Annotated in this window: 50 protein-coding genes, 3 tRNA genes and 1 other RNA gene (2 of these 54 running past the window's edge); 27 read left to right on the top strand and 27 right to left on the bottom strand. The window is 57.9% G+C overall.

The features are described from left to right. The 6 genes from cpaB to IT444_07450 all read left to right on the top strand — a co-directional run. Window positions 1-155, top strand: partial view of a Flp pilus assembly protein CpaB gene (gene cpaB, locus IT444_07475; protein MCC7192606.1) — the 3' portion only. It extends 661 nt beyond the left edge of the window; the window shows 155 of its 816 coding nt (coding positions 662-816); its start codon lies off the left edge, out of view; its stop codon occupies window positions 153-155. 296 nt (window positions 156-451) lie between these two features. Continuing rightward, window positions 452-1,312, top strand: a complete 861-nt coding sequence (locus IT444_07470) for a class I SAM-dependent methyltransferase (GenBank protein ID MCC7192605.1) — start codon at window positions 452-454, stop codon at window positions 1,310-1,312. A 245-nt stretch (window positions 1,313-1,557) separates the two neighbouring features. Next, window positions 1,558-3,423, top strand: a complete 1,866-nt coding sequence (tadA, locus tag IT444_07465) for a Flp pilus assembly complex ATPase component TadA (protein ID MCC7192604.1) — start codon at window positions 1,558-1,560, stop codon at window positions 3,421-3,423. A gap of 16 nt (window positions 3,424-3,439) precedes the next feature. Beyond that, window positions 3,440-4,291, top strand: a complete 852-nt coding sequence (locus tag IT444_07460; GenBank protein MCC7192603.1) for a type II secretion system F family protein — start codon at window positions 3,440-3,442, stop codon at window positions 4,289-4,291. Further along, window positions 4,291-5,205, top strand: coding sequence for a type II secretion system F family protein (locus tag IT444_07455; protein MCC7192602.1), 915 nt, complete (start codon window positions 4,291-4,293; stop codon window positions 5,203-5,205). The genes IT444_07460 and IT444_07455 overlap by 1 nt, the downstream gene beginning before the upstream one ends. Window positions 5,206-5,295: 90 nt before the next feature. Continuing rightward, window positions 5,296-6,195 carry an FHA domain-containing protein gene (locus IT444_07450; GenBank protein ID MCC7192601.1) on the top strand — a complete coding sequence of 300 codons (900 nt, stop codon included), beginning with the start codon at window positions 5,296-5,298 and terminating at the stop codon, window positions 6,193-6,195. 16 nt (window positions 6,196-6,211) lie between these two features. Here IT444_07450 and IT444_07445 read toward each other — a convergent pair whose 3' ends face one another. Further along, a complete protein-coding gene (locus tag IT444_07445) occupies window positions 6,212-6,970 on the bottom strand; it encodes a hypothetical protein (protein MCC7192600.1) in 759 nt (252 codons plus the stop codon). Window positions 6,971-7,293: 323 nt separating this feature from the next. On the opposite strand from IT444_07445, the gene trpB reads away from it, so the two are divergent. Beyond that, window positions 7,294-8,502 (top strand): tryptophan synthase subunit beta, encoded by a 1,209-nt coding sequence (trpB, locus tag IT444_07440; GenBank protein ID MCC7192599.1) that lies wholly within the window; start codon window positions 7,294-7,296, stop codon window positions 8,500-8,502. Window positions 8,503-8,537: 35 nt separating this feature from the next. Here trpB and IT444_07435 read toward each other — a convergent pair whose 3' ends face one another. From IT444_07435 to rpmE, 3 genes are all read right to left on the bottom strand, one after another. Further along, window positions 8,538-11,321 carry a hypothetical protein gene (locus IT444_07435; GenBank protein ID MCC7192598.1) on the bottom strand — a complete coding sequence of 928 codons (2,784 nt, stop codon included), beginning with the start codon at window positions 11,319-11,321 and terminating at the stop codon, window positions 8,538-8,540. Between the two features lie 91 nt (window positions 11,322-11,412). Continuing rightward, window positions 11,413-12,501 (bottom strand): peptide chain release factor 1, encoded by a 1,089-nt coding sequence (prfA, locus tag IT444_07430; protein MCC7192597.1) that lies wholly within the window; start codon window positions 12,499-12,501, stop codon window positions 11,413-11,415. 177 nt (window positions 12,502-12,678) lie between these two features. After that, complete coding sequence (rpmE, locus tag IT444_07425; protein MCC7192596.1) at window positions 12,679-12,936, bottom strand: 50S ribosomal protein L31; 258 nt, start codon at window positions 12,934-12,936, stop codon at window positions 12,679-12,681. A 217-nt stretch (window positions 12,937-13,153) separates the two neighbouring features. Between rpmE and IT444_07420 the strand changes: the two genes are divergently transcribed. Both IT444_07420 and crcB read left to right on the top strand, forming a co-directional pair. Further along, window positions 13,154-14,044, top strand: coding sequence for an aminotransferase class IV family protein (locus IT444_07420; protein ID MCC7192595.1), 891 nt, complete (start codon window positions 13,154-13,156; stop codon window positions 14,042-14,044). Between the two features lie 37 nt (window positions 14,045-14,081). Then, window positions 14,082-14,474 carry a fluoride efflux transporter CrcB gene (crcB, locus tag IT444_07415; protein ID MCC7192594.1) on the top strand — a complete coding sequence of 131 codons (393 nt, stop codon included), beginning with the start codon at window positions 14,082-14,084 and terminating at the stop codon, window positions 14,472-14,474. A gap of 152 nt (window positions 14,475-14,626) precedes the next feature. Here the strand turns inward: crcB and IT444_07410 are convergent, their stop codons facing one another. From IT444_07410 to IT444_07395, 4 genes are all read right to left on the bottom strand, one after another. Continuing rightward, window positions 14,627-15,004, bottom strand: a complete 378-nt coding sequence (locus tag IT444_07410) for an RNA-binding protein (protein ID MCC7192593.1) — start codon at window positions 15,002-15,004, stop codon at window positions 14,627-14,629. 318 nt (window positions 15,005-15,322) lie between these two features. Beyond that, window positions 15,323-16,150 carry a 2-C-methyl-D-erythritol 4-phosphate cytidylyltransferase gene (locus IT444_07405; protein MCC7192592.1) on the bottom strand — a complete coding sequence of 276 codons (828 nt, stop codon included), beginning with the start codon at window positions 16,148-16,150 and terminating at the stop codon, window positions 15,323-15,325. A 127-nt stretch (window positions 16,151-16,277) separates the two neighbouring features. Beyond that, on the bottom strand, window positions 16,278-18,134 hold the full coding sequence (gene sppA / locus IT444_07400) for a signal peptide peptidase SppA (GenBank protein MCC7192591.1): 1,857 nt from the start codon (window positions 18,132-18,134) through the stop codon (window positions 16,278-16,280). 258 nt (window positions 18,135-18,392) lie between these two features. After that, the gene (locus IT444_07395; protein MCC7192590.1) at window positions 18,393-19,295 is read right to left on the bottom strand and encodes an NAD(+)/NADH kinase; all 903 of its coding nucleotides are present in this window, start codon (window positions 19,293-19,295) and stop codon (window positions 18,393-18,395) included. Between the two features lie 146 nt (window positions 19,296-19,441). Here IT444_07395 and IT444_07390 point away from each other — a divergent pair, with 146 nt between their 5' ends. Further along, window positions 19,442-20,428, top strand: a complete 987-nt coding sequence (locus IT444_07390) for an alcohol dehydrogenase catalytic domain-containing protein (GenBank protein ID MCC7192589.1) — start codon at window positions 19,442-19,444, stop codon at window positions 20,426-20,428. Here the strand turns inward: IT444_07390 and IT444_07385 are convergent. Then, window positions 20,406-21,293 (bottom strand): undecaprenyl-diphosphate phosphatase, encoded by an 888-nt coding sequence (locus IT444_07385; protein ID MCC7192588.1) that lies wholly within the window; start codon window positions 21,291-21,293, stop codon window positions 20,406-20,408. The genes IT444_07390 and IT444_07385 overlap by 23 nt on opposite strands. 230 nt (window positions 21,294-21,523) lie before the next feature. Here IT444_07385 and metH point away from each other — a divergent pair, with 230 nt between their 5' ends. Then, window positions 21,524-25,090 carry a methionine synthase gene (gene metH / locus IT444_07380; GenBank protein ID MCC7192587.1) on the top strand — a complete coding sequence of 1,189 codons (3,567 nt, stop codon included), beginning with the start codon at window positions 21,524-21,526 and terminating at the stop codon, window positions 25,088-25,090. Between the two features lie 82 nt (window positions 25,091-25,172). On the opposite strand, the gene IT444_07375 is transcribed toward metH, so the two are convergent. The 3 genes from IT444_07375 to IT444_07365 form a co-directional block, all read right to left on the bottom strand. Continuing rightward, entirely contained in the window at window positions 25,173-26,135 is a 963-nt protein-coding gene (locus IT444_07375) for a hypothetical protein (GenBank protein MCC7192586.1), read from the bottom strand. An 85-nt stretch (window positions 26,136-26,220) separates the two neighbouring features. Continuing rightward, window positions 26,221-26,994, bottom strand: a complete 774-nt coding sequence (locus IT444_07370; GenBank protein MCC7192585.1) for a PIG-L family deacetylase — start codon at window positions 26,992-26,994, stop codon at window positions 26,221-26,223. A gap of 224 nt (window positions 26,995-27,218) precedes the next feature. Continuing rightward, window positions 27,219-27,875: a TraR/DksA family transcriptional regulator gene (locus tag IT444_07365; protein ID MCC7192584.1), complete on the bottom strand. Its 657-nt coding sequence runs from the start codon at window positions 27,873-27,875 to the stop codon at window positions 27,219-27,221. Between the two features lie 273 nt (window positions 27,876-28,148). Between IT444_07365 and IT444_07360 the strand changes: the two genes are divergently transcribed. Next, window positions 28,149-28,487, top strand: a complete 339-nt coding sequence (locus IT444_07360; GenBank protein MCC7192583.1) for a twin-arginine translocase TatA/TatE family subunit — start codon at window positions 28,149-28,151, stop codon at window positions 28,485-28,487. An 82-nt stretch (window positions 28,488-28,569) separates the two neighbouring features. Here the strand turns inward: IT444_07360 and IT444_07355 are convergent, their stop codons facing one another. Further along, window positions 28,570-29,685 (bottom strand): twin-arginine translocase subunit TatC, encoded by a 1,116-nt coding sequence (locus tag IT444_07355; protein ID MCC7192582.1) that lies wholly within the window; start codon window positions 29,683-29,685, stop codon window positions 28,570-28,572. Window positions 29,686-29,865: 180 nt separating this feature from the next. On the opposite strand from IT444_07355, the gene IT444_07350 reads away from it, so the two are divergent. Together IT444_07350 and IT444_07345 are read left to right on the top strand one after the other, a co-directional pair. Continuing rightward, window positions 29,866-30,069 carry a zinc ribbon domain-containing protein gene (locus IT444_07350; protein ID MCC7192581.1) on the top strand — a complete coding sequence of 68 codons (204 nt, stop codon included), beginning with the start codon at window positions 29,866-29,868 and terminating at the stop codon, window positions 30,067-30,069. Window positions 30,070-30,384: 315 nt separating this feature from the next. After that, window positions 30,385-30,458 (top strand) — tRNA-Val (locus IT444_07345). A 392-nt stretch (window positions 30,459-30,850) separates the two neighbouring features. On the opposite strand, the gene IT444_07340 is transcribed toward IT444_07345, so the two are convergent. Next, window positions 30,851-31,366, bottom strand: a complete 516-nt coding sequence (locus tag IT444_07340) for a DUF2726 domain-containing protein (GenBank protein MCC7192580.1) — start codon at window positions 31,364-31,366, stop codon at window positions 30,851-30,853. Between the two features lie 373 nt (window positions 31,367-31,739). On the opposite strand from IT444_07340, the gene IT444_07335 reads away from it, so the two are divergent. Beyond that, entirely contained in the window at window positions 31,740-32,012 is a 273-nt protein-coding gene (locus tag IT444_07335; GenBank protein ID MCC7192579.1) for a hypothetical protein, read from the top strand. A gap of 167 nt (window positions 32,013-32,179) precedes the next feature. Here the strand turns inward: IT444_07335 and IT444_07330 are convergent, their stop codons facing one another. Both IT444_07330 and IT444_07325 read right to left on the bottom strand, forming a co-directional pair. Further along, window positions 32,180-33,334 carry a hypothetical protein gene (locus tag IT444_07330; GenBank protein MCC7192578.1) on the bottom strand — a complete coding sequence of 385 codons (1,155 nt, stop codon included), beginning with the start codon at window positions 33,332-33,334 and terminating at the stop codon, window positions 32,180-32,182. A gap of 132 nt (window positions 33,335-33,466) precedes the next feature. After that, window positions 33,467-34,807, bottom strand: coding sequence for an HlyC/CorC family transporter (locus IT444_07325; GenBank protein MCC7192577.1), 1,341 nt, complete (start codon window positions 34,805-34,807; stop codon window positions 33,467-33,469). Window positions 34,808-35,083: 276 nt separating this feature from the next. Here IT444_07325 and IT444_07320 point away from each other — a divergent pair, with 276 nt between their 5' ends. Continuing rightward, complete coding sequence (locus IT444_07320; GenBank protein MCC7192576.1) at window positions 35,084-35,227, top strand: hypothetical protein; 144 nt, start codon at window positions 35,084-35,086, stop codon at window positions 35,225-35,227. Window positions 35,228-35,427: 200 nt separating this feature from the next. Then, window positions 35,428-36,273, top strand: a complete 846-nt coding sequence (locus tag IT444_07315; protein ID MCC7192575.1) for a hypothetical protein — start codon at window positions 35,428-35,430, stop codon at window positions 36,271-36,273. Window positions 36,274-36,551: 278 nt separating this feature from the next. Here IT444_07315 and IT444_07310 read toward each other — a convergent pair whose 3' ends face one another. Further along, the gene (locus IT444_07310; GenBank protein ID MCC7192574.1) at window positions 36,552-39,509 is read right to left on the bottom strand and encodes an insulinase family protein; all 2,958 of its coding nucleotides are present in this window, start codon (window positions 39,507-39,509) and stop codon (window positions 36,552-36,554) included. A gap of 190 nt (window positions 39,510-39,699) precedes the next feature. On the opposite strand from IT444_07310, the gene IT444_07305 reads away from it, so the two are divergent. Beyond that, window positions 39,700-39,771 (top strand) — tRNA-Thr (locus tag IT444_07305). A 70-nt stretch (window positions 39,772-39,841) separates the two neighbouring features. Here IT444_07305 and IT444_07300 read toward each other — a convergent pair. Next, on the bottom strand, window positions 39,842-40,984 hold the full coding sequence (locus tag IT444_07300) for a hypothetical protein (protein ID MCC7192573.1): 1,143 nt from the start codon (window positions 40,982-40,984) through the stop codon (window positions 39,842-39,844). Window positions 40,985-41,302: 318 nt separating this feature from the next. Here IT444_07300 and IT444_07295 point away from each other — a divergent pair, with 318 nt between their 5' ends. From IT444_07295 to IT444_07280, 4 genes are all read left to right on the top strand, one after another. Then, window positions 41,303-43,771: a hypothetical protein gene (locus IT444_07295; protein ID MCC7192572.1), complete on the top strand. Its 2,469-nt coding sequence runs from the start codon at window positions 41,303-41,305 to the stop codon at window positions 43,769-43,771. Then, window positions 43,768-44,010 (top strand): hypothetical protein, encoded by a 243-nt coding sequence (locus IT444_07290; protein ID MCC7192571.1) that lies wholly within the window; start codon window positions 43,768-43,770, stop codon window positions 44,008-44,010. The genes IT444_07295 and IT444_07290 overlap by 4 nt, the downstream gene beginning before the upstream one ends. Beyond that, a complete protein-coding gene (locus tag IT444_07285; GenBank protein MCC7192570.1) occupies window positions 44,007-44,402 on the top strand; it encodes a YdbL family protein in 396 nt (131 codons plus the stop codon). Before IT444_07290 ends, IT444_07285 begins: the two co-directional genes overlap by 4 nt. A 71-nt stretch (window positions 44,403-44,473) precedes the next feature. After that, a tRNA-Thr gene (locus IT444_07280) sits at window positions 44,474-44,545 on the top strand. Between the two features lie 66 nt (window positions 44,546-44,611). Here IT444_07280 and IT444_07275 read toward each other — a convergent pair. Then, entirely contained in the window at window positions 44,612-45,727 is a 1,116-nt protein-coding gene (locus IT444_07275; GenBank protein MCC7192569.1) for a hypothetical protein, read from the bottom strand. A gap of 221 nt (window positions 45,728-45,948) precedes the next feature. On the opposite strand from IT444_07275, the gene IT444_07270 reads away from it, so the two are divergent. Then, window positions 45,949-46,887 (top strand): tetratricopeptide repeat protein, encoded by a 939-nt coding sequence (locus IT444_07270; protein MCC7192568.1) that lies wholly within the window; start codon window positions 45,949-45,951, stop codon window positions 46,885-46,887. 52 nt (window positions 46,888-46,939) lie between these two features. On the opposite strand, the gene IT444_07265 is transcribed toward IT444_07270, so the two are convergent. The 6 genes from IT444_07265 to ffs all read right to left on the bottom strand — a co-directional run bounded on the left by IT444_07265 (window position 46,940) and on the right by ffs (window position 52,383). Next, complete coding sequence (locus IT444_07265) at window positions 46,940-48,364, bottom strand: hypothetical protein (GenBank protein ID MCC7192567.1); 1,425 nt, start codon at window positions 48,362-48,364, stop codon at window positions 46,940-46,942. A 31-nt stretch (window positions 48,365-48,395) separates the two neighbouring features. Beyond that, the gene (locus tag IT444_07260) at window positions 48,396-49,748 is read right to left on the bottom strand and encodes a hypothetical protein (protein MCC7192566.1); all 1,353 of its coding nucleotides are present in this window, start codon (window positions 49,746-49,748) and stop codon (window positions 48,396-48,398) included. A 129-nt stretch (window positions 49,749-49,877) separates the two neighbouring features. Next, window positions 49,878-50,237, bottom strand: coding sequence for a YbaB/EbfC family nucleoid-associated protein (locus IT444_07255; protein ID MCC7192565.1), 360 nt, complete (start codon window positions 50,235-50,237; stop codon window positions 49,878-49,880). Between the two features lie 20 nt (window positions 50,238-50,257). Further along, entirely contained in the window at window positions 50,258-50,809 is a 552-nt protein-coding gene (locus IT444_07250) for a hypothetical protein (protein MCC7192564.1), read from the bottom strand. A gap of 125 nt (window positions 50,810-50,934) precedes the next feature. Further along, window positions 50,935-52,152, bottom strand: coding sequence for a DNA polymerase III subunit gamma/tau (gene dnaX / locus IT444_07245; GenBank protein ID MCC7192563.1), 1,218 nt, complete (start codon window positions 52,150-52,152; stop codon window positions 50,935-50,937). A gap of 131 nt (window positions 52,153-52,283) precedes the next feature. Continuing rightward, an RNA gene (gene ffs / locus IT444_07240) (signal recognition particle sRNA small type) lies at window positions 52,284-52,383 on the bottom strand. 246 nt (window positions 52,384-52,629) lie between these two features. Between ffs and IT444_07235 the strand changes: the two genes are divergently transcribed. Further along, window positions 52,630-53,916: a hypothetical protein gene (locus IT444_07235; protein ID MCC7192562.1), complete on the top strand. Its 1,287-nt coding sequence runs from the start codon at window positions 52,630-52,632 to the stop codon at window positions 53,914-53,916. Window positions 53,917-54,013: 97 nt separating this feature from the next. Here IT444_07235 and sucD read toward each other — a convergent pair whose 3' ends face one another. Both sucD and queF read right to left on the bottom strand, forming a co-directional pair. Continuing rightward, window positions 54,014-54,916, bottom strand: coding sequence for a succinate--CoA ligase subunit alpha (gene sucD, locus IT444_07230; GenBank protein MCC7192561.1), 903 nt, complete (start codon window positions 54,914-54,916; stop codon window positions 54,014-54,016). An 84-nt stretch (window positions 54,917-55,000) separates the two neighbouring features. Next, entirely contained in the window at window positions 55,001-55,366 is a 366-nt protein-coding gene (gene queF / locus IT444_07225; GenBank protein ID MCC7192560.1) for an NADPH-dependent 7-cyano-7-deazaguanine reductase QueF, read from the bottom strand. Window positions 55,367-55,529: 163 nt separating this feature from the next. Here queF and gatC point away from each other — a divergent pair, with 163 nt between their 5' ends. The 3 genes in view from gatC to gatA are tightly spaced (at most 21 nt apart) and all read left to right on the top strand, a layout consistent with a single transcriptional unit that may run on beyond the window. Continuing rightward, the gene (gatC, locus tag IT444_07220; protein MCC7192559.1) at window positions 55,530-55,838 is read left to right on the top strand and encodes an Asp-tRNA(Asn)/Glu-tRNA(Gln) amidotransferase subunit GatC; all 309 of its coding nucleotides are present in this window, start codon (window positions 55,530-55,532) and stop codon (window positions 55,836-55,838) included. Window positions 55,839-55,859: 21 nt separating this feature from the next. Beyond that, a complete protein-coding gene (locus tag IT444_07215) occupies window positions 55,860-56,225 on the top strand; it encodes a hypothetical protein (protein MCC7192558.1) in 366 nt (121 codons plus the stop codon). After that, window positions 56,222-57,671 carry the 5' portion of an Asp-tRNA(Asn)/Glu-tRNA(Gln) amidotransferase subunit GatA gene (gene gatA / locus IT444_07210; GenBank protein MCC7192557.1) on the top strand. 14 nt of this gene lie beyond the right edge of the window, so the window shows 1,450 of its 1,464 coding nt (coding positions 1-1,450); the start codon lies at window positions 56,222-56,224; its stop codon lies beyond the right edge, outside the window. Before IT444_07215 ends, gatA begins: the two co-directional genes overlap by 4 nt.

Genomic DNA, 57,671 nt, shown 5'->3' with positions numbered 1-57,671 from the left:
GACTGGCCGCAGGCGATTTCGAGATTCAGATCCGTAATCCGGGCGACACCAAATATGTCAAGATCCCGCCGCCCAGCGGGGATTCAGGCATCAACCCCGCAGTCATGGATTTACTGCGAATCAAACTGGGCGAACCGCCTGCTCCGAAGCGATAATCCACGGCATCATTGGCAAGAGATAGAAATACGAGGAGTTACAATCTAAATCGGGATAGATGATTTCGTTGGTTTCGTGCCCACTTTCCGGGGAGCGACATGTCTTTGCGATGGGCAGCAGCCTTAAGCGTACATAAAGCAAGCTCAGACCGACTTGTTCCTTACACAATGTCTGGGCTTGCTCTGCTGCGGTCGTTTCCATTCATTGCTGAATCCGACAGATGTTGTTTTCGTCTTCTGCTCAGTAATGAGGCGTTTCCATTTCTATCAGACATCATTTCTGAAAAGGCGAAAACATGATAGATCCGCATGTCAATAATCCAAAGAGTCCCAAATACCACGTTAAGCGATATCTTAACAGTATCAAAAATGACTTGAATGGCGCGGTAGTTCTCGATCTGGCTGCCGGCAGCGGTGTCACGTCTGAAATACTGCTTGAACTAGGAGCCAAGGTCGAGGCATTTGATTTGTTCCCTGAGTATTTTGTTCTCAAGGATATTCCCTGCACCAGAGCTGACATTCTGGATCGGATACCATTGCCGGACGCTTACGCCGACTTCATCATTTGCCAGGAAGGGGTGGAACATTTTTCCGATCAATTCCGTGCATATCGTGAGTTCAACAGACTGCTCAAACCGGGCGGAAAATTAATCATCACCACACCCAGCTATACAAACTTAAAAGCAAAACTTGGCTATTTTCTGTTTGAATGCGAGGGGTTGAACCACTTGATGCCGCCGAACGAACTCGACTCCGTTTGGCTGTCGCAAAAGTCGCTGAATGACGAAATCTATTACGGCCACATTTTCCTGACGGGCATCCAGAAATTGCGCGTCATCGGGAAGTTGACCGGATTCAAGATAGACCGTGTTATTTTTACACGGATCAATAAAACTTCGCTATTCCTTCTTATTCTGTTTTATCCTCTTATTCTTCTATCTTCCTATATTACTTATAAAAAGTGTATGAAGAGGAATACTAAAGTCATCAATAGTACCAAAGCTAAAGTTTACCATGAACAGTTAAGTCTTAATAACAGCCCGAAAATACTAATAGACTCTCATACCTTTGTGGTCTATGAAAAGGAAATGAATGCGAAAAACGTTTATGACGATCTCCACATCGCCCATGCCTCGTTTAATCCTGCCGCCTCATAACTGCCGGGGGTTGGAACCACGAAAAGCTGACGAAACCGAGCACCCAACCTCGCCGACATCACCGATTACAGGCCGAAGAGTTCCTCTCCCGCCTGTAAATCGAATAAAGTGAAGACCTGATGGGATTGCCCGCTGAGGCGAGGCGCTTCGCGGTTGACCTCGGCAGCCATGGACCGGAACATCAATCACGGGACCATCGGCTGACTAAGTAATTTTGTTTCCGGTAATCTGAAGTTGAATTACTGATGGAACTTTGGCTCTACGACCAATCGAACAATACACGCCAGACGCTGCGCGTGGACGCGGAGCCGATCGTGATCGGCCGCGATGACTCATGCAACGTCGTGCTTAAAAGTCCATTCGTGGCGCGCAAGCACGCCCGCATTATCCGCAAGGGTAATCAGCTTTTCGTCGAAAATGTCGGGCGCAGCGGCACCCGCGTCGCCAACCGCGAAGTCATGGCCGGCCAGCCGATGCGGCTCGACTTCGGCGATGAAATCCAGATCGCCCAATACTCCATCGCACTCGTCAGACCCGGAGCCCGTGAGCAAAGCTCCGAAAGCGGTCGCCGTGCCGAGTTACAGGCGAAACTCATGGCCTTCGAGCAGGAGGTGCATACCGAGCTTCTGGAGCGGATGAATCTCCGCGTCACCGGCCACCTCAATAAGAGCGACAAAGCCTACGTCAGCCAGATTCTCGAACATCTCGATCAGTTACTCTCGCGGCGAATCACGGACCTCGATGACGCCCTGCTGGAACATGGGGGTCATGTTCAGCTCCATCGGCAGGTCATCGCTGAAGTCGTCAGGCAATGTCAGGGCAAAGTCCAAACGGACTATCACCCCGTCGATGAACGCCTGCTCGATCCCTTCCACGAAAAGTCGATCACGGAACTGGTAGCCTCGATCGTGGACATGATGCCGCTGCTCTTCGACGCGACCACCGTCACCGACGATCTGGCCCTGGCGGAGGAGAGTTTTGACGATCTTTTCAAGCAGACTTATCCGACGATTACGCGGGAGCTGCGCCGCTACATCGTCCGCCGCGCCGTCTCGAAGGATATCCAGGACATCATGCTCGGGCTTGGCCCGCTCCAGGACCTGCTGGAGATGGCCAATGTCAGTGAAATCATGGTCGTGGGTAAGGACCGGATTTACGTCGAAAAGAACGGCGTGATTCAGCCGACGACGCGCAGTTTTTTCTCCGATGAAGTCCTGCTGTCGATCATCGAGCGGATCATTACTCCTGTCGGTCGCCGCGTGGATCACTCAACCCCGCTGGTGGATGCCCGTCTCGCCGACGGCAGCCGAGTAAACGTGATTATCTCGCCGCTGTCGCTGGTCGGTCCCTGCCTCACCATTCGCAAGTTTGGATGGATTCCCTTCACAATCGACGACCTCATCGAGCGTGGCTCTCTGAGCGAGCCATGTGCGGCTTTTCTTCAGGGCTGCGTCATCGGCCGCAAAAATATCGTGATCTCCGGCGGCACGGGCTCCGGTAAGACCACGCTGCTCAATACGCTTTCTGCGTACGCCCGACCCAATGAGCGGATCGTGACCATCGAGGAGTCTGCGGAGCTGCGCCTGCCCCAGCCGCACGTCGTCGCGCTTGAGGGACGGCCTGCGAACATCGAAGGTCGAGGTGCCTACACCATCAAAGATCTCGTCCGCAACGCTCTGCGAATGAGACCCGACCGAGTGATCGTCGGCGAGGTTCGCGGCCCGGAGGCACTGGATATGCTCCAGGCGATGAATACCGGCCACGACGGCTCGCTATCGACGCTTCACTCGAACAACCCCGCCGACGCGATGCAACGGCTGGAGACTCTCGTACTGATGGCCGTGGATATGCCCGTGCGGGCGATCCGTGAGCAGATCGTGTCCGCGATTGACATCGTCGTGCAGATCGCCCGTTTCCCCGCTGGCGGCCGGCGTGTGACCCATATTTCCGAGGTGACGGAGATCGACCGCGAGACTAACCAGATACGGCTGGAAGATATTTTCGTGTTGCGTGATCCGGAGCAACCGCGCCTGCGACACACGGGTTATATCCCGACTTTTGCTGAAGAAATGATCGCCAAAGGCACGATCGATATCGGAGTCTTTCTGTAATCAACGACGAGGCACCGTGGATAACGTCGGCGAATTCATCGGCATCTCCATCCTGCTCTTTGTGAGCGTGGCGATGCTCGTGCGCTTCGGTTGGCCGGTGCTGCGTCAACTGCTTGCCCGTCAGGAGCGGATGTTCGACAGCGTGTTGAATCATGACCTGCTGCTGGAAATCGAGCCGCGACTGGCGGTGGCGTTGTGGGCGGGAATCATCGTCGCCAGCAGCGTCATCGTGGGTTACATCGTCGGCGGAATCCTCTGGTTCATCATCGGTGCGATTTTGGGCATGATGATTCCCAACGTCACCATTCACTATCTGGCAGAGAAACGCCGCACCCGACTCGATGAGCAGCTTGTCGGCGGCGTCACCACGCTCGCCTCCGGTGTGCGGGCGGGGCTTAACCTCATCCAAGCTATGGAACTGCTCGTGCAAAATTCCGTCGGCCCGATCCGGCAGGAGTTCGCCCAACTGCTCCGTGAATATCAGATGGGGCTTGATCTCAACCGCGCCATGCGCAACACCGCTAACCGCATCGGTTCAAGTAACTATCGGCTTCTGTTCACCGCGTTGGAAATGCACAGGATCCGCGGCGGTGACAGCGGGGAAAGCCTCGATCGCATTGCGGACAGTGTCCGTGAAATCCAGCGTCTCGAGGGCAAGCTCGACGCGCTGACGGCTCAGGGACGAATGCAGGCGAGGTTCATGATCGTTGTGCTCCTGGCGATCGTGGGCATGCTCTACGCCATCGAGCCGGATAATTTCGTGCTGCTGTTCACCGAACAGTCCGGCCGGATCGTATTGGTGCTGATCGTCGCATTGCTGGTGACCGCGTTCGCCTGGATTCGCCGGATCATGGAGGTGGACATCTGATGCCGTCAATCCCTCCTGTTGAACTCACGCTGCACCTGCTGATCTTTGTGTCGGTATCGCTGTTGATCTTTTCGGTCTTTCGTTATCCGGTACCAACGGAACCACCGATCCATCGGCGGATCGCCGCCGCTGTCGGCGCAGACGTGCGTAATACCGCGTTTGAGCAGCCGCTCTTTGCTCCGGTAATGAGCCTGGCACTGGCGACGGCGCAGCGATTCAACATCTCCAGCGTGCGTGCCTCGATCCGTCGTAATCTGAATGCAGCAGGGAACTCCAACGGTTACAGCGTCGAGGAATACATCGCCATCTGCATCGTCTGCGGCGCCCTCATGATGGGCGTAGGCGGATTGATCACGATTGTATTGATGGGCTATCTCGAACCCATCACGATCCTGATTACCGGCATGCTGGGTTTTATGGCTCCGATTCTCACGCTCCGCAGCGCGGCCCGCTCACGGATGTTGCGCATCAGCAAACAACTCCCCTACACGCTCGACCTCGTAGCTCTGACGATGGCTGCGGGCAGCACGTTTCAGGAAGCGATCGAAACCATCATCCGCGATGCACCGGATGACGACTTCAACCAGGAGCTTCGTCTCGTACAGGCGGAAATCACCTTTGGCAGTTCACGGGCACAGGCCCTTACCAATCTCGCTGAACGAATCCCGCTCGACTCGCTGCGGTCCATCGTCGGTGCGGTTAATCAGGCGGAGTTGCTCGGCACGCCGCTGGCAACGATCCTCAAGAGCCAGTCGGGGATGCTCCGCATGCAGCGCAGCGTCCGCGCGGAAAAACTCGCAGCCTCGGCGAGTCTGCGAATCCTGCTGCCGCTGATGCTGATCCTCATTGCCGTGGCTTTAATCATGATGGCGCCGATGGCGATCCGCTATTACACCACCGGCACGCTATCGTAGGATTAAAGAACCACGAGGCTTACCGGCATCGGGGCCTGGCTTCAATGGCGTATCCCTCGACCTTTAACATACATCCCCCGGCTTTTTGATATGTCCACGATTTCAGTCCAGATCATCACCGGCCCCGGCTCGACTCGCCGTGAAGCTTTCACGGACCCGGTTATCTCCTTTGGTCGTGATGCGAGCAACGCCATCGTTCTTTCCGAACCTACCGCGTCCCGCAAGCATGGCGAATTGCGCTACGCTCAAGGGCAGTGGGTGCTGGTCAATCTCAGCCCCAACGGCACACGTGTCAACGGTCGCAGCGTCACCCGCAAAGCACAACCGCTCATGGATAAAGACATGGTTGCGGTCGGCGACCATCCGGTTTTTCAGGTGCTGTTCGACCCTGCTCCCGCCAGTCTTGTCGATCCGGTGGCTCCGACCGACGAGCCGGTTCAGTCAAAAGCCAATCGCAAGACCAAGCTGTGGATCGGTATCGGCATCTACCTGGTGGTCATGACGCTGGCCGTGATTGTCGCCAAGGATCTCCTGGATGATCCCGCCGACAAAAACGGTACGAGCGTGCCGCGTCTGAGTGCGGAGCAGATCCGCGATGCTGTCTGCAAACCGATGACGGTGACTACGCCGAACATCGGCGACGCTTCGCGCTATCTCTCCGATGCGAAGGAGTATTACAACAAGCTCGACACGGATGACCGGAATCTTTATGCCGCTTACCGTGCCTACCAGCTTGCTCTGGCGAACATGGAGAAGAAAGATTTTGAGGGAATTGACCAATTACAGTTCGCTGCGGTGCAAAGCAAACTGGTCGAAGAAGTGACAACAGCCTACAACCGGGCCTACGACCTGCTGAAAAAGCCGGATTATGTCGGTGCAGACGCTGCGTTTTTCAAGGTGATCCAGATTTTCCCGGACGCCAACAGCGAGGTTTACCAGAACGCTTCGCGGCAGCGCGCGGTAGCCGCGGGGCATCGCAAATCGTCATAGGCTGGCAGTGATTGGTTTAAGCGGACTTGGCACGCTCGTCGTAATCGCGGGCCTGCGCTGCAAGGAACTGCTCGATGATCGAGCCGCCAAGGGCCGATGCTGCGAAGGAAAACCGCTCATCAAAAAGCGTGGTGGGCACCGGGTTGTTCACGAAATAGTCCAGTGCCGGGTGGAGTGGGGTGAGTTTCAGCTTCGCATCCAGATCGCCTCTGAGCAGGACGACGGGGCGATGATTGACTGCCGGGTAAGTGCGGGTGCCGCCAATCGCTTCGAAACCGAAAGCACGGGTATAGAACCTTGCGTGTCGCGGATGCACGCCGATGACAAAGTCGGTCACTTTCGTGCGCAGCCCGTAATAGAAGGCGTACCGCATCAGTTCAAAAAGAGATTCGGCAGTACGGTGCAACTCGATGCGGCGGTCAGCGAACAGGCCGACCTCCATCAGCGAGCGGCCTTCGGCGCGGAATGCCTTTAGCTCGGCTTCGTAAACGCGATCCAGCGGAAGTCCGACCGGACCATCTGCAAATGCAGTGAGTGTTGAAACCGTGACCTCACCGATTTGCGCAGAGATCACCGCGGCATGCGGACCAACGGCCTGCGGAGCGGTGTGGATGCGGTAAGCGTTGGGTTCAATCAGACCTGAGCGGCGATACGCCATGTAAACCATGCGCCATGCGGCGGTGACTTCATCCAGATTACGCGCTACGGAGAAAGTCAACCCGGCGTGATGGGCCGGCTTAGCAGTGAGAGATGGCTCTACTTTCGCATCCGACATGCGGGTCTCATTTACGACACGTTAAGTGCCGATTCGGGGACAAACGCACAGCGCGACATGCACCGGCGAGTCCTCTATCCCCCTCCATCGTCCAAGCCCGTATCCCACTTAACCATACGTCATTCTTCCGCTTACTCGAAAATCAGGTAACACGCGAAGTACCGTGTAAATTCCGAACCGGCGGTCTGACTTTGTACTCGTCATGCGGGCCGGATCAGACGGAGCTTGTCTGAACGGCATAATCCGCAATACCGCTGCACTCGGACGCACTTGGCACTATCCGGCTGGACCCGTACAGTAATCCCATGACTCGATCTTCCGATATGCCTACCCCCACTGCCGTGCCCGATACGCATGGTCGTTTCGGTCAATTCGGCGGCGTGTATGTTCCGGAGACGCTGCACGCTGCCATTGACCAGCTCACCGTTGAATATGATCGCGCGCGAAAAGATCCAGAGTTTCAGAAACAGTTCGAGCAGATGCTGCGTGATTACGTCGGTCGAGAAACTCCGCTTTATTTCGCATCACGGCTCACTGAATTGGCTGGCGGAGCGCGCATTTATCTCAAACGGGAAGACCTTTCACACACCGGCGCACACAAGATCAACAACTCGCTGGGGCAAGCTCTGCTGACGCTACGGATGAAAAAGCGGCGCATCATCGCCGAAACCGGTGCCGGCCAGCACGGAGTGGCCACGGCGACTGCCGCTGCCGTCTTCGGCCTTGAGTGCAACGTCTTTATGGGTGTCGAGGACATGCGACGCCAGAGGCCGAATGTTCTGCGGATGGAGGTACTGGGGGCGAAGGTCGTTCCTGTCGAGTCCGGCTCGCGCACGCTCAAGGATGCGACGAATGCCGCAATGCGTGACTGGATGGAGTCGAGCGATTACACGCATTACATCATCGGCTCGGTCGTCGGCCCGCATCCGTTTCCGATGATCGTCCGCGACTTCCAATCCGTCATCGGGCGCGAATGTCGGGCACAGTGTCTGGAGCGATTCGGCCGGCTGCCTGACGCGATCGTGGCGTGCGTCGGCGGCGGGTCCAACGCAGCCGGGATTTTTTATCCGTTCGTCAACGACTCATCCGTTCAACTCGTCGGCGTCGAAGCCGGCGGTCGATCCAACCTCCCCGGTGAACATGCAGCAACCATTACTTTCGGCAGGCCGGGCGTCCTGCACGGATCGATGAGCTACGTTTTGCAGGATGAGGACGGCCAGACCGCCAACGTCCACTCGATCTCTGCGGGGCTGGATTATCCCGGCGTCGGCCCGGAACATTCCTACTGGCACGATGTCGGCCGGGTCCGCTATACGGCTGTGACCGACAAGCAGGCTCTCGAAGCCTTCCGCACGCTGACACGCAGCGAGGGCATCATCCCTGCGCTCGAATCGAGCCATGCGTTGGCGCACGCTTTGTCACTGGCTGCAAAGATGTCCAAAGATCAGATCATGGTCGTCAATTTGTCGGGACGCGGCGACAAAGACCTGGATGAGGCGGTTCGCCTGATGGGACTCGAATCAAAGGCGTGAGCAACCCGTGGTTTCGCGCGGGATCAGATGCTACGTCACTTTTGAGGCACGATCACCACTTTGTTCAAGACTGCCGGGCCGCTTGATTCCCGCAGTCCGACGCGGATCACGCTGCCGGGTTTGTTTCCCCCGTTAACGAATCGGAATCGCCGCACCATGGATTGTCCCGGCTTGAGGCGTGAGACGATGCGTTCCTGACGCGGAAAACCGGCCATATTAGCGAAGGTGTAGAGCGCGATCGCCTTGTTGCCGTTGTTGGTGATGAGCTGCGTTACCACCGCATCCGAGCCGCCAGTCGTATTGGGTTCCAACAACAGATCAGCGTCGAAGTCCACATCCTTAAGTCCCAGCTCAAAGTCCGCAGCGATATCAACCACGTAATGTTGATCGCTCTGGAAATCGAATCGCGCCACCAGTTTCTTTTTTCCCGCAACCTCTGAAACAGGAAAAGAAAGCTGGACCGGAACGGTAAAACTCTGACCTGCTGCGATGGAGAAGAAACTTTTCCGCGGTTCGACACGCCAATCCGTCGGCTGGGTAATCAGCATTGAGCCGCTGATCGTGCGAGGCCAGGGGTTGGTGATCGTGATACCTCGATCGTGCGTGGTTTGTGTGGACTCGATAAAGGGTTCGTCGATTTTGAAACTCGCACGGAACAGTGCCAGTGACGGATCAATTCCATCAATGAAAATCGGCGTCTTGCCCAGCGTGATCCTGTGCCTGCCGTCGGTCAGTTTGACCTTTACGCGGTTGCCCCAGACATCAGTCACAGCGGGAGACGGGCCGAGGTACATATCGATCACGGCATCTTCGTCACTGGCAGCACGGTTCCACGCGACGAGCATACCCCCCGCCGGGCCATTGAGAATAAAACACTCAAGGCCTTCGCCTAAAGGCAGGTGGCCGACTACACGGCGTCCTTCTAGTCGATGCGCGACGGTCGTGTAAACGCCCACCAGCGGGTCGGGCACGATCACAGTCTGACGATCGACAAGCGTCGCCCACGGTCGATCAAGCGTCATGCCGGTTGCCCCGACCTCCCATGCGTAGAGCATCCTCTCGGTGAGGTCGATCACTCGTGCCTGATGCGACACCTGATCGGCACGGGGCGAGCGCAGCGTCAGCCGCAACGGCCGCACGGGCGATTCCCGCCAAGGCTCCAGATACTTGCTGATCTGGGCTGGCGCGACGGAGGCGGGGACATCCAGCGCGTAGCTGACTTCGCTCGACACCTCCGGCCGGCGGGCCTGATTGATCTGCCAGGGTAAAACAGATGTCGGCTGAGGAGCCAGACTTTGAAGCTCCAGGATCGCCTCCGCAACCACCGCGGGCAGGTCGGGGATGTAAAAAAGGTCTGCATCGCGTGTCGTGCCCCACTGCCAGTGCCGCACACGCTGACCATGACGCAGTACGGTCGGTGCCAGATAAGGCATCCACGCGGACTGAGGCTTGGTCAACATCATCAGCGGACTCTGAGGGTCGATATCCAGTGAACGCGCCAGGTCTTCGGGCACCGGTGCGAGACTCAGCGAGACATCGCGCCCGCGCAGAGCCATACCTTGCAAAACGTGATCGATGCGTACCTGACGGTCCTCAAGGTTGTAAAGCGTGGAATGTCGTGACCATGCGCTGATAATCGCCGAGTCCACCCTGGCGCGGTCAAAGAACATCGGCAGCAGGTCCAGTTCCTCGTCGCTCACATCCTCCGCGGAGATGGAAAACTTCGTCGCATCCGTGACCGAGAGCAGCGATTCATCGTCGAGCCAGAGAAACGCGGTCTGCGCCCGCGCCACCGGTGTCACGTCGGTGCTCATCGGCTCACGCACAATCAGGTCCACCAGATACCAGCCGTAACCGGGTAATTCGGGGATGATTTTCCACGCTGACGGCGCACCGTTACCCACGGGCTGATGAGTGGTCACGACCGGCTTCATGGCGTGGTCGTAAATCGTGACCATCGCATCAAGCTGCCGTCCGCTCAGATCACGCACCTGCAACGAGAGCTTGGGCCGTTCAGGCATGCGGATGATGTTCACGCGGCTCTGGGTCTCGACCATCACATGCGGCAATTGCCAGATGGCGATGTCGTCAAACCACGCTCCGCCCCGCACCTCTTCATAGACGACCTGATGTTTCGTCGCCGGCTCCGTGAGCTGTTCGCGCGGCTGGAGTAATTGCACTTCGAGGCCGATCCACGCAGCCTTACCGAAATCTCCACGGAGCGAGACGCTCAGCGCGTCCCAGCGGTTGTCGGATCGAGTCAGAGGAGATTCGGACACGCTTTCCGGAATCTTCTGTCCCTTGCCGTCAACGAAGTACGCGACGAGTCGAGCGCGCGCGTGTTCCAATACGGTCGTGCGGACGTTGGCGGTGATGAGGTAGTCGCTGTTGGGTACGACAGGGACGGAGCCGACTTCCAGAAACGCTCCCGCGCTGCCGCCGTTGAGTCCCAGATAGAGGCTGTTTTTCCCGCTGGTTTTTTCGCGGTCGTCAAAACGGACATCACAGTAGATGGGATAGCCGGGTCGCCGCATCAACTCCTGATGCAATTTGAAGCGAGAGAATCCGGCGTCCGAGTCCGGACGTCGGCGGCCGATCGGAAACCAGTGAACGGGTAATTCCTCGAAGTTTTGCTTTTCGCGTTCCTCGAAGTCGAAGCGTTCAACAAGCCGCTCCTGAACCTGCTGCGAAGACCTATCCGACGCAGCAAGTCTTTCGTTCACCGTCTGACCACGCGCAGGCACAACCGCTGACAGCGTGCTGAGGATCAGCACGAGCGCAAAAACAGCGCGGAGCAGGATGTGTACCCGCTGGATCACTCATTTGTTATCGGGTCTCCGGCGCGTCCTGCTTAAGCCGAAGTGCCGCCACGGAGAATCGCCAGGGGGAGCACCTCATCAGAGAGCGGCTTCACAAAGCTGCCAGCCGTTGCGATCGATCCTGATCGATCAATCCCTGCACGATCGCGTCTAGGTCGCCATCCATTGTCGCCTGCAGCGGAAAGGACAGGTTCAGCCGGTGATCGACGACCACGCTCTCCTTGTAGCGATAGGTACGGATGCGGTCGGAGCGATCACCGCTGCCGATCATTCTGGACCGCTCCGCTGCGCGCTGGGCATCCTTGAGCCGCTGGTAGTGGTCGTAAACCCGCGTGCGCAGGAGTTGCCATGCCTTGGCGCGATTCTGATGCTGGCTCTTGGACTCCTGCATCCTCACTTCGATCCCGGTGGGGATATGCACCATGTTCACAGCGGTTGCGACTTTGTTCACGTTTTGGCCGCCCGGTCCCTGCGCGGTGGTGATGTCGATCTTGACATCACTTTCGGGGATGTCGATCTGCACTTTTTCCGGTTCAGGCAGCACCGCAACGGTCGCGGTCGAGGTGTGAATGCGGCCTTGCGCCTCCGTGGCCGGGACTCGTTTGACACAGTGGACGCCGCCTTCATAGCCTAGTCCCTGCCACACTCCCTGACCTTGCACGTTCGCGATCACGTTTCGCACGCCGCCGTGATCTCCCGGCGAAAAATCCATCAGAGAAACATCCCAGCCTCGCCGAGCCGCGTACCGTTTGTACATATCGAAAATGTCGCCTGCCCACAGACCCGCTTCGTCGCCGCCTGTTCCCGCTCGAATTTCCAGAATGACTGAGCCGACCGAGCGGTCGTCCGCCGTGACCAGATCACTGATGATCTGTTCGAGCAATGTCGTCGATTCCTGCTCCAGCGACGGCATCTCCGCCTGGGCCATCTCGACCAATTCGCGGTCTGACGCCTCTCCGATGATTGCTGCGTTGTCTTGCAGTTGTTGCCGTAATGAGCGGTAACGACGGTATCGCGTAACGAGATCCGCCATCGAGGCTCGTTTGACCGACAGCTCGCGCACCCGCTGATGGTCCACGACCACTGTCGGATCGACGAGCTGACGCTCCAACTCGTCGTGCTGTGCTGCCAGCGCATCGAGCTTGGTGATCAGCTTCGGGTTGGGAGACGATTCGGCCATCCGCGACTCACCTTGGCTCCCTGCGGTTTCCATCCAGCCGGAACTCGATTGGCAGCCGTTTTGAGATTCCGATTCGAGATGATCGCATCTCGCGTTGACCATCCTGAAAACAACAAGGTGCAAAGCCACGGAGCGACGCTCCGCACCTTTGCACCTTGCGATGAATCATCAACCTGCCTAGGCCTTGGCTGCCTTGTCGCCCTTCTTGGCGCTTCCACCAGCCGGCTTGCCAAAGTATTGGCCGGCGAACTTCTTCTGGAACTTTTCGACTCGACCGGCGGTATCCACGAACTTCTGCTTACCCGTAAAAAACGGATGGCAGCTTGCGCAGATATCGACGTGTAACTCCGGCTTGGTGCTGCGGGTCACGAAATCGTTACCGCAGGCACAGCGAACCTTGCATTCGACATACTTAGGGTGGATCTTCTCACGCATGATGACGGACTCCATTTCTCTCAAGACCGGGGCTTGGATACCGAGGTCGAGCCGCGCATTATAAATGAGGCTGGATAAAGAGCAACCGCCAGAGGTTTCCTCCCTCATTGACCGAATAGCCGGAGTTGCCTGCACCCCGCGTGTAGAAACCTCAAGGTCACCGCTGGAGTAAGGTCGGGTTTTGTGCTTCCGCAGTGAATGACTCTAAACTCATCGCATGGATGTCTATCTCAACGGTCAGATGCTCGACGCGGCGGAAGCTGCCATCAGCGTCGAAGATGCTGGTTTTCAGCACTCGGTGGGGCTTTTTGAAACGATGGCTGCCTTTCACGGCAAGGTATTCCGCATCGTTCCGCATCTGCAACGGCTTCAGAAAAGCGCGCACGACCTCGGCTTGGCGCGTGAACTGAATCTGGAAAGTCTCCAGCGGGCGGTCGAGCAGACCATCGCTCATAACGAGTTGACGGACGCGAGAATCCGCCTGACCGTGACTGCCGGCGCGATCTCGCTGCTCCGCAAGGACGCTCCTTCCACGCCGCCGGAACCAACGGTACTGGTCGCGGCTCAACCGCCGACTAGATACGACCCTGCTTACTTTGAAAACGGCGTGATGGCGTTGATCGCCCCGCCTGCAGCCAACCCCTTTGATCCGCTTGCGGGGCACAAGACGCTCTCCTATTGGGGGCGACTGCGAACATTGCGTCAGGCGGCGTCGGCAGGTGCAGGTGAGGCGATCTGGCTGAACGTATCGAATCACCTGGCTGGCGGCGCGATCAGCAATATCTTCCTCGTTAGAGACGGCAAGCTCCTGACACCCTTTGCCCGTGGTGAGGAGACGCAGGGTTCCCTGCCGGCACCGGTTCTGCCGGGAATCACCCGCGCAGCGGTGGTCGAACTGGCGAGAGAACTCGACATTCCCATCGAGCGGCGGATGCTCAGCGTGCCCGACCTGCTCGATGCCGATGAAGTATTTCTGACCAATTCAAGCTGGCTCGTATTGCCGGTGACGCGAGTGGAAAAAAAGGCGATCAGCAACGGACAGGTCGGTCAGACCACCAGACGTCTTCGCACCGGCCTGTTGGAATTGATCACGCGTGAAACAATGTGAGGCCTGTCCTGCTCCGCATCTGTGCGGGAGTTTTGCGATGAATCAAATCTTCCTCGTCGGACTTGTCGGGCTGGGTGGCGGGCTGGGTGCCATCATGCGGTATGCGCTTGGCGGATGGGTGCTGCATCATTCCGAAAACGCGCGGTTTCCCGTATCGACCTTTGTCATCAATATTCTGGGCTGCCTCGCAGCGGGCTTGCTTACTGGACTGGCTGAAAAATACGGGCTGTTCTCAGAGCAAGGCAAAACCTTTCTGTTCACGGGGATTCTCGGCGGATTCACAACTTACTCGGCTTTCGGTCTGGAAACCACACTCCTGCTGCGACGCGGCGAATACGGCATCGCGGCGGCGTATGTCTCCCTGAGCCTTGCGGTCGGCGTCGCGGCTCTGTGGATGGGAATACGAGCCATCGAACTCATGGCGAACTAATCCGCCGGAGGTCTGACGCTGTTTACCCGGAACTTTACACCAACGGAAATGCTTTGCTGAAAATAAAAAACCCCCGACTATTGCCGGGGGTTTTGTAATCTCAAACTGCGTTTTGAGTTGTCGATTCCGCGAACGGGCGCGGAATGAGAAACTCAATACCGATCACGACCGCCGCCGCGATCGTTACCGTAGCCGCGGCTGCCGCCGCCGCCACCCCCACGACCGCCGCCGTAGCCGCCACGACCGCCGCCGCCACCGCCACCAAACCCGCCGCCCCGCGGTTCACGCGGACGTGCTTCGTTGATGGTCAGAGCGCGGCCATCGTGCTCCTTGCCTGACAGCGCGGCGATTGCGGCTTGCGCTTCCTCGTCCGTGCTCATTTCCACAAAGCCGAAGCCTTTGCTCCGACCGGTCTCGCGGTCCTGAATGACCTCAGCGCTCTCAACCTTGCCGAACTGCGACAACAGCAGTTCGAGGTCAGAACTCGAAACCTTGTATGACAGATTCCCGACGTACAACTTCTTGCCCATGGCATCTCCTATCACTGGGCGATCCGACCCTGTTGTTGCTTTCCGGGTCACTGCCGAAAGAGGCCGACGTTCTGGCCCAGGAAGGTGGAAGGAGGGAGAGACTCGGGCGCGGCATCTGAAATGAGGATGGCATACCTGACTCGTCCGACGAACCAACCGAAGTGTAGTTTAACGTGAATCTCAAAAAATAAAAAGGGGGGTGTAAAAATACCATTCCGCCGGTACCCCTCTCCCCCGCATCAAAGCGATCGTGGAAAGATCGTCACCTGACGAGAACGATGGGATCACATCGAAAAATCCAGTCTTTAGCCGCCCTGCTTAATCGTCTTCATCTTTGAATAACCGCTTTTTCGCCACGGCTGAGACGGTTTTCTGTTCATTGGCGGCGATGTAGGCTTGGGCGAGCTTGAGATCTTCAGGTCGTGTGATTTTCAGATTCGTGGACTCCCCCGCCACCACATGGACCGTCTCGCCCAGAGCTTCTACGAGGCCGGCATCGTCGGTGATGCCCCTGCCGTCGCGCTTGCCGGAGACCAGCGGTTCATACGCACGCCTGAGCAAGCTGAGCTCAAAAATCTGTGGTGTCTGAACCTCAACCAGATCCGCACGATCGACCGTTGCGACCACTTGTTTGACTTCGATTTTTTTCGCCCCTGCGCTGCCAAGGATCGTATCGAGCGGGTCTGCGTCGGAGGGCGATGTCATATCCGCGAGGCGTTTGAGTGTCGAGGCCACTGGCAGGCCGGGGATCACCGCTGGATACCTGGTCGCAGCCTCGAACACGCGGTCGATCAGTGCTGCGCTGGTCAGCGGTCGAGCCGCATCGTGAATCGCAGCATGGGTACAGCCATCTCGGACAGCAGCCAGAGCTCGCAGCACTGTTTCCCATCGCTCCACCCGCCCGCCAGCCACGATCGTCACGCCATGAAAAGCCAGCTTGTCACCCCACCTGAACTGGAAGTCTTCCAGAGCATCCGGGTTCACTGCAAGAATGATCTGCCCTACTGTTGGACGATTGAGAAACAACTCCAGAGCGCGAAGAAACACCGGCTTACCCGCGAGGTCCAGCTCGATCTTATTCCGACCTTCCGCGTCGGCGAAACGCTTACCCAGACCCGCTGCGGGAAGTATCACTGAGATCTTCATGGATGGATTTTATTGAACTCCGCTATTCATGTGCGGATGCTGCGGCCTGTACCGGAGACACCACTGCGCAATGTGCCTCAATCCTGACCTGATACGCGATCAATCCCTATCTCGACACAGGCTGCGTTCACTTGACCACGATGACGCAAGGCATCAGGGTCAGCACGTGCTCATCTCCCATCAACATCATCCCCGACATGGATGCGCGGATCGCCGACCATCGTTGCGTACCCAGAAGTTGCTGAGCCAGCGCGAGCACCGCTGCCTGATCGGGCGGAGCCGACGCCATCGCCATGCCGCCAAGGAACTGTTCCAGATATTCGGAAAGCGACATCGGAGCGGGAAGGTTGACCACGTCGTACGTGCCGGGGCGGAGGTTCAACTCCTTTGCCATGTCACGCACCGCGGTGTCGATTCCACCGACGCGGTCCGCCAGGCCATTGGTCACAGCTTGTCGTCCGGTGAAGACTCTGCCCTGTGCCACGTCATCCATATTTTTGACACGATTCCCCCGGCCAGCCTTGACCCGCTGAACGAACTGGTCATACGTTCGCCTGAACGCTGACTCGAGGGACTTGATCTGTGCGGGGGTGAAAGGCTCGACGCTGTTGAACATATCCCCCATCGGCCCGCGTGACCGCCGGTGGACGCTGAGTCCGATCTTTTCATAGAGTCCGCCGAGGGTGATCTTCCCGCCGACAACACCGATGGAACCGATGAGGCTGTCAGGCCCGACGTAGATTTTTTCGCCGGCACAGGCGAGGTAGTAGCCGCCGCTGGCCGCCATAGGGCCAACGCTAACCCACACGGGCTTTTCATCAGCAGCAGCGCGCATCGCCTGCCAGATCACTTCACTCGCCAGTGCCGAGCCGCCGGGAGAATTAATCCGCAGCACAATGCCCTTGATATTCGGATCAGCGGCGGCTTCGTCGAAGGTCTGTTCCAGCGTTCTGCTGCCGATGCTTTCACTACCCAAAAGACCTGCCCCTTCCGATCTGACACTGTCTCCGCTGCTGATCGGCCCCGAAGCATTGATGACCGCGATCGTCGCACGCTTGGTCTTAACCTTGTTCTCCTGCATCAGGAGTTGGAGCAACGCGAAGGGATTACCCGCAGTCTGGGCAGGCGCTGACGCTTCCAGCATGTCCTCCCACACAAACGCAGCCCCAAAGATTTTTTCCGTTTCGTCCGTCAGCGTGTGTTCGCTCAGCGCATCCACGAGCTTGCGCTCCACGTATTGTTCATCGCTCATCGTCCAGCAATCGGCAAAGGCTTTCTCAACCTCGTCCGCAGTCATGCCTCGACCGGTCGAAATGCGACTGACGATGTTTTGGTAAAGATCATCCAGTACCCGGTCAATATTCTCGCTCCACTCTGCGCTGGGGCCGACGCGCGTGAGCGGCTCAGCGGCGCCCTTGTATTTGCCGACCTGAATAAAGTCCGCCTTTACTCCGAGCTTTTCCAGTAGGCCGGTGAGGTAGATTTCCTCCATGCTCAGGCCGGCCAACTCAATCTGACCTTTGGGTAACAATAAAATCCGATCACCCGCGCAGGCGAGGAGATAACTGCGCAGGTCGTACTGCTCAGCGAAAAAGACGACTTTCTTACCGGCATGACGGACGTGGCTGATCGCCTCTGTCAACTCATCGATCTGCGAAAGCTCAAGCTCCGGCTCATCGAGACAAATCACCAGGCCGGCATATTTCTTGTCGTCAGCGATACGGCGTATTTGCCGCGTGAGATGTCGAAGCGAGGGGTCGGCATCGGCCTCGGTGACCCACGCCAATCCGGGCGGTGCGTCAGGAATCGGGCCGGTCAGATCAATCCATCCGACACGAGGGGTGGAGACCTCAGCCTCCGCCGGTTGCGTTGCAGAGACCGGCGATTTCGGGGCTGGTGCCGTTTCTTTCGCCCACGTCGGCCAACCCATCATCAGGACCACAAGACCCGACAAGAATCCAACGCGACGAATCTGCGTAAGCATGATGGACTCCGTATGAACAGGTGAGAAGAACCCTAAGGATAGCCGGGAAAGATAGGGTTCGTCTCTCGTCAGTTTTTCGAGCTATAACCGCCAGGCAGCGGTTTACATTGAAGCAGCTAGTGACTTGTTTATCACCAGTGCACCACAGGTGGCTGCGTGAGGAGAAAATCGACTGCGGCGCGATGCTGCCGGGAACGGTCCAACTCGCGGGCAATCGCTCCCACTTACATCATTCACGATGATTCGGATACGAAGACTTCACGTGCTGCGAGGACGTGCTGCCCAGTGCATCTTTTTGGCCAGCATCTTCCAGTAGCTCAGTTCCGGGTTATGAATCAGTACCAGTGATCGGGTATAGCGGCGAAGGAATATCTGCTGTCCGGCTTTCAGAGTCAGCGGGAGCTGGCCATCGATCACCAGCGTGGTGCCCTCGTTGGCGCGGTTCACACGAATCAGGACGGGGGTCGCAGCACTGATCACCAGCGGTCGAAACGCCAGCGTGTGCGGACAAATCGGCGTGAGACAAAACGCATCCAGATCAGGGCTGACGATTGCGCCGCCCGCTGCGAGGTTGTAGGCGGTCGAGCCGCTGGGAGTCGAGACGATCAATCCGTCGCCGGTAAACGTCGTCGCCCCGTCCAGACCGGGCCTCGATCCGGGATCAATCGTCATTTCCAGCTCGATCATGCGGAACGGCTGGCCGGCGGTAATCACCGCATCGTTCACCGCAATAAACTCCGATGACGGCTTGGCGGATGATCCGCTGGCGTTGATGACGGCGTCCGCTTCGTGGACCGCGACATCGAGTACCACACGATTCGTCCGCCGGACACGCCCCGCCGCTACTTCATCCCAGTGTCGGCGAAGATCATCCAGACTGTACTCCGCAAGAAAACCGAGTTTGCCGAAGTTCACCCCAAGGATGGGCAATCCCAGGTCGATGACGTTACGCGCCTGCGCTAACAGCGTGCCGTCACCGCCCAGCACCAGCGCCAGGTCGGCATGAGGCATCGCGGATGCCGTCTCGCGCGTCAGCAAAGTGATGTCCGGCTCGCCCACAACTTCCGCATGAGCCGATAGCCACGGACGAAAGCCCTCGAGCGCATCGACCACTGCGGGCTTTCGACGATTTGCAAGGATGAGAACACGCGGTCGCAACATGCGAACAGTTTAACGGCGTCTCACCGGAAAGAGAGAACAGACAGGACGCAATCCGGTCAAATCCCAAAACGCCTGAACTTCCACTGCACCTTTTCGTTTATCGCTCCGCCTCGTTCGACCGATAAAGACGAATCGGAGGAATCCACTTGCACGCACTGGTTTTCGACGGACAAAACGCCCGCTTCCAACCCACCCATGCGGATCCCCGTCCCGCGCCGGGGGAAGCGGTGATCCGGCCGACCCGCATGGGTGTCTGTGCGACCGATCTGGAGCTTTGCCGCGGGTATATGGGTTTCAAGGGCGTCCTTGGTCATGAGTTTGTGGGTGTGGTTGAAGAGGTCAACACCCGCGATGCAAAGGTCGCCCGTCAGTGGACGGGCAAGCGGGTCGTAGGCACGATCAACTGCATCTGCGGTAAATGCGATATGTGCAAGGCCGGCCTGCGCGAACATTGCCGCGACCGGACGGTACTTGGTATCGCCGGGCGCGACGGCTGCTTCGCGCAGCGATTCACCCTTCCGGCCCAGAATCTGCTGGCAGTCCCTGACTCCATCGACGACGACCGCGCGGTATTCACCGAACCGCTCGCGGCTGCCTATCAGATCATCCGGCAACTCACGATCGAGGGGCGACCCTTCATCACCGTGCTCGGTGATGGTCGGTTGGGTCTGCTCTGCGCACAGGTGATGAGCCAGCTCAACGCGACGGTTCGACTCGTAGGCAAGCACCCGGAAAAACTCGCGCTATGTGAGAAATGGGGCGTCAAGCACCGCGTGCTGGATGATGTCGGTCTGCGAGCCGATCAGGACATCGTCGTTGATTGCACCGGTTCAGCCAGCGGTCTGCCCACCGCGATGAAAATGGTCCGGCCGCGCGGGAAAATTGTCATGAAGACCACCGTCGCGCCGGAGCAAAGCGCAAAAGCACCGGTCGATCTCTCGCCGCTGGTCATCAACGAGATTCAGGTCATCGGCAGCCGCTGCGGGCCGTTCGGCGAGGCGTTGACTGCGCTGGCTACCCAGAAAATTGACGTGCTGAGCCTCATCAGTCGGCGCATGAAGCTCGCTGATGGAGTTGATGCGCTGCGTGCCGCGCGGAGTCCCGGAGTCATCAAGGTACTGCTGGAGCCGTGACCTCGATTGCTCTGGGCGGAACGGATACCTTCGTGGATTTGATCTGGTCAGGCAGCCACCCGCTGATGACCAGCAGCCCCACCACCACGCCGATGGCAATCCGGTAATACCCGAATATCGCCAGCCCATGTCGGCGCAGGTAGCTGACCATCCACTTGATTGAAATCCAGGCGGCAAGGGCGGCAACGATGATGCCGATCAAGACGTTGGTCAGCCCCATGTCCATGATGAGCGGACCGGATTGGTAAGCCTTAAGCGCACCAGCCGCCAGCAGCGTGACGACACCAAGCAAAAAGCTGAACTCCACCGCTGCACCAATGCTCATTCCCAGCATCAGGCCGGCTGCGATGGTAATCAGACTACGGCTGGTTCCCGGCCACATCGCCAACGCCTGCGCCAGACCGATGACAGCAGCCTGCTTCCACCCCAGCGTGTCGAGATCAAAACCGACTCGCCCGGGTCGTCCCTGTTTTGACCACGCCACCAGCAGAATGGCAAGCCCGCCGACTAACCAGGCCATCACCACATAACTGACGAGAAACAGGTGTTTCTCGATCCAGTGGCTGAAGGCCAACCCCAGCACGCCGGTAATACCGAATGAAATGGTGAGGTTGAGTGCCAGCTCACGGCCTTGACGATCACGGCCCAATAGCCCCTTGGCCATTTGCCGGAACCTCGCGCGGTACAAACCGAGCACGGCAAGGATCGCGCCGCTCTGGATGCAGATGGCGTAAGCATCCGTAGCTTGAGTTTTCTCCAGTCCGATGGCGCGCATAGCGACGATCAGGTGGCCGGTCGAGCTGACGGGCAGATACTCGGTCGCACCTTCGACGATTCCAAGTATCAGAGCCTGCCACCAATCCATGCGTATTCCTTCATGTCAGGCAGACCGTATGCCCTGCCACGGACCAACCGACGATTGATTGTTGTCTCATCGACAGATAACAGCTATCGGCGAGATACGCCCGATGGTTGGAAGAGCATTTTCATTTCGGAGTTGGCAATCCCGGGTTGTCAGGGCTATCATCCTATTATCCGGATCAATGGATGGATTGTGTCCACCATCATTTACGTTGAAAAGGACGGTTTTTTGTCATGCCGAGCAGATTTACAGACGAGCTTCAGCGACGAGTTCTGGTATTCGATGGGGCCATGGGTACCGCCATCCACGCGATCCCGCTTTCATTGGAGAGCGATTATCTGGGTCGGGAAAACTGCCCGGAAGCCCTGAACCTCACCCGCCCCGATGTGATTCAGGGCATCCATGAGTCGTTCCTGGCCGTCGGTGCCGATGCCGTCGAAACAAATACCTTCGGCGGTAACAAGCTCGTGCTCGCTGAGTTCGACTTTGTTGACCGCATCCATGAAATCAATGTCAAAGCTGCGCAGATCGCTCGAGCCGCATGCGACAAGTATGCAACACCCGATCGGCCGCGTTTTGTCATTGGCTCCATCGGCCCGGGTACCAAACTCATCACGCTGGGTAACACCACCTGGGATGAAATGCTCGACAGCTACCGTGAACAGGTACGCGGGCTAATCGACGGCGGCGTGGATGCCCTGCTCATCGAAACCACACAGGATCTGCTCCAGATTAAATGCACGATCAATGCCTGCCTCGCAGCACTGGCGGATCGCGGCAAGACCACCGACGACATCCCCATCATGGTGCAGGTCACCATCGAGACGACCGGCACGATGCTGCTGGGTACGGAGATCGCCGGTGCGGCTGCTGCGCTGGCGGGCTTCCCGATTCTTTCACTGGGGATGAACTGCGCCACCGGCCCGACGGAGATGGCTGAACATGTTCACTTTTTGGGCAAGCAGTGGCCAAAGCTCATCAGCGTGTTACCCAATGCGGGGCTGCCCGTACTCCTCGATGGCAAAGCGAGCTTCCCTCTCCAGCCGCAGCCGTTCGCCGAAGCGTTGACACGATATGTGGAACACGACGGGGTGAATATCGTCGGCGGATGCTGCGGTACGACACCTGAGCACATCCGACTGCTGGTGCAGTCCGTCAGCGGACGCAAACCGACCCGCATCACTAAAGAGCTGTTCAAGCCCGCCTGCACGTCGCTGTTTTCTGCGACTGAGTTCCGTCAGGACACGTCGATTCTCAACATCGGCGAGCGGACCAATGCTTCAGGATCGCGTGCGTTCAAGAAGCTGCTCGAAAACGAAGACTGGGACGGCATGGTAAGCCTCGCCAAGGAGCAGGTGCGTGAAGGATCGCACGTCATCGATGTCAACGTGGACTACGCCGGCCGCGATAACGCGCGGGATATGGCGGAAATCGTCAAACGGTTCGTTCGACAGGTAAACGTGCCGCTGATGCTCGACTCCACACAACCCAAGACCATCGAAGCTGGTCTGCGGCTTGCTGCGGGCAAGTGCATCATTAACTCCGCGAACCTGGAAGACGGCGAAGAAAAATTTGCTCATATGTGCAAGCTGGCGAAAACCTACGGCGCAGCCCTGGTGCTCGGCACGATCGACGAGGACAAGGAAGAAGCCATGGCACGCACCGCCGATCGCAAACTCGCCATCGCGCGACGGATGTTTGATCTGGCGACAAAGAAATACGGCCTGGCAGCGGCGGACCTGTTCTTCGACCCGCTCGTGCTGCCCATCAGCACGGGTATGGAAAAGGATCGCCGCAGTGCCCTCGAAACCATCGAGGGGACACGCCGCATCGTCAAAGAACTTCCCGATTGCCAGCTCACCTGCGGTCTGTCGAACGTGAGCTTCGGCCTCAAGCCCGCGGCCCGCGTCGTGCTCAACAGCGTCTTTATGCACGAGTTGATCCAGGCGGGAATGTCCAGCGCGATCATTCACGTTTCCAAGATCCTGCCCCGAACAAAAATCGAAGATATCCAGTGGAATGCGGCTCTCGACCTGATCTACAACCGCTGGCCGGACGCTCCGCGTACACTCCGTGACGGCACCGAGACGCGCGATCCGCTCCAGATTTTTGTAGATCTGTTTCCCGACCAGGAGCAATCGGAGAAAGTCGCTAAGCCCGCTGCTGCGTCTCTGTCTCTCGAAGAGCGGCTTCAGCAGCACATCATCGACGGGGAAAAACGACACCTGATCGAGACGCTCGAAGAGGCGAGGGCAAAATACTCGCCGCTCGACATCATTAACGATCACCTGCTCGGCGGGATGAAAGTCGTCGGTGAGCTGTTCGGCTCCGGTCAGATGCAGCTTCCCTTCGTGCTCCAGAGTGCTGAAGTGATGAAGATGGCGGTCGCCCACCTCGAGCAGTACATGGAGAAGGTCGAAGGTCAGACCAAAGGCAAGCTCGTGCTCGCGACGGTCAAAGGCGATGTTCACGATATCGGCAAAAATCTCGTAGACATCATCCTGACCAACAATGGCTACACGGTCTTCAACCTGGGCATCAAGCAGCCGATCTCCGGCATCATCGAAAAGGTCAAGGAAGTCGGTGCCGACGCGGTCGGCCTATCGGGGCTGCTGGTTAAAAGCGTCGGGGTGATGAAGGAAAATCTCGAGGAGCTGAATACGCAGAACATCACGGTGCCGATCATCCTCGGCGGCGCGGCCCTCTCGCGTCATTACTGCGAAACGGATTTGCGGCAGACGTACAAAGGGCAGGTCTATTTTGGTCGTGATGCCTTCGAGGGATTGCGCCTTATGGACTATCTCGTCAGCGGCAGGTCCGCTGAGCTGAACCGTGAAATCGAGGAACGAGTCAACAAGCGTCAGGCTGTGGAGGAAAAGGTCGAGGCGGCACAGCGTGCCAAATCGCAGCCGACGGAGACGGAATCCGCTGTCGGTGCGGGATGCGGTTGCGGCGTGCCGCATGGCGCGACGGCAGCGGTCCGGAGCGAGGTGGGCGAAGCCCCCGTTCCGGTCCCGCCCTTCTGGGGTGACCGCGTGGTCGAAGGACTCCGACTCGACGATATCTATCCCTTTGTGAACAAGGTCGCACTCTTCCGCGGTCAATGGCAGTTCAAGAAACAACGCCAATCCGAGGCTGAGTACGAAGCGCAGCTTGAGGATGAAATCGAACCGCTCTTTGAACGGCTCAAGAAACAGTGCAAAGAGGAAAACATTCTCCGCCCCAGGGTGACTTACGGCTACTTCCCAGCGGGAAGTGAGGGCGATGATCTGATCGTGTTCGATCCGCAGGACCACGACCGCCCGATCGAGCGGTTCACGTTTCCGCGTCAAAGCAGCCGCAAGCGACTGTGCATCAGCGACTTCTTCCGTTCCGCATCATCGGGTGTGCGCGACGTGCTGGCCCTCTCGTGTGTCAGCATGGGGCCTGAGGTCACCAAACGGGAGCGGAAACTTTTCGACGCCAACAACTACTCGGAATACCTCTACCTGCACGGCATGGGGGTCGAATGCGCGGAAGCACTCGCGGAGCTGTGGCATAAACGTATTCGTCAGGAGCTTGGTTTTGCCGGCGAAGACAGCCCGAATATCCGCGAGCTTTTCACGCAGAGCTACCGTGGATCGCGTTACAGCTTCGGCTATCCCGCATGCCCCGAAATGAGTGACCAGGAAAAACTGTTCCGTCTCATCAAGCCCGAACGCATCGGCTGCACGCTGACGGAAAACTGGCAGATCGATCCGGAACAGTCCACAAGCGCGATCATTGTCCATCACCCGCAGGCAAAATACTTCGCTGTGTAGTGAGCAATCGCACCGGGGGCGTTGCTTTGTCGTCGGTGCAGACAAGGATCGAGCGGCGGCGGTTGATCCTGACACGAAGGTGTCAGTTCGCCTCCGGCTCCAGCGGGCCGACGAGCTTACGAATGATGAACAGGCGGCCGGGCATCGTCGGCATCCATGAGCTGGGCACCCAAGTATCCGGCCCGTATCGCAGCGTCATCCAGACCGACTGGCCCTGCCAGTTAAGCGAACCGTGCGCGCCATCCGCTCCGCCGATGCAGTAATCCGCATGAGTAAATAGACCGGGACCGATCGAGTTGGCACGCAACGGAATGAGTGTCATTCGGCTGGCGAATGAGTGCAGCGAGTTCTGCTCGATCGTCAACGGGTGAAGCTGGGCTGCGATACGGTAGGGATCATTACGCCATTGTTTGATGCTGGCGTATTCACCGGCAAAGTGCGGCTCCCAGAATGCGATGTGACACGCTCGACCGATGCCGTACACCACGACGAGCTTTGCGCCCCGCTTTCGCAGCCGTTCGATTTTGTCGGGGTACGTCGGCAGCAGTTTCTTCGTCGCAAAATTCCGCTGAGTTCGGGGCACCGTGAGCTTTTCCAGCGGACCATAAAACGCAGCCTCCATCGCACCCTGAAAGCTGCCCGGAGCATCGGGCGGCGTGGAGTTGCCCTCTGCATCCGACCACTCATCCATGTTGAACCCGTGTACGTGTCGGCAGGAAACATTGTGCTTGCGACAAAAATAGACTGCCCACTTGTACATGCCCATCGGTCCGACAGGCAGAATCAACGCCAACTCGCGCTTGTCGGCGGCAGCCTGACGAATGACATCGAAAATCTCGTAGCCCATCATCGCGTTCATGGACTCGGCGCCGCCGGAGGTGTCGTCACATATCACCGGCTCAAAACCCTTATGCCAGTGCGATTGGCGTTTCACAAACTCACTCGGACCGGTCTTCGCTGTGATGCGATCGATCTTTGCGTAGTCCCAGCCGGCGGGATACACCGGCCCGGCATAAGAGCCTTCACGGGTCGATAGAAAGTTCATTCGCGTTCCTCGATGCAGGTAAACATGCGGCAGGCAGCATCGGATGACACACACGTCAACCGATGCTGCGACAAGTTCTGTTTGATTACGGATGCCGATCCACGACCAGGTCGCCGAGTTCTTTCGCCAGGATGCAGTCATGCGGATACGGGTGGCCGCGATGCTGCCGGAAGGCTTCCGCATATTTCACGCCGATCTGATGACCGCGGCGTTCACCCCATGCCTGCATCGAACGTGTGTATTCATCCATGCCGTGATGCTTCATCAGCCACTCACGCTGCGAGGCGTGTTCCTTGAGCATCTTCGTCTTGATGGCCATGGTCCTGGTGATGTTGACGAAAGTCGATGGCTCGATCGTGTTGCCGTAGTAGTCAAGCCCCTCAAGCGTGTCGGCATAGTAGAGATACGGCACGCCGGAACCTTTGGCGATGGGTCCGGGGGTGGTATTAGGGATGGCGTAACCAAACGAAGCCGTACGTGCCACGCGGGCGGTGACCTCGTGGTCCATCATGTAGCATTGGAGGCTGTGCGTGAACATCACACTCGGAGCGATCATCCGAGTCAGGCTGGTCGCACGACGAAGCGTGTCCTCATCAAAAGTCACATACAGATCGCGCGATTCCAGGCAGTGATACGTCGCGCCCAGGACCTTGGCTGCGTTTGCCCCTTCCTGTCGGCGGATTTTGGCGATCTGCTCCGGCCCCTGATCCATCGACCCGCAGTCTCCGGGCGTCATCGAGACGATGTGAATTTCCCAACCACGGGCTTTGAGATGCGCCATCGTCCCAGCCGCGAGAATTTCACAGTCGTCCGGGTGAGCCATCAGACACATGGCGACCTTGCGAGTAACTTTTGACATTGCATAAACCTCAATGAAGTAAGGGCAACTAGTTTCGGGCTAGGACTCGGAAGATGCAACTGGCGCAGCTGCCCGCCAAGCCCCGCAGGGAAACGTCGCGCCACATCATCACGCGATGGCTGGCCTCACTACGCGCAGACCATGACGCGAATCGCACACCGCTTAAAGCAGGAAATGCGATGTAAGCGAAGGGCTTGTTATCAGCTCAATGAAAACCGGATCGGTTAACGCATACCGGTGCGTTCGAGTAACCGTGCCGCCTCGATGCAGTGTTTCGCCCAGGGTTTTGCGTCGAGCCGCGCCTTGGCGATCGGCACACCCATTTCAACGCACACGCCATAAGTACCCGCTTTGATGCGCAGCAGTGCTTCGTTGATTTCCTGGAGCAATTTTCGCTCGCTCTCCACCAGACCGAGCGTGAACTCCTGCTCGTAGTTGTCGGACCCGATGTCGGCCATATGGAGCGGCATGTTGGACAGGTTGCCGCCGTTGTTGCGGGCATCGGTTTCAAGCGATGCGACATCGCCGAGAATCTCAGCGCGCTTTTGCATGAGCAATTCGCGGTAGTGCTCCAGGTCTTTCTTGGTCAGACCGGTCTTAACCTTACGAAGCTCGTCCTCGGTCAGCGCGACTTCCTTGAGCTGCGTCTCTTCCGCCTGCTCCTTCACAGCCACTCGCTTGATTTCGACAACCGACGGCTTGACGAAGGAAGGAGCCTTGGTCTTGGGAGCTGGCTTGGGAGCTTTGGAAGCGACGACAGCGGTTTTGCCGGGCTTTTTGACGACCTTTGTCGCGGGCTTGGCCTTGGGCTTAGGCTTGGGGGCGGTTTTCACAGCCGGACGGGCCGCGGTTTTTTTCTTGCCGGTGGTCTTTTTGGCCACTTCAAACGCTCCGTGCTAACGTGAAGGCCGCGGGGCGGCCGAGGTGATGACGCGGCGTACCCTACGCCATGCCGCGAGTCGAGAAGTTTATAATGCTCTCGCTCTCTGATCAAGCCGGGACATTTCCTCAAGAGAAGCACGTTTACCGCTGCGGTGAATATTTGCGCTTTGCTCGGATTGAGACACAAAACGACATTCCCGGCTATACTTTCGTATCCTGATATCCGAACCGTATAATTGGCCTCGGTCAGGTTCCTCTTTTTGGAGATCGTCATGGGCGACTGGTGGATGCTGCTTGTTCTTGCCTTCGTCGGCCTGCTCATCTTCGGTAAGCGGCTGCCTGAAGTAGGCAAAAACATGGGTAGAGGTATCGTCGAATTCAAGAAAGGCTTGTCGGGGATCGAGGACCAGATCAACCCCAACACGCCCAGCCAGCCGCAGGCCCGCGTCGAGAACACCGCATCCTCCCGCCAAATTGCCGATCAGAGCAATGCGTCCACCTCTGCCAGCAGCGAGTCAGAGATGGCTGCCATGCGTGAGGAAATGCGTCGCATGCGTGAAGAGCTTAATACCGCTCAAGCCAAGCTCTCTGAAAACAACCCCAAGACGTGATCATCCGTCCGTCGCAGCAAAAACGCTCAGCCTCAAGTACCTCAACGCATGACGATGCCGATTCCCCTGCTCGGCATGTGCGTCAATTTGCCTCACTCGGTTCTTCCTCCCCTTCATCGATATCCCGCTTCTTCCACGCCAGCCGCATCGTCAACAAACCCAGCTCAAAGAGAACCCACATCACGATCGGCAGAAGGATGTTTCCAACAAAGTCCTGATTAGGCGTGGCGATCACACCGACCACGAAAAAGACAAACACGATGTGCTTGCGGTATTTGGCAACCCATCGCGGATCGAGCAGGCCGATCGCTGCAGCCAGCGTCATCACCACAGGCAACTGAAACGCGATGAGCACGAGAATCGCCAGGATGAAAACCAGGCCGAGGTATTCATTAATTTCAATCAGGGGAATCATCATCGAGCCGAGATTGAGCATGACCACGTGGTCCCTGTCATCCACGCGCATTTTGAGTTGATTGGCGGAGTGATTGAACCAAATCTCACCCTCAGCAGGTGCGGCTGGATCATGCTCAAGCACTGGTACACGGAAGCCCGCCCCGCCGCCGTGCGATGTTGTGCTGTCGGGATTAGTCGCCGGCTGGGTCGCCGGAGTGCCCGGCCTCGTCGCCGGTGCGTTGCTGTCGCCAAGCCAGGTTCCCGGCATGAATAGCCGATTCATGTCGTTGAAAAAATGGGTGACACGCTGCAACGAACTGGGTGCGTCAGAAGTCGGCGGCGGAAACGTGGCGGAGAAATAGAGCAGAAACGACACCGTCGCCGGCAGGAAAACGTAGTAGAGAAAGAAAATTCCCAGCAGCACCATCATGCCGCTGAACGGCGCCAGCAACACCGCAAACTTCCGCTCACTCGCATACAGGCCGGTTGAGATAAATCGCCACCCCTGATACACAACCCACGGTGCGCTGATCGTCAACCCCGCCAGCAGCGAAACTTTCATCCAGACGGTGAAACTGCCCGCGACGGAGTGGTTGTACACCTGCTGCGGGTAGCCGGCCTGTTTGAGAGCTTCAAAAAGCGGCTGACACAACCACGAGAGAATGTCCTTGCCAAACCATGCTGTCACGCACGAGGTCAACGCCACGCCGATGAGCGCGTAGATGAGTCGTCGGCGAAGTTCCTCCAGATGATCGCCGAAGCTCATCGTGAAATCGTCAGGGTCTTGGGGCGGCCGAGCCATGTCACGCATGGTACCGCTTCGTGTGCCGCATGGTTATCTGATAAACGAAAAGTTATCCGTGTCCCACCGCTGCATGATCGCGTCGGGCGAAACATCTCTGCATCAATCACGCGATCCTGACCTTGACTTTCCCCTCTCTGAATTCGTTCTTTATCCCACGACGTATTCGTGAGGCACCTGATGAACACCACCGTTGTTTCCACTTATGTCACTTGTCGAGTGTGCAGCAAGGAGTTCCCCCGCCGCGCATCTCATTGCCCGAATTGCGCCACACCAAACCGTCCGCCAGCCCGCACACCGGGGGCGGAACAGTCCTGCTTCCGTTGCGGACAGCGACTATCCAGAAAATCAAATATCTGCGGCGAGTGCGGCCACGCACATTGACCGATCGCATCGCACGTTGCTGCCACGCTGCACCGGGTTGTAAAGTCGCTACCGGTGGTCGCAGGTCAATTCGAGATCTTGCCGGATAATTCGCGACTGCGATGGAGCGATTTGAAAAACTGCTGAGGACTAATCTCGATTGGTCGCGGGTTGGCGGAGGGCAGCTTTTTAGATGGTTTGTGTGACCATCTGAATTCTGCTGCCACAACATCTAAACTCCATGCAACAGCCTCCGCGCAGATCAAGGCAATTCTTGACCTATGCGATGCTGAAGCTATCCTGACTTAATTGAGGAGGGTTAAAGTCTCCTCATGCGGGCGATTAGCTCAGCTGGCTAGAGCGCACGGATCACACCCGTGAGGTCGTAGGTTCGAGTCCTATATCGCCCACTTGGACAACACATACTGCCACCTCAAATTACGGGGACTTACCTCAGAACGATGGCGACCGTAGCCCCTGGGGGAAATAGGTAGTACCACCACATTCAGACCAAAGAAGATGGCTGGGTTTGCTTCGTCACGTCGGAAAGTTTCCGTGCTGCGGTCGGAAGTCGACTATTGCTTCTAGTTTCTGGCGCATGACTGCTTCGCCTCGGTGAACGGGCGGTACAGCTTCATCCATACGCTCTTTGCTGACAATGGCGGCAACATACATCGGCAAAGTGCCGAGCAGTACGGACAGGAGGTTCGCTACTTGCGCCACAAGTGGACCATATACCTTGATGTTGTGCAGGTAAATGGACCACGCGCCTCGCGGTGATGGTGTGCGATGAGGGCTGCGCTTATCGCTTTTGTGTTGCCGACATCGCCGGCAGATGTGGTTGTAGCGCTGCGTCCAGCTCACGGGTGTCGTAGTTGCGCGATGTCAGCACATGGAGCAGGGGTAGTCCTGCTGCATCCAACACCGCCTCTACATCGGCATCTCGTGACTGTCGTGCAGGTTCAGCATGAGACGGTTCATCCAGTTCAATCGCCACGAGCGGGCGAAGGGTCGCTGACTCGCACAGCACGAAGTCCACGGACTTGGCAGCAACCTTACTTTGCCAAGTGCCACGGCCCTGGTTGCTGCGGTTATTGCCAGGAAACCAGACCAACTGACGAAGTGAAACCTGCGCCAACACATGTGCGCGACCTGCGACGAAGCGCTGTAGGACGCGGAAAAAATTCGCTTCCGCCTCCGAAACAAAATAGCGGTTCACCTGCACCTTGGGCATCGTAGTGGATGGCGCTTCCACCTCAGAGCGAGACCCGAACATCGACAACAAGAACCCCAGGCAGCCCTTTGGAGTATCACTCATGCACTCAGAATACCCAGACAGCCAAAAGAATCCAGCCGTGGAAGTATCGCGGGGAATAGGGTGGAAATACTCAAAAATCTTTCGCCAGTTACCGAAGGCCACTCCCACCAAGTCTGATGCACGGGGAAAACAAATCTTGCCATCCAGTAACATTTTCTGCAGCCGTGCTTACACCATGATGTCGAGGAGCAGGCAACCGAACCGGAGGAGCAAAACCATGATGAAGGTCACGATGCAAGACGGTGTGAGGATTGTCGGATCTGCCGGCGCGCATCGCAGAGTGAACGATCAGCCCAGCCTCGCTTATCTCATCTGCGTTTGATCATTCATTTTCAACCTCGAATGGCCGATAAAGATTGCATCGAGGTTTCTCATGCGCATCCTGATCCGTCTGATAGCGTTGTGCATTTGTGTTGCGAGTGTGTCGTGCGGCGAGAGGGTCGCAACCAGAGCGACAGCTTCCGGTCAAGCAACTGCCGACAAAGCACAAGCCGCGGCGCATCCGATGCCGCCGACGACCAAGCCGTGGTCGGATCACACCGCAGCCACGTTTGAGCCGGATGCGGGCTTCGACCAACTGCCGCTGGGTGATCCGGCCAATCAGTCAAGCCGTTCCGCCAACAGTCACTTCAATGTCGGGCCGTAATCTCAGCTCGATCCAGATCATCATCAGCCGGTGATATGCCATTGCGCACCGGCTCGACGGCTGACCTTCTCGCGGAAGCGAGCCAAGAGCATCTCCCGCTTATTCTCTGCCGCAGCGATGCGGGCGGTTCCGTGGTGAGTGTTGATGAAGCAGGAGGCGAAAGAGAGTTACGTCAGATTCTTTTTGAGCCACGCGAAAGCAGAGTCCTGCATGGGAACGTCGAACTTATGCGGGCCGGGGTAAAACTCGCCGACGTAATTTTTGGGCTTGCCCACCGACCGGTAGTTTTCGCTGATGCGTTTGTGGGCAGCTTTCATCCCCGCGGGAGTGAAGAGCGCATCCTCGTTGTCATACTGACACATCAACGGCGAAGGCGCGCGGCAGCTCACCAGATCAGTCCAGTCACCTCTGCGTGCCCAGCCGGGATCGGGATAGAGCATCCACGTGTGGCTGACGACGTTGTGATCGAGCAGGCCTTCATAGGTACTCATGAGGCCGACAACGACCGCTGCCCGGATGTCGTGGCTGGTCGCCTGAAGGAGAGTCGATCGCAACCCGCCGCCGGAAAGCCCGACGCAACCGACACCGCCGGGCAGCACATCTTTGCGAGCAGCGAGCAGCCTCGCAGCGACGCGATCTTCAAAGGCGATGATGCCCGCCATGCTCGTACCCAGTACGTGACAGTATTTCTGAATGGTGTGTTCGTTAAAGACCGCAGCCCAGCTGTAGCGGCTGATTTCCTCAGCCATCTGATGGGGCGGGTTTGACTCCATTGGTCCCCTGGCGTGCATCGCGTTGCCGATGTCCCGGTCCCATGCGGGGATCGTTCGGAAAGGAATGCGCCGACTTCCCCAGGTGAAGACGTCGGGGACCAGCACCGCAAAGCCCAGTTGGGCGAGGTGATTGGCAAACGCGCGGTTTCCATACACACGTTCGAACCAGTCGTTTTGAAGTTTGGTCGAACCCTCCGGGCCGATGGCGACTTTTTCCTTACCCAAATATTTGAACCCGCCGTGATCGTGCAGCGCGACGACGCCGGGAAGTTTTCCTTTGACGCCAGCAGGCCGCAGAAGCCACGCCTCGGTCCGAGGGCCAAAGCCGACGGAGTAGGTGATCGCCTCACCGACGACACCGTCGCTTTTCCATGTTCGCTCCACTCGCACACCTTTGGCGACAGGCGGGCCGGGGTTGAACGCCAGCGATTCGAGCACCGCTTTTTGCGTAGCCTTGCCCGGCTTGGCGCGCGGATAAAGCTTGTGTGATTTTTTCGCGGCTGCGACCAGATCGCTGAAGACTCCCAGGTCCTGAAAAGTTTTGGCCATGATTAAAATTCCATCCTTAATTACCGGCGATCAGCTTAGCGGTGAGACAAGCAATCTAGCAACCATCGCGGCAGTCGGTCGCATATTTGCAAGCAGGGTAAGCGATGTCATTCACCGTTTGCCCCTCATCATTCACACGGTTTCCTTTTCCTCCTCCGGCGGGGTCACCTGCACACGGAGCACTCGGCGCGAGTCGGCCTCGACCACTCGCAATCGCACACGCTCGATCTCAATTTCTTCGCCGACGGCCGGCACGTGCCCCAACCACTCCTGGAGCAGCCCCCCCACCGTCGCCGCAGTTTCATGATCGCCCCACGAGTCGCGGCCAAGCCTCGTCGCCAGATCATGCCGGGCGGTATCACCGGGAACCGTGAACGTCCGAACTTCCTGCCTCTTGAGATCACTCCCGGCTTCGGATGAGATCGACGGCACCACGGCCGGCTCCCCCACGCCAAGCAGTTCATCAACCACATCGCGCAGCGTCACCAGCCCGGATACCCCGCCATATTCATCGAGCACGACGACCATCTGGGATCGCTTCTCGGAAAACAGCGAGAGCAGTTTGTCCATCGGTGTGCTTTCGGGCACAAAGACCGGCGGACGGGCAATGAGTGAAAGCACGCTCACATCCCCTGCTGCGTTGTACGCGCTGAGGAACTCCTTGGTGTGCAGAATACCGATGACATTATCGATCGAGCCGTCACAGAGGAGCAGACGGGAATAAAGCCGCTCATTGATGATCCGGCGGTTTTCCTCCATGCTGCGTTTGATATCGAGATAAGAGACCCGCACGCGCGGGACCATGATCTGCCGGGCTGAGCGATCAGCCAGCGTCAGCGCGTTGAGGATCACAGCACGTTCACGAGGCGTCAGCTCGCCTTCCTGTGCCGCTTCGGTCGTGAGCAGCCGCAGCTCTTCCGCGGTGATGTGTTCCTGATCCATTTCATCGACACGCCCCAGACCGAGCGGCCTCGTCACGACGTTGGCGATCTTGTTCATCAGCCAGACCATCGGCCAGACGATCCGACCGATAGCCAGCACGGGGGCAGCGGTGAATCGCGCCACGATTTCGACGTTGCGAAGCGTCAACGCCTTGGGCAGCAGCTCACTGAACACGACGGTCAGCAGCGTCACGGCAATGAAGGAAATGCCGAACGACACCGGCCTGAAAATATTGGCTGGGATATGTGACGCCAGCGATCCCATCAGACCGTGGAGCAACCGCCCCATGGCCGGCTCGCCGATCCAACCCAGCAGCAGGTTGGTCATGGTGATACAGACCTGGATCGTGCCGATGGTATTGGCGGTGTTGTCCTTGAGCTTTTCAAGTGCCTGCGCCTGACGACGGCGGCCCGCCTTGCGGAGCGAGTCGATATGAGTCGAGCGAGTCGCCACGACCGCGTACTCGGCGGCAACAAAAAAGGCATTCAGCGCGATCAGCGCAGGGACGGAGAGAATCAGCAGCAAGTCCAAGGGCGATCCCCGAGGTCGAAAAGCCGGTCAAGTGTATCGGAAATCGCCGTCCTCTTTCAGCCGTCAGGCTGCGAAGTCCGTACATCCTTCCGCACAGCCTCGATCAGACGACCTATTCGAGCGGATCCGCACCTTCAACCGGACTTCGCCGCGTGTGCTGATGAAAGGAACGGAAAAATAATTTTCATTGAACACTATTGACTTTATTTGACGACTTGGTAAAATATATTATTAACTGCCACCTATGCCTCACCGCATGGCATGGAGGATGCCGACATGATGCCGCACATTCTTATCGCCGCGATCCTCGCCGCCCTGGGCTGCCATGAACCCCGGCAATGCGCTACTGCGTTTGATCCCGAATTCTTCACACAACGCTTTACGGTTCACAACACCTTCGTTCCTGTCGGCCGCCGATAACCACCGCATGTACCTACACTGGCAGTAGTTAGGAAAACATCTCAATCTTGGCACAAATTGCAGCCCCTCTCGCAATGCGAACTATCTTCATCTCTCACGGAGTATTTGCCATGTTGCACCATGTTCTGCACCGACGCACGTCATCAACAAAACACATTTTTTTGCACCGATCCGGTTGCCGTGGCGGTATCATCATGTTCATGAAAACACCTCTGCGGATTGCCCTCGTTCTGGGATTAGTGCTCATCGCCGCCGCAACGACCGTCCGGGCGGAAGAATTCCGCCACGAGACGTTTCACTTTGGCTTCACGCTCCCGCCGGGCTGGACCCGGATGTCCGTCGAGGACCTTGGTGAAATCAACAAGTTTGCAAAAGGTCGTCTGGGGACCGATTACCAGGCGGGGTTTCGCCCTGTGGGGAAAGGCCCGGGCACCACGCCTTACATCCTCATGCAGATTCAGACAGCGGATATGAGCAGGGTGACCTACGCTGAGATCGAGAAAGAATTCGGAGCTGGCGTCCAGGAAGGGTTCAAGGATGCAGCACAAAAGCTCAGCGATATCGCCTCGGATGTCCGCACCGGCCAGGTTATCGTGGACCGAAAGAATCAGCGCATCATCATGCGCTACAACATGAAAGTCGCCGATCAGAACATGGATGGCATCAGCTTCGGCACGATCGGTACGCCTGGCGTCGTGTTTATCCACTGCTACGACTTATCCGGCAATTTTGCAGCGATGCTGCCGACCTTTACCGCTGCTGCGAACTCTGCTCGATTTGATCCGGGTTATGTGTTCCATCCTTCGGACGCGCCGCCGCCTGATACCACGTCAGAAAACGCCAATAACGTCAACACAGTAACCCCCCCGATCGACAACCCCGCACCTTCAAGCGGAACTGCCAAGCCGTCGTTCTTTTCGAGTGTCGGGCGCACCGCCTTGCTGGGTGCAGTCTTCGGTGCAGTCGGGGCGGTGGTGCTGTTCCTGATCCGCAAGCTGATGAAGTCAAACGAGAGCAGTCCCCCGCCTGGCTCCGGCACACACTGACCACCAGATCACTCAACCCGATACTGCCGATTTACGTCCTTCATCTCGCCCGAATCACGGAGACTTTGACAAGAGTCTGATTCTCTCGTTCCGCGTCAACTCATTCCGGCTTCACCCGGCATCTTCTGATTTTCCCGCTTCGATCCGAGGCTGCGGAACCCGTCGCGTAACAAACCGTGACCGTTTGGCAGCGATCCTTTCGTGACCTTCACCTCATTCGTCCTGCTGACACGTTTTACGTTTCCCGCGTCGGGATGAACTTTCGATACGTGTCTGACTCATTGTGCTGGCTGCGTAGCAGGTGACTCCATCGCTGCTTTGAGCTTTTCTTCGGGAATCGATTCATGAGACAACACGACCAAAACAGGATTTTTCAAGCAGACCCGGGCGACTTCACGAAGGTCGTCGGCTGTCAGCAGATTGATCGCCCGCTGGAAATGGGCAGGTTCATCCTGACCAAGCTCATAAAGCTCATTGAGCGAGGCATCCATCGCGCGATCACCATTGGTCTGCTTTGCCATAAATTCGTCGGTGAGCACCGCAGCCTTGGCGCGGCGGAGAGTCACATCATCCACGAGAATTTCACGCGCACGCTGGATGACGCTGACCGATCGCTTGACCGCTTCGGGTACAGAAGCAGGCTGCGTGTTAAAGAGCAGAGCGAAATAGCCGGGAATCAGCCCCGTCGCATATCCCGCCCCGACCGCGTAAACCAATCCCGGCCCGCGGCCGCGCAGTTCCTCATCAAGCCAGCCGGTCGGAAACGAGCTGAGCACGCGCGAGAGCACCTGAATCTTCGGGTAGTCCGGATCCTTGCGCGTACCAGCCGGGCCGTAACCGATGATCACCGCCGCCAGCGGTTTGTTCGTCGAGAACTGAAGTATCTTTGCCTGCGGCGTCGGAGCCGGATCGATGTGCGACTTTTCCAATGGGTGAGCAGGCAGATCAGCGAACCGCTTTTCGATTTCTTTTTTGACGGCCTCAGGTTCCACGTCGCCGAAAACGGAGATCACCGTATCGGCTGCGCCCAGATGTCGTTGGTAAAAGTCCGCGAGTTGTCCGGTCGTGAGTTTGTCCACGACCTCAGCTCGCCCCAGCGGCAACTGCGACCAGGGATGGCTGCCGAAATACGCCTCGCGGAACTTCGTCCGCAATTCGCCGGACCAGGTGTCATTTTGCCGGGCAATCGCCGCGACGATGCGGGGCCTGAGTTTGGCCCACTCATCATCGGGAAACGACGGATTAAGAGTGACATCTGCAAAGAGATCGAGCAGCCGGGGCAGGTCTTCCTTCAGTGCCAAGCCTCTCGTGATCGAGGTGTTGTTGCCGCACTGCGTGTCGAGAGCTGCGCCCAGATCTTCAATTTCCATAGCGATCTGCTGGGCTGTTCGAGTCTTCGTGCCCTTCATGAGCATCGTCATCGTCGCGCTGGCGATCCCCTCTTTCCCCGGTTCATCAGCGAGCAGCCCGCCCAACTGATACATCTGCACGGCCACGGCAGGGACTACCGTGCTTTTCTGAACCAGCAGCCGCAGACCGTTGGGCAGCACATAGCGGTGGATCGGCCCAAGCGTGATGGCTTCATTCGAGCTGCGCTTTTCAGCAGTCGCTTTCCTGATACGTGCAATGAGCTGCGAATTATCGAGATTGACGGCCTCGGTCATCCCGTCCGGCTTGCCTTCGTCGGCAGGTCGCGTCATCGGAGGGAGCTTCTGCCCCCGCGGTTGCGGCATCAGCCGAATGGTGATCAGGCGGTTTGGATCAAGAAACTTACGGGCGGCAGCCTGCACTTCTTCAGCAGTGATCTTCTGGATGGAGTCGGAGTAGTGCTGGAAATAGTCGGGGTCTCCCGTTCCGATTACATCGGAGGCCAGTTGATTGGCGATCGCCTGTACGGACTGCCCCTCGTAAACCGTCCGCGCCAGAATCTGCCGCTTGGCGCGGGCGAGTTCCTCCGGCGTGATCCCCTCCTTCACGACACGCTCGACAACCTGATCGATCGTATCCTTCACCCCTCGCGCAGCGGCATCCCATCGGGCTTCAGTCGTGAGTTTCTGCTGAGCCTGATTCTCCGCAGGGGAGCCGTACGTGTCGAAGGCGTGTTGCGAAATCTCCGCGTCGATGCCGAAGAACCCTTCACCCCACGTGTAGCTGAGGTTGTAGGCATCAATTCCGTTCACGACGCGGCTTTGGTCGCGGACATTGCGGACCAACCGGCTGGACTCGCCCTGCCCGAGAATTACCGCCAGCACATCCAGCGCATAGTCGCCCGGTGCCGCGACGCGCGTCCCCGGCCAGGCGAGACGAAGCCGCGGTTTATCCATGTCAGCGGTGCCGGTCGCCTCACGCGGCGAGTCGATCTCCGGCTCGATGGGGAACGAAAGCTTCGGCAAATCACGCGGCTCAACCTCTGCCCACAACTGCGCGATGTGGTCCACGACGCGATGCTTATCGATGTCGCCCGCCACGACGAAGACCATGTTGTTAGGGACGTACATCCGCTTGTAAAAGGCGTAGATTTCATCGCGCGTGATTTTGAGGTACTCATCGAGGTAGCCGATGGTCGGATGCCTCGCGGGATGCTGGCGATAGCGGACCTGCTGGGTGATCTTCCAGAAAATCCGCCCCGGCTCTCCATTGCCCATGTCGAACTCGCGCTGGATCACGTCACGCTCCCGCGCGTATTCAGCCTGAGTAATCAGCGCGTTCTGCATCCAGTCGCTCAGCAGTTCCACCGCGGTATCGGTGTGCTCACGGGTGGTGTTGATGTAGTAGCGGACGTTGTCGAGGCTCGTCGAGGCGTTGATCTGAGCGCCGATGTTGCCGAGCGTTGCGTTGTTTTCCTCTTCGGTATGAGTGGAAGTCGATCCGCCCGAAAGCAGGTGTTCGAGGAAATGGGACAGGCCGGCCCCGACATGTTCCTGCTCGTAAACCGATCCCGTTTTGACCCAGACCTGTGCGGAGACCACCGGTGCGGTGCGGATTTCCTGTGCGATCACGATCATACGGTTGGGAAGCACTGCCACGATGCGGTCGGGACGTTCCTGCAAGGTCTGATACTCCTGGGCGGGTTGGGCAGGCGTGGTGCGGAAGGTGGCCGGCTGAGTGGCGGGGTTGGTGCCGCGAGCGGTTTCAGGGTGTACCGGCTGCGCAACGGCCGCAAGCGGCAATCCCATCACCAGAGCCAGCGTCAGCGTTACAGCGATCCGCTTCGTACAACGAAAAATATTTGTCATGTAAACCTTCCGTGGCGGCAAAAACGTCGGAACGACGCGCTTCCAGCCGACGCATTCTATAGAGGTCGAGCTTACCGGGTGCATTCACGCGACAGGAGAAGTTGTCCGATGAATGAGCAGCACCGACGCATCGAGGGGGTGTGTCGGCGGCTGGTAAGCGGGCGGATTGGCCGTATAATTCCGCTCCGTCGCCACCCTAGCTCAGTGGTAGAGCAGCGCTTTCGTAAAGCGCAGGTCGTGGGTTCGAATCCCATGGGTGGCTTTATTGCCGCAGATAGCCGCCAAATCGTCAACTACGAATACCCGCCGCATTTCGATCCATTGCCAGACTATCAGCGAATACCGCGGTACACCTTCGCATCTGCCGCTGCGGTACGGGGACGGAGACGTTCCGCACTGACCAACGGCGTGTTGCCGTCATAGCACGCATCGCCGATAGTTACGAGGTTATTCGATCCGCGGCTGTGGCCGTACTCCTCGCCGTAATAGGTCCATAGTTCTTCCACCTTCTGATCGAAGTACGAGCGCGGGCGGATGTCGCCCTGCTCATCGCAGTAGAACGCGAGGATGTTGTCCGCATCACGGCGAAGCCGCCGTTCGATATTGCCCCGCATGTCAGCCGAATAAACACAGGGGTTCAATGCTTCGTTGAAGTGTTCGGACACAAACGGCTTGAAGATCGGCGCATCAGGCTTCACGTAGTCGTTAAGCCGCCAGTATTCACCGTCACGGACCAGCAGCGGCTGCTGAATTTTGCCGTGTAGCCGGACGCGCTGGGTGAGGTTGAAGTAGAACTTCATGCCGATGTAGTTAGCCGCAAGGTCAGCATTGGAATAGACCCCCGCCGCGATATTCCCGATGAGGCCGCCCTCGGAAAGGATGCCTTTGGAATAAGCGCGGATCGCACCCTGGGCCGCCTCCTCCTGGGTATCGCTGCCGTCGTTCATTGCGCGTTTGAAATAGCTGTACCCGATTTGATGAAAGTGGCCGATCTTGTCAAGGCCGAAATAGATGCCGTAAACCTTGACCGTCGAATTTTTGGCAACCAGAAAAGCGTTGCGTGGATCAATCGGCAGATGGGCGAAGGAGTAGATCGACCTTGAAGGCGCGTAGGCAATGACCTTGCCGGCATAGCGAGCGCGGGCTTCATCGCTCTTGAGGGTTTTTTCGAGGGAAGATGCTTCGACGAAACCCAGGCCATACTCCTTGGCGACCTGACCGGCGATGTACTCCGCCGAGTGCAGACGCTCAAGCTCGTCGCCGTCATTTTCCTCAAGCGCTGCCTGGATTTTTTTATTGGTGGCGTCCCGGAGTTCCGTCAGCGTCAGGTAAAGGTTCCCGGAAAAGAAGTCGCCCAGGTCAGCAAACTCTTCACCGGCCGGGAGCGTGAACTGATCGGTCTCATTCGCCAACGTCCGTGGAGTAAACGTGACAACCGCCATGAGGGCCGCAAGCAGCAGGAGAGTCTTGTTCATGAGGGTTCCATCCCAATCGAGCAAGGGAGAACGACAGCCGTGGACGCTCGCAGGCCGCGGCCGAGTGGACTGACACGAGAACGTCTTTCGCCACGGATGGGCCACCCGTAGCACGGCTGCAAGAATCGCCTGTATGAGCGTCGGTTATCGGCTACTGCCAGCTTCGGTTTTTTCGTACTTATCTGCACGGGTCGGTTTCCATTCCGCAATGGGTGGTTCACGGCGTCTGTGAATTCCCGTCGTGGCCGATTGACTACGATGAGATGACCTGTTTCCAGCCGCCGGTCGAAAAACCACGGCTTACTCCGAGGCGTCTTCATGGCGGATTCCGCTGCATCAACTCCGTCACCCCCCTGCCGATCACGTCGATGGGCACACGGCCTGTGGCGCTGGGTGCGCCGCGGCCTGCTTGTGCTGGCGGTTTTTGTGCTGCTTTATGCCTTCGTGCTGCCGTGGTATGTGCAGAGAAAAATCGTCACGGCGCTGCACGAGGCCGGTCTGAGTGATGCTTCGATCCACGTGCAGCGGATTTCACCCTGGCGGGCGGAGCTGGCGGGATTACAGGTCGGCAGAGAGACGGGACTAAGTGTCGGCAGCATTGCTGTCACCTATGAACCCGACGTGATGGGCACCGGCAAAGCCCACACCGTGACCCTCGACGGAGCGGAGCTTCGCATGGCCATCCAGGATGGCAAGCTCGACCTGGGACCGCTGGCCAATTTCCATGCAACGGACGAACAAGATGGCAGCCCCTTCAGCCTGCCGGTCGAGCGCGTGGAGCTGCGAGCCTCGTCGGTCGTGGTGGAATGGAACGGCCAATCGCTCCGTTTTCCGCTGGCGGGCACCATCGAGCAGCGAAAGGCCGGGCACCTTGAGTTCAAGGCATCCGTGGTGATCGCTGGAGTGCCCCTCACCCTCAACGGCACGCTTTCTGAGAACGGACGACCCTCGCAAGCAGCCACGGCATCCGCCCCATCCGGCTCGGTGTACCAACTCCAGGCGGATGTCAGCGCCTTCGGACAGATCGTTCAGGTGGAGTCCTTTTACAACCCGACAAATGGGGAAATGATGCTCGACGCGGGACTGAAGCACCCCAGCTCCACCAGCAAGCCCAACGCCTCTGGCAAACATCCCAATAACCGATTGCACCTCAACGGTAACTTCGCCGGCAAGGCTGGGCGACGAGTGCTCACCCTTTGGGCGAGTCAACCGCGATGGACGTTTGCGCTACCCGACAACAATCAGGCAACGATGGACGAGTTTCGTTTCACCATTCGCCTTGAAAACATTGAAAACTCATGGACAGCAGATGTTTCGTCGTCGTGTCGATCGGTTTCTGTGGGCAATACCGCCATTCAACAACTCGTTCTATCGCTGAGTCATGGAGACCGTTTCCCTAATGAAACGACTGCGACACAACCCGCGGAAAAATCTTACTCCGCAATGCGCAACGCATGGGCTGTCGCGCTGACCACAGGCCCGATCGAGCATAAGAGTCAAGCAATGGCACTTTCGATCAACACACTCAACGCGGTCGGCGACCTGAACTGGCGCGGATTCTCGACTCCGGATTTTGCCGGCCGGCTTGCGATCCGTGGCGGCTCGTTCACCCACACAAAGTCGGGCGTATCCGTCGCCGATCTGGACGCAGATATTCCCATCCATCAAGGGAGAACGGATTCGAGCGCCGGCATCTTCAAGGCTCCCGTGATTCACTGGCAAAACCGCACGCTTCCATCGCTCGCGGGAAACCTTCAAATACAAGACGGCAAACTCACTGCTGGCGCACGCTGGCCGTTGTTGAAAGAGGCACCGATCGATCTGGCGGCACAGGTGAACATCGACTCCCTGACTCCCACAGGCACGCTGACCGCCAGGATGCCGGAGTCCACCATCGAAGACGAGTCCCAACTGCGCAAGCTGATCCCTGGCGACACGCTCGATGAAACGGACATCGACGGGAAGGTGAGCCTTGACGCATCGTTGACGTTTGGAGCAGGTGCTGTAACGCCGCGTGCGAAGCTGACGCTCAACAACGTCAATCTCCGCAAGAACGCGGATGAGTTCGCCGTCGAGGGGATTTCCGGCTCGGTCACGCTTGACAGCCTCGTTCCCACGACGCTGCCGGACCAGGAGTTGACCGTCAAAAAACTGAAAATGAAAAAGCTCGTGCTCAAGGATGGTACGGTTGCGTTTCGGGTCGAGTCGCCGGACTCGATTCTGATCGAGCGGACGGTCTGGGGTTTTGAGGACGGCCAAGGCTCGTTGCACATCCACGCGCTTCGTTACCATCCTTCGCAGGAGCTTGCTGAGTTCGAAGCGTTCATCGAGAACATCAACGTCAAGCAGTGGATCGCGCTGATGACCGGCGACAGTGCCGTCGGTGAAGGATTGATGTACGGTCGGGTGCCCATCATTTTTCACACCGGCAAGCGGAAGCGGATGAAGTTTGGGCGCGGATTTCTATACGCGAATCCCGGCACGGGCTGGTTTCAGATCAAGAGCCGCACCTGGCTCGATCAGGCGGTAGGACAGGCGTTGCTGGACCCCGGTGCGATCGCAGCGGAAGTTCAGGCCCGCATCAAAGAGGGATTGGGAAACTTCGAGTACTCCTACCTGACCTTTGATTTCGTCCCCGACCCTGAAGGTCTGCGCTGCGTATTGGTAGTCAAGGGAAAAAGTCGCAACCTGGACAAGCCGGTGAACTTCCAAGGCATTACAATCAACATCCGCGGATTAGAGGAAGCCATCAACGCCAACCTCGGCTTCGGGGAGCTTGCACCATGAACGAGAGGCCCAAATTGAAAATAGTGATCCCCCTGATCGCTGCGTCGGCACTGCTGAGCGCAGCAGCCTGCACCCATCATACGGTTCACATCGACCCGATCGAGGTGAAGCCGATGACGCTCAACATCAATATCCGTGTGCAGAAGGAGCTGGATGAGTTTTTCGACTTTGATCAACCCGCCGCCAAGCCCTCCTCTGCTGAGTCAGCGTCAAACCGCCCTGAAGGAGCCACTCAATGAAACGCCACCTGACTCCCGTTCTGCTTTTGGCCGGTCTGCTCGCCACACTGATGATCACGGGGACAGCCCGTGCCGACCGCGAAGCTGACCTGAAGGAAAGTTTCAAGGAGCGGCTGCCACGGCTGATCGAAGCGAAAAACGCCGGCAAAGTCGGAGAGACTTACCTTGGCTACGTCGAAGCAGTCACGGGTGCTGCGGCCTCGGACGCGACGATCCGGGATTTGATCAGCCAGGAAAACAAGGATCGACGGGAAATCTACACGATCATCGCGGAGCGTCAGGGCACCACCGTCGAAAAAGTAGCCGCACTGCGCGGTGAGCAAAACTTCCAGCGTGCCCAGCCAGGCCATTACCTCAAGGGGCCTGACGGCAAGTGGACGCAAAAGAAGTAAAATCCCCCGCGACACACACGGATGATCCAGCTATTGTTTGCCTGCGACCGTTCGCGACTGGGTCAATCAGCGCCACTTTAGCTCAGTGGTAGAGCAGCGGTTTTGTAAACCGCAGGTCGAGGGTTCAAATCCCTCAAGTGGCTTTGCCTATCAACCGCATCGCCGCCTCGCATCCGAAGAAACCGAGACGATCGCCTGTCAGCGTGGAGTTATTCCGCGTGATTTTTGGCTGCGGGTAATTCAAGGATCATCACGCTCATCGGATCGATTGTCTTCTCCTGAGCTGGTGCAGCCACGGAGAGCGTCGCCTTTTGAGCGGCCGGATTTACCACGATGATGAGCAGTTGATCGCCTTCGCGGACCGCCTTGCCGTAGAGTCCCTTGGGCAAGTCTTTGAGTACCGTCGCGGTGACATCCTCACCTTTCTGAAGGCGTGGGCCGGTCTTCGCAGCCTCATGATTCAACGCCTTGACGCTCTGCCAAAGCTCTGGCTGGACCTGGGCGATGGTCTTTTTGGGATGGCCTGTCACCGAGCCGTAGGAGTAGTAACCGATGCCATCCGCACCCTCGACCAGCGACAGGTAAACCATCACGCGCAGCTCCGCAGGTGTCGGGTAACGGTCTTTGAGATCCCACGAAAAAACCTGAAGGATGGGAATGAGCGGCTTTTTTCCGTCCGTTGCTATGCGGGCACGAGCGACGGCATCGCCAACGGTGCTCACCGGCTGATAAGGCACGGGATACAAATACGGCGCGGAAACTTCGATCGCTGCGACCAGATCGTCATAGGTCGCCTTTGACGGCAGCTTGCCTGCGATGACGCCTTCAGGTTCATTCTCCCAGTAGCCGATCGCGTTCATGACCGGACGCCCCGGAATCGCAGCGCGGACCTTATCGTTGGCTTCCTGGGTCTGCTTGACGAGGTTGTCCTTGAAATAAAGGGCGGGGCTGTCCGCACTGATCGCCAGGAAGACACCTCCCAGCTTGTCCATCTTTCCGCTCACATGGGCTGCGGTGTAGAACCCCTGCTCACGCAGGGCATCCGCCTCGGCTGGCGCAACCGTGAGCACATTGAAGCCAAACTCGTGAAGCTGCTTGAGCGTTGCTGCATCGGTCGGCGCGTCATAAAGCAAGATGGGGAAAAATGGTTTGTCGTTAACGAGGAAGTCACCGCGATCGTCAAACCTAACGCTTGAGATGGCGGGCAGCGCGTTTTCTTTGACTGATGCGGCATCCGCGGCAGGTCCGTCGGCTGCGCGGGACGGAACCGTGATACCCAGCGAAAGACCAAGAATGGCGAGAGCAAGGCATGTGCGTTTGATCATGGTTGGATTTCCTGATTCACATCCGAACAGAGACGGATGGGATACTTCTGAGGATAGCAGGTTAGCGGGCGGGTTCGTACGCTTTGATCCTGTCTGGATTTATGCAACTTGTCAGGAATAGAAAGCTGCGTTATTCTGATGGGCTTCCCGTTCGTGTCAATATGATTGTGTCACTGCCCGCTGCTGCACGCCGCGAGCGGGTTTCCAGGAGCTTACCGTTCATGGCCGAGTCGAACACCTCAGCGATGCTGGATCATTCGTCGGTGCGAGATACCGCGACCTCTCAGAAATACCTTGACATCGGCCACAAAGCTGAGACCAAGGGCGATCGCGCCGCGGCAATCGAAGCGTATGAAGCTGCCTACGCAGCCGACCCGGATAACAGCGATGTCTGTTTCCGACTCGCTTACAACCTCGACCTCATCGGCGAGGAGGACGAGGCTCTGCACCTCATGGAGCAATCGGTGCAGACTCCCAGCCCGTCGCTCAACGCTCTGATCAATCTCGCGGTGATGTACGAAGACCGCGGGCAATACGCAGCGGCGGAGCGCTGCATCCGCCAGGTGCTGACCACCGATCCCAATCACGAGCGGGCAAGGCTTTACATCAAAGACATCCTCGCCAGCAAGAGCATGCAGATCGACGACGATCAGGAAGATCGGCTCGCCAAGCAGAGTGCCCTGCTGGAGACGCCGGTGACCGACTTCGATCTGACGGTACGGGCACGCAATGCGCTGCGGAAGATGAACATCCGCACGCTCGCGGACCTGCTCAAAGTCACCGAAGCGGAGCTGCGTAATTTCAAGAACTTCGGCGAAGCGAGCCTTGAGGAAATCCGAACCATGCTCGCGCAGCGCGGACTGCGGCTCGGACAAGCCGTTGAGCAGCAGCAGAATGCCGCCAAGCAAGCCGCCTACGACCAGATCAAGAGCCAGACCGGACAGGATGACGCGGTGTTCAATCGCTCGGTCAACGACCTCAACCTCTCCGTCCGTGCCCGCAAAGCGCTGGCGCTGCTCAATGTTCAATCCATCGGCGATCTGGCGACACGAACCGAAGCTGAACTCATGGGCGTCAAGAACTTCGGCATGACCAGCCTGCTCGAAATCAAAGACAAGCTCGCCGATATGGGCCTTAGCCTGCGGAAACTTGAAGAATAGTTCGCATCATCGCAGTACGGATCTGAAAACCGTCGGCATGCGCGACGGTTTTTTATTTCAACTGATCCGTCTCAATCCGCATCAGCGTGAACGGATAAATTGTCGTCGCGTACACCGTGCCGTCGTGCGCGACGATCGTCGCCATCACCACATACATGGGCGTCATCGTGCCATCGGGCAGCGTGTGGTAGCCGTGAATCGGCCGAAGCGATCCGTCGGGGTTTTTGGCCTGCGGGGCCTTGAAATCAAAGAAGTCCGGGTTTTTCAGACCCAGCACCCCCAGATCGGACATGGTGCCTGCTTTGGGATCGTAGCGCACGAGGTGAAAGAGCGAGCCGCCGCCGAAGCCGGTCCCGTTGGTGATGCCGACTGATGAATACACGCAGCCATCGGGCGCAATGGCGATTGAACCGCGAGAGTCGGGATTTTTCCCTTCGATGCGGTTGCCAAGGCTACGGGCTTTCACAGGTTCGCCAGTTTTACCGGAGAGATCGATTTCAAACATGCGCAGATCGTTAAGCGTCTGCATATACGCAGTCACTCCGTCGGCTGCGAGCCGCCAATCGGGGTGAACTCGACGGTGGGACGGTTCCGTGATGCCTTCGTTGAGAACTTCCGCCATCGGCTTGCCGTCAACCAGCAGAGGATCGACCGTCACCTTGTCGGTACTCGGATCGTAGCGGGCGATTTTGTATTCCGAGGTGATCGCCGCCGCCCTGCCGTAACGATCGACCAGCGTGTTGGGCTGATCTTTGAGTGCGAGACCGGGCTGAAGCTCGCGGAATTTTTTCTCCGGATGCTTCGTGTCGTAAACCATCCAGTGCTGATCTTCGCAGGTAATGACGTAAATCAGCCCGCGTGACTCGTCGGCGGTCACGTCAATAACTCCCTGGCCTTCAGTCTCCCGGGGCGCGCCGGCGGGTTTGCCGGCATCGAGCCGCGGATCACCCAGCGGCATCGGCAAGCCGAGGTTTTCCGCCTTGCCCGTGGCGGGGTCATACACGATGACATAGCCGCCCTGATACACGGGTATCTTTTCGCCGCGTGCGAGCATTTCTTTTTCAGCCGCGGTGGGATAGCCCTGCTTGGTTCCCACGTAAATCTTGCCCGAAGGTCCGACATAGTTTCGCGTATGGATTTTCGACTGGGCCGCGTAGCCGGTGGGAGTCACCGGCAATCCGACAACTTCGTGCGTGCTGAGCACAATCTTCATCTGCTCGGTTTTTGGATCAAACTCGACCAGATACGAGCCAATACCGTATGCGGCGGTGCCGACGTAAATATTGCCGTTATTGCCTTCACAGAGTGAGAAATAACCAGACTCCTCCGTGGTGGTCAACGGCGGGATGTGGTAGGCCTTGGCCCAAACGTACTTGAACGGAGCCTTGGGCGGCGCGGCAGGCTTCACCTCTTCCGCGCGAGCGGCCACAACCACCAAAAGCATCAGCAGTGCACAAACCGCACGGCAAAGTTTCATGGGTATCTCCTCGGAAGGAATGTTCACCGACTCACTTCAACTGGTCTGCTGCGATGTGCAGCAACGTGTAGGGGTACAGGATCGTCGCGTAGAGCGATCCATCTCCTGCAGCGATAAGCCCCATGTGAGCGTGCAGCGGAGTGAGCGTGCCGTCAGGCAGCAGGTGGTAGCCATGCGTCCATGGCCGAACTTTGCCCGCAGCATCCACAGCTCCCTGCGGTGCACCTAGCGGCAGGCCGTAAAAATCCGGATTCTTCACTGCCAGCACACCGAGAGTTTCAATCTTGTTGCTCGCCGGATCGTAGCGAAAGATGTAGTGAAGATAGCCAGCACCGAATCCCGTCTTGTTATCCGTCCGGGCGGTGACGTACACCCGGCCATCCCGCGCGATAGTCAGCGATGAGCGGGAATCAAAACCCGGCAGATCGGTCAGCTTTCCGAGATTCGTCACCGTGATGGCGTCTGTTTCATCACCACCCAGATCGATTTTCAGCAGTTCCGGGTGATTCATTCGAATGAGATACGCCGTGCGTCCGTCCGAAGCCATATTCCATGTCGGAATCCATCCCTGATCGCCAAGTTTGGCGACGAAAGGTTTGTCATCCATCTTGAGCGGAATCACCTTCACCTCCCCGGTGTCAGGGTTGTATCTCGCGATGGAGTAGTCGTTGGTCAAGGCGTTGGCGCGGCCTTTATTGTCAATCAGAGTCGTGGCGTAACTGTAGAGCCGCAGCTTGTCGTTGATCTCGTGATATTTTTTCTGCTTCAGGTCGTAGGTGAGCCAGTGTTGATGCTCACAGGTCACGACGTAAATCAACCCACGCTTCTCATCAGCGACGGTATCGATTACGCCTTCGCCATCCTTATAACCGAGTGCTGCGAGCTTTTCGCTCCAGGGCATCGGCTGGCCATGACTGGTCACGTTGCCAGTCGCAGGGTCATACGTCAGGACGTAGCCTCCGAGATATCGCGGCACACCTGCCTTGATTTCCGCCTCGGTGGGATAGCCCTGCTTCGTACCTACGTAGATCGTCCCGCTGGGGCCGGTGAAATTCCGTGTGTGAATCTTGGCTTGGGCTGCGAAGCCGGTAGGTGTAAGCGGCAGTCCCAGTGTGCGATGAACGTCAATGACGGTTCGCATCTTCTGAGTCTTGGGGTCGAACTCAACCAGATAAGCATTCCGCCCGTATGCTGCGGTGCCGACGTAAATCTTGCCATCGATACCTTCGTTAAGAGAAAAATAGCCCGATTCATCCGTCGTAGTTTCGGACGGGATGTGGTAGGCTGTGCCCCATAAATATTTGAATGGCGCTGGCTGCCCGAATGAGACCACAGCGAACAGCGAAGCGATCAGAAACGCGAAACCCGTATTGCGAAGTTTCATAAGCTCGGCCCTATCGGTATGAAGTTGGCGCGTTGTCGTGGTCTCTCTACCTGCGAAGATTCATCATGGTTCGTACCAATGGCCAGGGGATGGCGTTGCCTTCCACCGCGCGGCCAAGTGCTTATCACATTACGAACCAAACAGTTTTTCCAGTCCCGGTACGCTCAGGCCGCCGGTCGCCTTCTGCATTTCCGCACTGATGAGGCCACGGGCTTTTTCATAAGCGTCGTTGCATGCAGCCGCAATCAGGTCTTCCACGATCCGCTGGTCGGCGTCGGCCCCGCTGCCCGCAAGGGTTGCGAGGATCGTTGGATCGAGCTTGACGCTCTTGACTTCAAGTTTGCCGTTCATGGTCACACGCACAGCACCGGCCCCCGCATCACCTTCCACTGTCCGCCGTGACAACTCCTGCTGCATCTGGTCAGCCTTGGCCTGAAGATCACCCATCTGTGACATCAGGCCGGCGAGGGATTTGAGGTTGTTCAACATAAGTTTCTCAGGATTGAATATCAGGCGGTTGGCCGGTCGTCTTCCACGTCAGCATCGTAGTCTCCATCACTGGCAAAGGGTGACGGTTCCGATCCGGCATGAGAAGGCGGCTCGACTTTGGATGCTTCGCTCGCGCTCTGCGATTCGCCGGTTTTGACCTGCCCCTCTGGGTGGACCGCGACAACCTGCACGTCGAACAGGTCCATCACCTGTCTGACCAGCGGCAGCTCCATCGCCTGCTGGAGCGAAGACTGGCTGGAAGATGGTCCGGCAGATGTCGTGGAGGGATTCACGGCGGACGGCGAGGCCGGCGGCTCAATCTCGATCTTCACCGGCGAACCCAGCACGCTTCCGAAAATCTGTGAAAGCTGCTCACGGCGCTGATCGGTGACAAACTTGTAAATCTCACGGTGTCCCGGTTGGGCGATGAGCTTTGCCACGCCGCCGGCCAGCTGCTTCAACGCGAACGTCCTGATCCAACCCAGCGCGGGCTTGTCGGCAACGAAGGCAAGCACTTCATTCCACGCAGCAGCGGGGTCACCTGCCCCGATTTGCCGTGGAGACTTCGGCACGCCTGGTGTCGGTACCACTGGACGGGCGGTGTTTACCGAGGATGATCCGGTCCTTTGTAAAGGTGACGGGACAGGACGTGCGGATGGAGGCGGAACGGGTGAGACAGATTGGGGAGACTCAACTTCTAACTGAGCTTTTTTTTTTCCGCAGATGAACCCGCCGATGGCGCAGCTGAACCCGCCAGAATCGCGGTTACATCAGCCATCTTTTCAGCCAACGCCAGCCGAACAATGGTCGCATCCAGCAGAGCCCTGGGGTTTGAGCTTGATTTACCGGCCCGCTGGAGGTTTTCACACAAAGCGATCATGTGTACCAGACCCGCTGCGTCGAACTTCGCGCCTTGTGCGGTTGCGATTGCTTTGGCGTCTTCGCTGAGTTCGATCAGTTCGCTCTGCGGGCCGCAGGCTGAAATCAGGAGCAATTGCCGCAATCGCTCGATGAGGACTTCGAGAAATTGGTCCTGTGCGATGCCCTGGTCGAGCAATGCTGCGGATCGATTGAGAGACTCGGCTACGTCCCCCGCTGCCAGTGCGTCCACCAGTGAGACGACCATTTCCTGCGGAGGCAGCCCCAGCATCTGCACCAGCACGTTGGAAGTCAGCGGCGACTCTCCGGTAGCGATAAGTCGATCCAGCAGGCTCAGCGCATCGCGCATCGAGCCATTTCCCAGACGCGCCACCTGCCAGACGATGTCCTCGTCTGCCTTGACTTTCTCGCTCTTGAGTACGTCTTTGAGATGACCGGCGATTTTGGCCGTCGGGATATTGCGGAAATCAAACCGCTGACAGCGCGACTGGATCGTCGCCGGCACCTTGTGCGACTCGGTCGTACAGAGGATGAACTTCACATGAGAAGGAGGCTCCTCCATGGTCTTGAGCAGCGCGTTGAATGCACTGGTCGAGAGCATGTGAACTTCGTCGATGATGTACACCTTGAATCGCGCGTTTCCGGTGGGTGCGAGACTCGCGTTGGCGATGAGCTGGCGCGCATTATCAACGGAGTTGTTGGACGCTCCGTCGATCTCGATGACATTCAGATCGTCGCCGCGCATGATCGCCTCCGCCATGCGCTGCTGAACATCCTGAGGCGGGTATTCAAAGGGATCTTTTTTCGAATCAGGCGGTTTGGGGCAATCGGGCATCGAGTCCGGCGCATTGAGTGCCCGGGCAAAGATGCGGGCCATGGAGGTCTTGCCGACGCCGCGGGTTCCGGTGAACAAATATGCGTGCGCGATCCGCCCCATCGCAATCGCGTTCTTCAAGGTTTTAGCGATCGTCTCCTGCCCCACGACCTCGTCGAAGGCACTCGATCGGTAACGTCTTGCCAGAACGGTGTAGGCCATGGCGTGATTCAACGGGTGAAAGCGAAACCCGGATTTTCGCAGCGTTACAAGCCGCCAATCTGTCTCGGACCCTGCCCTTGGCGTTTTGAGTCTGAGCTGTCAGCCCTTGACTTCACCACGCCACGGGGAGAGATGGCCAGGACACCGACGGCACCGGGCGAACGACACTTAGGGCTGCTCCGGTCAAGGCCTGACCCGGTTCATGAGCCCACCCGTGCACCGGGCCCGGCCACCTCTCCTCGCGGCGAAAAGACTAACCCAACGCCGGATTCGGACTATAGCAGTTTTTTGGCAATCGGCTATCTCCCCCGTTTCAGCTCTGGATAAGGCTATGCGTTCCGACCCATGCAACGGGGAACCGCAGCGAACCAACAGCGTCCATGGCGCGTATGGTGCTTGTTTGGCGAACTCGTCCACGATGCCTATGCTTTAGTTGGCTTTATTCATCCACTTCATACCGCTTGCGGGGTCTCCATCATGATTCTCTACATTTTGCGCGGCGTCTTCGTGCTGCTGGTCGCGTCCGTGGCGATGCTCTACATCCTGCCTTTTCAGAAGGATCGAGGGGCGGACTTCGCAACGGTTATTCTCTTGCTCGGCGGCGCGCTGAGCGTCGGCGCGTTCATCATCGCAGCAGACGTATTCAACCGTCGCAAAAAACTTTCCTCGCTATCGGGAATATTTCTGGGGCTGCTGGGCGGTCTGCTCGCGGCCTATGCGCTCTCCTTTGTCGTGGATCTCGTGGGTGTTTACACCGCACCGGAAGTCACACTGGTACAGCCCGATATCCGGGCGAACTCCGCTGAGTACCTGAGCTTGTCCGCAGACGATCGGATCAAGATTGACGACGCCTGGAAAGCAGTGGACAAACAGACCGAACAGCGCGAGTCCTATCTCAAACTTCTTGAGGGAGTCAAAGTCATCATCGGGCTGGTGACGTGCTACATCGGCATGTCGCTGGTTTTGCAAACCAAAGACGATTTCCGTTTCGTACTGCCCTACGTCGAGTTCGCCAAGCAGGTCCGGGGAAACCGGCCGATCCTTCTCGACACCAGCGTGATCATCGACGGCAGAATCCTCGACCTGCTGAGTACGAAAATTTTTCAGGGAAGCCTGATCGTGCCCAAGTTTGTGCTGACGGAGCTTCAGACCATCGCGGACTCCGCAGACAAGCTCAAACGGGCGCGGGGGCGGCGAGGGCTGGATATTCTGCAAAAGCTTCAGGAAAACCACGAGGTGGACATCACCATTGATGAGAGTGACGCGGAAGGAGCCACCGTGGATCAGAAACTCGTGTCTGCTGCGCAGATTCAGCAGGCACGGCTGATGACCAACGATTTCAACCTCAACAAACTCGCCACCCTGCGCGGGATCGACGTGATCAATCTGAACGATCTGGCCAAGGCGTTGCGTCCGGTCGTGCTGCCGGGTGAACCGATGCGGGTGAAGATCCTCAAGGCTGGCGAGTCTGCCAATCAGGGCGTGGGTTATCTCGACGATGGAACGATGGTGGTCGTGGAAAATGCGCGGGGGCTGATGGGACAGGAGATCGAACTCGTCGTCACAAGCTCTTTGCAGACCTCGGCCGGCCGCATGATTTTCGGACGATCCCAAAGCGGTGAAGCTGAGCAGACACCCTCAACGGCTAACGAGCCGTCCGCTGCGACACCTGCAGCATCGGCGTCAAATACCGCATCGGGTGAACAGATTCCGCACCGGCAAAGCCGTCCCGGTCCCAGTGCAAGAAATCCCCGCAGACTCTGAATCGTTACTCGACAACGCAACGATTCGGGCAGTTGGAAAGTCGCAAAAGGAGGATTGCCGATCTGTGGTGATCCAACCTCTCTGCGTGACAGCCGTTTCAGATACCGAGAGCTTTTGCGATTGTCGCACCGAGATCAGCGGGGCTTTCTGCGATGTGGCATCCAGCCGCACGCAGCGCAGCCAGTTTCGATTCTGCGCCGCCTTCGCCGCCGGAAATAATCGCGCCCGCGTGTCCCATTCGTCGTCCGGGAGGAGCGGTGCGACCGGCGATAAACGCCGCCACCGGCTTTTTGACGTGCTGTTTGATGTACGCTGCGGCCTGTTCCTCGTCGGTACCGCCGATCTCACCGATCATGACGATGCCGTGCGTCTCGGCGTCCGCGTTAAAGAGCGCAAGGCAATCAATGAAACTAGTACCTCGTACCGGGTCGCCGCCGATGCCGACACAGCTCGACTGACCAAGCCCGCGTGAGCTGGTCTGCCAGACTGCTTCGTAAGTCAGCGTGCCGGATCGGCTGATGATGCCGACACCTTTTTTCGTTTTCGATTCCGTAACCGGTGTATGGATGTAGCCGGGCATGATTCCGATCTTGCACTGTCCGGGGGTAATGACACCCGGGCAATTCGGGCCGATGAGCCGGGCGGCCTTGAACTGCGTGTCCATCGCCTGCTTGACGCGGGTCATGTCAATGACCGGGATGCCCTCGGTGATGGCGACGATCAGCTTGATGCCCGCATCCGCTGCTTCAAGGATTGCGTCAGCGGCAAACGGAGGCGGGACAAAGATCATGGTCGCGTTCGCGCCTGTGGCCTGTACCGCTTCAAAGCAGGTGTTGAACACCGGCAGGCCGTTCGCATCCTTCGTCCCACCTTTTCCGGGCGTCACTCCGCCAACCATCTGCGTGCCGTAGTCGAGGCAGCCTTTGGTATGAAACGCACCGGCTGCACCGGTGATGCCCTGGCAGATCACTTTCGTCGATTTATCAACAAGAATGCTCATAAAATGTCTCGATGGTTGGGGGGCTAAAGATAGCGGCATCTCGCGTCAACCACAATGGGGCGGTCTCCACGCTGCCGGCTGGTGCTAACGTTCATGACCCGGTACGGCCCCCACTTCCGCACGAATACGCGACCGGATGCCGCCACGGCCCTTCCAATCCGTGATCAGCACCATCCACCGCGGCTTCATCACTTTGGAAAGATCGTCTGCGATACGATTTGTCACCGCTTCGTAGAAAATCCCTTCCGAGCGAAAACTCTGGTAATACAACTTGAGGCTTTTCAGCTCCACGCAGTGCTTGTCGGGGCTGTATCGCAAGGTCACCGAACCGAAGTCCGGGTGACCGGTCTTCGGACAGACACTGGTGAACTCATCGGACACGTGTTCGATGACGTAATCACGTCCGGGGGCAGGGTTGTCGAACATTTCAAGGAGCGCAGCTTGGGGCATGGGAGACCTCACAGAACCTACAGAATAGCGAAGAACATCCGATCGCGTCGTTTCTCAACCGCTGAAATCGAAAAGAACGGATCGCAACACCGTCATTCGACTGGCAGGTCGCGTCGATCGCGCCTGCCTGATACCTTATGCGCGCACGCCATCGAGCACCGCCATGCCTGAAAAACTCACTGACGATCAAGTACGCCACGTCGCAAAGCTCAGCCGTCTGCGGCTGGGTGAAGATGAAGTATCGCAAATGGCGAGCAGGCTGTCGGCGGTGCTTGATTATGTCTCGAAGCTCAACGAGCTCAATGTGGACGGCGTGGAACCCATGGCCCACGCGATGGAGCTTAACAACGTGCTGCGTGAGGACGAACCGCGAGCTGGGTTACCCAACGATGCGGTGCTGGCCAATGCCCCGGAGAAAACGCCGCCATTCTTCCGTGTCCCCAAAGTGATTGGTGATGGAGGCGGCGCGTAAGCGGTCGCCACGTTATTCGACATGGAAATCAAAGTCCCCAACCTGACTCCGCTGGTCGAGGCGATCGACGCCTTGTCGATCAAAGCCCAACATTTTTTTGTCGTCGGCTTGATCCTCGCATTGACGTCGTTGTTCCGAAGTCAGTCCTCCATCGGCCTGGGGATTGCCTCTGGTGCAGCTTTGCTATCGGCTGCCTGGCTGCAATCGATCACGCTCAGAGCATTCCTGAAACAGGTGCAAAACGCCTCCTCAACAAGTACCGCTTCGTCGACCGTGACACCCCAACCCGTTACCCCAGCGAACAACACGGAGTCCGTACATACAACAGCGAAGCCGTTACCCACAGAGCCTATTGATCTCGAACCGTTACCCCCCTCGCAGACATGATCGACCCCACAAAAACCACCTTGATCCAGACACGGGACGCGATCGCTGCGCGGCAGATTTCCGCGCGTGCGACAGTCGATGCTTACTTTGATCGAATCGACCGCCTGAATCCAAAGCTCACCGCCTATCACGAGACCTATCGCCAGCGAGCGCAGCAGCGGGCAACCGAGGTGGATACCGGGAAGATCACCGGCCCGCTCGCAGGCGTACCGATCGCGATCAAGGACAACATGTGTACCGATTACGGTCGCACAACCTGTTCTTCAAAGATTCTCGAAAACTTCCACGCTCCTTACACGGCAACCGCAGTCCAGCGACTCGAAAATGCAGGCGCGATTGTGCTGGGTAAAACCATCCTGGACGAGTTCGCGATGGGCTCATCCACCGAAAACTCCGCGTTTGGCCCCAGCCGCAATCCTTGGAATACCGCCTGCGTCCCCGGCGGATCGTCAGGCGGATCGGCGGCGGCACTCGCGGCTGACCTCTGCGCCGGCTCGCTGGGGTCCGATACCGGCGGCTCCATCCGACAGCCTGCGGCACTCTGCGGTGTCGTCGGAGTCAAACCGACCTATGGCCGCGTCAGTCGATACGGGCTGGTCGCCTTCGCCAGCAGTCTCGATCAGATCGGGCCGTTCGCTCACACCGTGGCGGATGCAGCATTACTGCTCCAGATCCTGTCGGGACATGATCCGCTTGACTCAACCAGCGCAGACGTATCGGTGCCTGATTACTCAGCTGCATTGGCAGTACCGATGGAGCGCGGCATTCGGATCGGACTAGCCAAGCAATACCTGTCCGACTCCAATCATCCCGCGCTGACCAAAGCCATCGAGACGGCTGTAGCGGCGTATAAGCAAGCCGGCGCACAGATCGTCGAGGTGGACTTGCCGCACACCGAGTACGGCATTCCCACGTACTACATCGTGGCGACGGCGGAAGCGTCCAGCAATCTTGCCCGGTATGACGGTATCCGCTACGGCCATCGCAGCTCACAGGCGAGCGATCTGGCGGATCTCTACTCCCGCTCACGAGCTGAGGGTTTCGGCCCCGAAGTTAAACGACGGATCATGCTGGGCACCTACGCGCTTTCGAGCGGCTATTACGATGCCTATTACCTGCGTGCTCTGAAGGTCCGCAGACTCATCAAACGAGACTTTGATCGGGCTTTTGAAAATTGTGATGCGATTCTCTGCCCCACCACCACGGGGCCGGCCTTCAAGTTCGGTGAAAAGACGGATAACCCGCTCGAAATGTATCTCAACGATGTTTACACCGTAAACGCTAATCTCGCTGGCATTCCTGGCATCAGCATACCCGGCGGCTTCGCCGAAACGGATGGCGGAAGGATGCCGCTGGGCCTGCAATTACTCGGCAATGTCTTCGATGAAGCACGACTGTTCCGCATCGCGCAGTTTCTGGAAAAGTCGCTCGACCTCGCGAAGGAAC

It is taken from the genome of Phycisphaeraceae bacterium (genome assembly GCA_020851465.1).
Classification (GTDB): Bacteria; Planctomycetota; Phycisphaerae; order Phycisphaerales; family Phycisphaeraceae; genus JADZCR01.
Note: the sequence above shows the minus strand (reverse complement) of the source record. Positions and strands in the feature narration are given on the sequence as shown.

Coding starts and splice junctions, on each gene's coding strand:
- IT444_07470 (MCC7192605.1), top strand. CDS start 452: ATGATAGATCCGCATGTCAATAATCCAAAGAGTCCCAAATACCACGTT.
- tadA (MCC7192604.1), top strand. CDS start 1,558: ATGGAACTTTGGCTCTACGACCAATCGAACAATACACGCCAGACGCTG.
- IT444_07455 (MCC7192602.1), top strand. CDS start 4,291: ATGCCGTCAATCCCTCCTGTTGAACTCACGCTGCACCTGCTGATCTTT.
- IT444_07450 (MCC7192601.1), top strand. CDS start 5,296: ATGTCCACGATTTCAGTCCAGATCATCACCGGCCCCGGCTCGACTCGC.
- IT444_07445 (MCC7192600.1), bottom strand. CDS start 6,970: ATGTCGGATGCGAAAGTAGAGCCATCTCTCACTGCTAAGCCGGCCCAT.
- trpB (MCC7192599.1), top strand. CDS start 7,294: ATGCCTACCCCCACTGCCGTGCCCGATACGCATGGTCGTTTCGGTCAA.
- prfA (MCC7192597.1), bottom strand. CDS start 12,501: ATGGCCGAATCGTCTCCCAACCCGAAGCTGATCACCAAGCTCGATGCG.
- rpmE (MCC7192596.1), bottom strand. CDS start 12,936: ATGCGTGAGAAGATCCACCCTAAGTATGTCGAATGCAAGGTTCGCTGT.
- IT444_07420 (MCC7192595.1), top strand. CDS start 13,154: ATGGATGTCTATCTCAACGGTCAGATGCTCGACGCGGCGGAAGCTGCC.
- crcB (MCC7192594.1), top strand. CDS start 14,082: ATGAATCAAATCTTCCTCGTCGGACTTGTCGGGCTGGGTGGCGGGCTG.
- IT444_07410 (MCC7192593.1), bottom strand. CDS start 15,004: ATGGGCAAGAAGTTGTACGTCGGGAATCTGTCATACAAGGTTTCGAGT.
- IT444_07405 (MCC7192592.1), bottom strand. CDS start 16,150: ATGAAGATCTCAGTGATACTTCCCGCAGCGGGTCTGGGTAAGCGTTTC.
- sppA (MCC7192591.1), bottom strand. CDS start 18,134: ATGCTTACGCAGATTCGTCGCGTTGGATTCTTGTCGGGTCTTGTGGTC.
- IT444_07395 (MCC7192590.1), bottom strand. CDS start 19,295: ATGTTGCGACCGCGTGTTCTCATCCTTGCAAATCGTCGAAAGCCCGCA.
- IT444_07385 (MCC7192588.1), bottom strand. CDS start 21,293: ATGGATTGGTGGCAGGCTCTGATACTTGGAATCGTCGAAGGTGCGACC.
- metH (MCC7192587.1), top strand. CDS start 21,524: ATGCCGAGCAGATTTACAGACGAGCTTCAGCGACGAGTTCTGGTATTC.
- IT444_07375 (MCC7192586.1), bottom strand. CDS start 26,135: ATGAACTTTCTATCGACCCGTGAAGGCTCTTATGCCGGGCCGGTGTAT.
- IT444_07370 (MCC7192585.1), bottom strand. CDS start 26,994: ATGTCAAAAGTTACTCGCAAGGTCGCCATGTGTCTGATGGCTCACCCG.
- IT444_07360 (MCC7192583.1), top strand. CDS start 28,149: ATGGGCGACTGGTGGATGCTGCTTGTTCTTGCCTTCGTCGGCCTGCTC.
- IT444_07355 (MCC7192582.1), bottom strand. CDS start 29,685: ATGGCTCGGCCGCCCCAAGACCCTGACGATTTCACGATGAGCTTCGGC.
- IT444_07350 (MCC7192581.1), top strand. CDS start 29,866: ATGAACACCACCGTTGTTTCCACTTATGTCACTTGTCGAGTGTGCAGC.
- IT444_07340 (MCC7192580.1), bottom strand. CDS start 31,366: ATGAGTGATACTCCAAAGGGCTGCCTGGGGTTCTTGTTGTCGATGTTC.
- IT444_07335 (MCC7192579.1), top strand. CDS start 31,740: ATGCGCATCCTGATCCGTCTGATAGCGTTGTGCATTTGTGTTGCGAGT.
- IT444_07330 (MCC7192578.1), bottom strand. CDS start 33,334: ATGGCCAAAACTTTTCAGGACCTGGGAGTCTTCAGCGATCTGGTCGCA.
- IT444_07320 (MCC7192576.1), top strand. CDS start 35,084: ATGATGCCGCACATTCTTATCGCCGCGATCCTCGCCGCCCTGGGCTGC.
- IT444_07315 (MCC7192575.1), top strand. CDS start 35,428: ATGAAAACACCTCTGCGGATTGCCCTCGTTCTGGGATTAGTGCTCATC.
- IT444_07310 (MCC7192574.1), bottom strand. CDS start 39,509: ATGACAAATATTTTTCGTTGTACGAAGCGGATCGCTGTAACGCTGACG.
- IT444_07300 (MCC7192573.1), bottom strand. CDS start 40,984: ATGAACAAGACTCTCCTGCTGCTTGCGGCCCTCATGGCGGTTGTCACG.
- IT444_07295 (MCC7192572.1), top strand. CDS start 41,303: ATGGCGGATTCCGCTGCATCAACTCCGTCACCCCCCTGCCGATCACGT.
- IT444_07290 (MCC7192571.1), top strand. CDS start 43,768: ATGAACGAGAGGCCCAAATTGAAAATAGTGATCCCCCTGATCGCTGCG.
- IT444_07285 (MCC7192570.1), top strand. CDS start 44,007: ATGAAACGCCACCTGACTCCCGTTCTGCTTTTGGCCGGTCTGCTCGCC.
- IT444_07275 (MCC7192569.1), bottom strand. CDS start 45,727: ATGATCAAACGCACATGCCTTGCTCTCGCCATTCTTGGTCTTTCGCTG.
- IT444_07270 (MCC7192568.1), top strand. CDS start 45,949: ATGGCCGAGTCGAACACCTCAGCGATGCTGGATCATTCGTCGGTGCGA.
- IT444_07265 (MCC7192567.1), bottom strand. CDS start 48,364: ATGAAACTTTGCCGTGCGGTTTGTGCACTGCTGATGCTTTTGGTGGTT.
- IT444_07260 (MCC7192566.1), bottom strand. CDS start 49,748: ATGAAACTTCGCAATACGGGTTTCGCGTTTCTGATCGCTTCGCTGTTC.
- IT444_07255 (MCC7192565.1), bottom strand. CDS start 50,237: ATGTTGAACAACCTCAAATCCCTCGCCGGCCTGATGTCACAGATGGGT.
- dnaX (MCC7192563.1), bottom strand. CDS start 52,152: ATGGCCTACACCGTTCTGGCAAGACGTTACCGATCGAGTGCCTTCGAC.
- IT444_07235 (MCC7192562.1), top strand. CDS start 52,630: ATGATTCTCTACATTTTGCGCGGCGTCTTCGTGCTGCTGGTCGCGTCC.
- sucD (MCC7192561.1), bottom strand. CDS start 54,916: ATGAGCATTCTTGTTGATAAATCGACGAAAGTGATCTGCCAGGGCATC.
- queF (MCC7192560.1), bottom strand. CDS start 55,366: ATGCCCCAAGCTGCGCTCCTTGAAATGTTCGACAACCCTGCCCCCGGA.
- gatC (MCC7192559.1), top strand. CDS start 55,530: ATGCCTGAAAAACTCACTGACGATCAAGTACGCCACGTCGCAAAGCTC.
- IT444_07215 (MCC7192558.1), top strand. CDS start 55,860: ATGGAAATCAAAGTCCCCAACCTGACTCCGCTGGTCGAGGCGATCGAC.